The 56,994-nt window shown below is 38.6% G+C and carries 67 protein-coding genes, 1 pseudogene and 2 riboswitches (2 of these 70 only partly in view); of the genes and pseudogenes, 25 read left to right on the top strand and 43 right to left on the bottom strand.

Going from position 1 to position 56,994, the window contains the following annotated elements; genetic code table 11:
- The 13 genes from M3175_RS11300 to M3175_RS11240 all read right to left on the bottom strand — a co-directional run.
- A protein-coding gene (locus tag M3175_RS11300; protein ID WP_251518967.1) for a cobyrinic acid a,c-diamide synthase CobB crosses the window boundary here: on the bottom strand, positions 1-1,230 show its 5' portion. Its footprint begins 141 nt before the window's first position; 1,230 of the gene's 1,371 nt are visible here — the first part of the coding sequence; the start codon lies at positions 1,228-1,230; the stop codon falls past the left edge of the window.
- An 18-nt stretch (positions 1,231-1,248) separates the two neighbouring features.
- On the bottom strand, positions 1,249-2,373 hold the full coding sequence (locus tag M3175_RS11295) for a cobalt-precorrin 5A hydrolase (protein ID WP_251518965.1): 1,125 nt from the start codon (positions 2,371-2,373) through the stop codon (positions 1,249-1,251).
- Complete coding sequence (gene cobM, locus M3175_RS11290) at positions 2,370-3,143, bottom strand: precorrin-4 C(11)-methyltransferase (RefSeq protein WP_251518963.1); 774 nt, start codon at positions 3,141-3,143, stop codon at positions 2,370-2,372. Before cobM ends, M3175_RS11295 begins: the two co-directional genes overlap by 4 nt.
- Positions 3,140-3,841 (bottom strand): precorrin-2 C(20)-methyltransferase, encoded by a 702-nt coding sequence (gene cobI, locus M3175_RS11285; protein WP_251518961.1) that lies wholly within the window; start codon positions 3,839-3,841, stop codon positions 3,140-3,142. Before cobI ends, cobM begins: the two co-directional genes overlap by 4 nt.
- Entirely contained in the window at positions 3,835-5,049 is a 1,215-nt protein-coding gene (cbiE, locus tag M3175_RS11280) for a precorrin-6y C5,15-methyltransferase (decarboxylating) subunit CbiE (protein ID WP_251518959.1), read from the bottom strand. Before cbiE ends, cobI begins: the two co-directional genes overlap by 7 nt.
- Positions 5,046-6,146, bottom strand: a complete 1,101-nt coding sequence (locus tag M3175_RS11275; protein WP_251519211.1) for a cobalt-precorrin-5B (C(1))-methyltransferase — start codon at positions 6,144-6,146, stop codon at positions 5,046-5,048. The genes cbiE and M3175_RS11275 overlap by 4 nt, the downstream gene beginning before the upstream one ends.
- A 4-nt stretch (positions 6,147-6,150) precedes the next feature.
- Positions 6,151-6,798, bottom strand: coding sequence for a precorrin-8X methylmutase (locus tag M3175_RS11270; RefSeq protein WP_251518957.1), 648 nt, complete (start codon positions 6,796-6,798; stop codon positions 6,151-6,153).
- On the bottom strand, positions 6,788-7,561 hold the full coding sequence (gene cobK / locus M3175_RS11265) for a precorrin-6A reductase (RefSeq protein WP_251518956.1): 774 nt from the start codon (positions 7,559-7,561) through the stop codon (positions 6,788-6,790). The genes M3175_RS11270 and cobK overlap by 11 nt, the downstream gene beginning before the upstream one ends.
- Positions 7,558-8,469 carry a sirohydrochlorin chelatase gene (locus M3175_RS11260; protein WP_251518955.1) on the bottom strand — a complete coding sequence of 304 codons (912 nt, stop codon included), beginning with the start codon at positions 8,467-8,469 and terminating at the stop codon, positions 7,558-7,560. Before M3175_RS11260 ends, cobK begins: the two co-directional genes overlap by 4 nt.
- Positions 8,470-8,797: 328 nt before the next feature.
- Positions 8,798-10,372, bottom strand: coding sequence for a precorrin-3B C(17)-methyltransferase (cobJ, locus tag M3175_RS11255; RefSeq protein ID WP_251518954.1), 1,575 nt, complete (start codon positions 10,370-10,372; stop codon positions 8,798-8,800).
- Positions 10,373-11,086 carry a HoxN/HupN/NixA family nickel/cobalt transporter gene (locus M3175_RS11250; protein ID WP_251518953.1) on the bottom strand — a complete coding sequence of 238 codons (714 nt, stop codon included), beginning with the start codon at positions 11,084-11,086 and terminating at the stop codon, positions 10,373-10,375.
- Between the two features lie 3 nt (positions 11,087-11,089).
- Positions 11,090-11,473 (bottom strand): (2Fe-2S) ferredoxin domain-containing protein, encoded by a 384-nt coding sequence (locus M3175_RS11245; RefSeq protein ID WP_251518952.1) that lies wholly within the window; start codon positions 11,471-11,473, stop codon positions 11,090-11,092.
- A gap of 110 nt (positions 11,474-11,583) precedes the next feature.
- A riboswitch (cobalamin riboswitch) is annotated at positions 11,584-11,771 on the bottom strand.
- 136 nt (positions 11,772-11,907) lie between these two features.
- Positions 11,908-12,100, bottom strand: a riboswitch (cobalamin riboswitch).
- A gap of 218 nt (positions 12,101-12,318) precedes the next feature.
- Complete coding sequence (locus tag M3175_RS11240) at positions 12,319-13,551, bottom strand: multidrug effflux MFS transporter (protein WP_251518951.1); 1,233 nt, start codon at positions 13,549-13,551, stop codon at positions 12,319-12,321.
- 309 nt (positions 13,552-13,860) lie between these two features.
- Between M3175_RS11240 and M3175_RS11235 the strand changes: the two genes are divergently transcribed.
- On the top strand, positions 13,861-14,859 hold the full coding sequence (locus tag M3175_RS11235) for a glutathione S-transferase family protein (RefSeq protein WP_251518950.1): 999 nt from the start codon (positions 13,861-13,863) through the stop codon (positions 14,857-14,859).
- A gap of 4 nt (positions 14,860-14,863) precedes the next feature.
- Complete coding sequence (locus M3175_RS11230) at positions 14,864-15,364, top strand: GNAT family N-acetyltransferase (protein ID WP_251518948.1); 501 nt, start codon at positions 14,864-14,866, stop codon at positions 15,362-15,364.
- Positions 15,365-15,404: 40 nt separating this feature from the next.
- Here the strand turns inward: M3175_RS11230 and M3175_RS11225 are convergent, their stop codons facing one another.
- The 10 genes from M3175_RS11225 to M3175_RS11180 all read right to left on the bottom strand — a co-directional run bounded on the left by M3175_RS11225 (position 15,405) and on the right by M3175_RS11180 (position 24,008).
- A complete protein-coding gene (locus M3175_RS11225) occupies positions 15,405-15,758 on the bottom strand; it encodes a putative zinc-binding protein (protein ID WP_251518946.1) in 354 nt (117 codons plus the stop codon).
- 106 nt (positions 15,759-15,864) lie between these two features.
- Complete coding sequence (locus M3175_RS11220) at positions 15,865-17,049, bottom strand: GTP-binding protein (RefSeq protein ID WP_251518944.1); 1,185 nt, start codon at positions 17,047-17,049, stop codon at positions 15,865-15,867.
- Between the two features lie 192 nt (positions 17,050-17,241).
- Positions 17,242-17,970 (bottom strand): twin-arginine translocase subunit TatC, encoded by a 729-nt coding sequence (tatC, locus tag M3175_RS11215; RefSeq protein ID WP_251518942.1) that lies wholly within the window; start codon positions 17,968-17,970, stop codon positions 17,242-17,244.
- Positions 17,971-18,031: 61 nt separating this feature from the next.
- Complete coding sequence (locus M3175_RS11210) at positions 18,032-18,220, bottom strand: twin-arginine translocase TatA/TatE family subunit (protein ID WP_251518940.1); 189 nt, start codon at positions 18,218-18,220, stop codon at positions 18,032-18,034.
- Between the two features lie 17 nt (positions 18,221-18,237).
- Positions 18,238-18,768, bottom strand: a complete 531-nt coding sequence (locus M3175_RS11205; protein ID WP_251518938.1) for a Rid family hydrolase — start codon at positions 18,766-18,768, stop codon at positions 18,238-18,240.
- A 28-nt stretch (positions 18,769-18,796) separates the two neighbouring features.
- The gene (locus M3175_RS11200) at positions 18,797-20,419 is read right to left on the bottom strand and encodes a flavin monoamine oxidase family protein (protein WP_371321684.1); all 1,623 of its coding nucleotides are present in this window, start codon (positions 20,417-20,419) and stop codon (positions 18,797-18,799) included.
- 386 nt (positions 20,420-20,805) lie between these two features.
- Positions 20,806-21,255, bottom strand: coding sequence for an SRPBCC family protein (locus tag M3175_RS11195; protein ID WP_251518934.1), 450 nt, complete (start codon positions 21,253-21,255; stop codon positions 20,806-20,808).
- Positions 21,252-21,596, bottom strand: a complete 345-nt coding sequence (locus M3175_RS11190) for a MerR family transcriptional regulator (RefSeq protein WP_251518932.1) — start codon at positions 21,594-21,596, stop codon at positions 21,252-21,254. Before M3175_RS11190 ends, M3175_RS11195 begins: the two co-directional genes overlap by 4 nt.
- A 101-nt stretch (positions 21,597-21,697) precedes the next feature.
- Entirely contained in the window at positions 21,698-22,348 is a 651-nt protein-coding gene (locus M3175_RS11185; protein WP_251518930.1) for a YdeI/OmpD-associated family protein, read from the bottom strand.
- Between the two features lie 130 nt (positions 22,349-22,478).
- Positions 22,479-24,008 (bottom strand): MDR family MFS transporter, encoded by a 1,530-nt coding sequence (locus M3175_RS11180; protein WP_251518928.1) that lies wholly within the window; start codon positions 24,006-24,008, stop codon positions 22,479-22,481.
- Positions 24,009-24,215: 207 nt separating this feature from the next.
- Between M3175_RS11180 and M3175_RS11175 the strand changes: the two genes are divergently transcribed.
- The 7 genes and pseudogenes from M3175_RS11175 (at position 24,216) to M3175_RS11145 (ending at position 27,827) form a co-directional block, all read left to right on the top strand.
- Positions 24,216-24,638, top strand: a complete 423-nt coding sequence (locus tag M3175_RS11175; protein WP_251518926.1) for a BlaI/MecI/CopY family transcriptional regulator — start codon at positions 24,216-24,218, stop codon at positions 24,636-24,638.
- Positions 24,635-25,492 (top strand): M56 family metallopeptidase, encoded by an 858-nt coding sequence (locus M3175_RS11170; protein WP_251518924.1) that lies wholly within the window; start codon positions 24,635-24,637, stop codon positions 25,490-25,492. The genes M3175_RS11175 and M3175_RS11170 overlap by 4 nt, the downstream gene beginning before the upstream one ends.
- 60 nt (positions 25,493-25,552) lie before the next feature.
- A complete protein-coding gene (locus M3175_RS11165; RefSeq protein ID WP_251518922.1) occupies positions 25,553-25,951 on the top strand; it encodes a DoxX family protein in 399 nt (132 codons plus the stop codon).
- Between the two features lie 16 nt (positions 25,952-25,967).
- Positions 25,968-26,135, top strand: coding sequence for a hypothetical protein (locus M3175_RS11160; RefSeq protein WP_251518920.1), 168 nt, complete (start codon positions 25,968-25,970; stop codon positions 26,133-26,135).
- Positions 26,136-26,150: 15 nt separating this feature from the next.
- Positions 26,151-26,480, top strand: a pseudogene (locus M3175_RS11155) (thioredoxin domain-containing protein); the annotation flags it as partial.
- Between the two features lie 109 nt (positions 26,481-26,589).
- Positions 26,590-27,168: a CBO0543 family protein gene (locus M3175_RS11150; RefSeq protein ID WP_251518915.1), complete on the top strand. Its 579-nt coding sequence runs from the start codon at positions 26,590-26,592 to the stop codon at positions 27,166-27,168.
- Positions 27,165-27,827 (top strand): phosphatase PAP2 family protein, encoded by a 663-nt coding sequence (locus M3175_RS11145; protein ID WP_251518914.1) that lies wholly within the window; start codon positions 27,165-27,167, stop codon positions 27,825-27,827. Before M3175_RS11150 ends, M3175_RS11145 begins: the two co-directional genes overlap by 4 nt.
- Positions 27,828-27,844: 17 nt before the next feature.
- Here M3175_RS11145 and guaC read toward each other — a convergent pair whose 3' ends face one another.
- On the bottom strand, positions 27,845-28,828 hold the full coding sequence (gene guaC, locus M3175_RS11140) for a GMP reductase (RefSeq protein ID WP_251518912.1): 984 nt from the start codon (positions 28,826-28,828) through the stop codon (positions 27,845-27,847).
- Positions 28,829-28,997: 169 nt separating this feature from the next.
- Here guaC and M3175_RS11135 point away from each other — a divergent pair, with 169 nt between their 5' ends.
- Positions 28,998-29,810 (top strand): EcsC family protein, encoded by an 813-nt coding sequence (locus M3175_RS11135; protein ID WP_371321686.1) that lies wholly within the window; start codon positions 28,998-29,000, stop codon positions 29,808-29,810.
- Between the two features lie 150 nt (positions 29,811-29,960).
- On the top strand, positions 29,961-30,722 hold the full coding sequence (locus M3175_RS11130; RefSeq protein ID WP_371321683.1) for a YqcI/YcgG family protein: 762 nt from the start codon (positions 29,961-29,963) through the stop codon (positions 30,720-30,722).
- A 30-nt stretch (positions 30,723-30,752) separates the two neighbouring features.
- On the opposite strand, the gene M3175_RS11125 is transcribed toward M3175_RS11130, so the two are convergent.
- Positions 30,753-31,325, bottom strand: coding sequence for an isochorismatase family protein (locus M3175_RS11125; protein WP_251518908.1), 573 nt, complete (start codon positions 31,323-31,325; stop codon positions 30,753-30,755).
- A 125-nt stretch (positions 31,326-31,450) separates the two neighbouring features.
- On the opposite strand from M3175_RS11125, the gene M3175_RS11120 reads away from it, so the two are divergent.
- Positions 31,451-31,645: a gamma-type small acid-soluble spore protein gene (locus tag M3175_RS11120; RefSeq protein WP_251518906.1), complete on the top strand. Its 195-nt coding sequence runs from the start codon at positions 31,451-31,453 to the stop codon at positions 31,643-31,645.
- A 60-nt stretch (positions 31,646-31,705) separates the two neighbouring features.
- On the opposite strand, the gene M3175_RS11115 is transcribed toward M3175_RS11120, so the two are convergent.
- Both M3175_RS11115 and M3175_RS11110 read right to left on the bottom strand, forming a co-directional pair.
- Positions 31,706-31,960, bottom strand: a complete 255-nt coding sequence (locus tag M3175_RS11115; protein WP_251518904.1) for a hypothetical protein — start codon at positions 31,958-31,960, stop codon at positions 31,706-31,708.
- 15 nt (positions 31,961-31,975) lie between these two features.
- Complete coding sequence (locus M3175_RS11110; protein ID WP_251518902.1) at positions 31,976-32,719, bottom strand: hypothetical protein; 744 nt, start codon at positions 32,717-32,719, stop codon at positions 31,976-31,978.
- 220 nt (positions 32,720-32,939) lie between these two features.
- On the opposite strand from M3175_RS11110, the gene M3175_RS24910 reads away from it, so the two are divergent.
- Positions 32,940-33,065, top strand: coding sequence for a hypothetical protein (locus M3175_RS24910; protein ID WP_285852245.1), 126 nt, complete (start codon positions 32,940-32,942; stop codon positions 33,063-33,065).
- Positions 33,066-33,145: 80 nt separating this feature from the next.
- Here M3175_RS24910 and M3175_RS11105 read toward each other — a convergent pair whose 3' ends face one another.
- The gene (locus tag M3175_RS11105; protein ID WP_251518900.1) at positions 33,146-33,574 is read right to left on the bottom strand and encodes a hypothetical protein; all 429 of its coding nucleotides are present in this window, start codon (positions 33,572-33,574) and stop codon (positions 33,146-33,148) included.
- Positions 33,575-33,664: 90 nt separating this feature from the next.
- Here M3175_RS11105 and M3175_RS11100 point away from each other — a divergent pair, with 90 nt between their 5' ends.
- The gene (locus M3175_RS11100; protein ID WP_251518898.1) at positions 33,665-34,144 is read left to right on the top strand and encodes a YhcN/YlaJ family sporulation lipoprotein; all 480 of its coding nucleotides are present in this window, start codon (positions 33,665-33,667) and stop codon (positions 34,142-34,144) included.
- A 73-nt stretch (positions 34,145-34,217) separates the two neighbouring features.
- On the opposite strand, the gene M3175_RS11095 is transcribed toward M3175_RS11100, so the two are convergent.
- From M3175_RS11095 to M3175_RS11085, 3 genes are all read right to left on the bottom strand, one after another.
- Complete coding sequence (locus M3175_RS11095) at positions 34,218-34,943, bottom strand: ZIP family metal transporter (RefSeq protein WP_251518896.1); 726 nt, start codon at positions 34,941-34,943, stop codon at positions 34,218-34,220.
- 112 nt (positions 34,944-35,055) lie between these two features.
- Positions 35,056-36,519, bottom strand: coding sequence for a potassium/proton antiporter (locus tag M3175_RS11090; protein ID WP_251518894.1), 1,464 nt, complete (start codon positions 36,517-36,519; stop codon positions 35,056-35,058).
- A gap of 12 nt (positions 36,520-36,531) precedes the next feature.
- Complete coding sequence (locus M3175_RS11085; RefSeq protein ID WP_251518892.1) at positions 36,532-37,086, bottom strand: tyrosine-type recombinase/integrase; 555 nt, start codon at positions 37,084-37,086, stop codon at positions 36,532-36,534.
- A gap of 143 nt (positions 37,087-37,229) precedes the next feature.
- Between M3175_RS11085 and M3175_RS11080 the strand changes: the two genes are divergently transcribed.
- The gene (locus tag M3175_RS11080) at positions 37,230-38,114 is read left to right on the top strand and encodes a YitT family protein (RefSeq protein ID WP_251518890.1); all 885 of its coding nucleotides are present in this window, start codon (positions 37,230-37,232) and stop codon (positions 38,112-38,114) included.
- Positions 38,115-38,155: 41 nt separating this feature from the next.
- On the opposite strand, the gene M3175_RS11075 is transcribed toward M3175_RS11080, so the two are convergent.
- The gene (locus M3175_RS11075; RefSeq protein ID WP_251519208.1) at positions 38,156-38,827 is read right to left on the bottom strand and encodes an SOS response-associated peptidase; all 672 of its coding nucleotides are present in this window, start codon (positions 38,825-38,827) and stop codon (positions 38,156-38,158) included.
- Between the two features lie 83 nt (positions 38,828-38,910).
- Positions 38,911-40,374: a SpoIIE family protein phosphatase gene (locus M3175_RS25150; protein WP_251518889.1), complete on the bottom strand. Its 1,464-nt coding sequence runs from the start codon at positions 40,372-40,374 to the stop codon at positions 38,911-38,913.
- A gap of 251 nt (positions 40,375-40,625) precedes the next feature.
- On the opposite strand from M3175_RS25150, the gene M3175_RS11065 reads away from it, so the two are divergent.
- Positions 40,626-41,003, top strand: a complete 378-nt coding sequence (locus M3175_RS11065; RefSeq protein ID WP_251518888.1) for a hypothetical protein — start codon at positions 40,626-40,628, stop codon at positions 41,001-41,003.
- Positions 41,004-41,315: 312 nt separating this feature from the next.
- Positions 41,316-42,422 carry a CAP domain-containing protein gene (locus tag M3175_RS11060; protein WP_251518887.1) on the top strand — a complete coding sequence of 369 codons (1,107 nt, stop codon included), beginning with the start codon at positions 41,316-41,318 and terminating at the stop codon, positions 42,420-42,422.
- Positions 42,423-42,457: 35 nt separating this feature from the next.
- Here the strand turns inward: M3175_RS11060 and M3175_RS11055 are convergent, their stop codons facing one another.
- Entirely contained in the window at positions 42,458-43,816 is a 1,359-nt protein-coding gene (locus tag M3175_RS11055; RefSeq protein ID WP_251518886.1) for an amino acid permease, read from the bottom strand.
- Positions 43,817-43,971: 155 nt separating this feature from the next.
- Here M3175_RS11055 and M3175_RS24895 point away from each other — a divergent pair, with 155 nt between their 5' ends.
- Together M3175_RS24895 and M3175_RS11050 are read left to right on the top strand one after the other, a co-directional pair.
- Positions 43,972-44,106 carry a hypothetical protein gene (locus M3175_RS24895; protein WP_285852244.1) on the top strand — a complete coding sequence of 45 codons (135 nt, stop codon included), beginning with the start codon at positions 43,972-43,974 and terminating at the stop codon, positions 44,104-44,106.
- A gap of 97 nt (positions 44,107-44,203) precedes the next feature.
- Entirely contained in the window at positions 44,204-44,869 is a 666-nt protein-coding gene (locus M3175_RS11050; RefSeq protein WP_251518883.1) for an HAD family hydrolase, read from the top strand.
- A 51-nt stretch (positions 44,870-44,920) separates the two neighbouring features.
- Here the strand turns inward: M3175_RS11050 and ytvA are convergent, their stop codons facing one another.
- The 4 genes from ytvA to M3175_RS11030 all read right to left on the bottom strand — a co-directional run bounded on the left by ytvA (position 44,921) and on the right by M3175_RS11030 (position 49,001).
- The gene (gene ytvA, locus M3175_RS11045) at positions 44,921-45,679 is read right to left on the bottom strand and encodes a YtvA family blue-light photoreceptor (RefSeq protein WP_251518881.1); all 759 of its coding nucleotides are present in this window, start codon (positions 45,677-45,679) and stop codon (positions 44,921-44,923) included.
- A 122-nt stretch (positions 45,680-45,801) separates the two neighbouring features.
- The gene (locus M3175_RS11040) at positions 45,802-47,721 is read right to left on the bottom strand and encodes a peptidoglycan D,D-transpeptidase FtsI family protein (protein WP_251518879.1); all 1,920 of its coding nucleotides are present in this window, start codon (positions 47,719-47,721) and stop codon (positions 45,802-45,804) included.
- A 252-nt stretch (positions 47,722-47,973) separates the two neighbouring features.
- Positions 47,974-48,378, bottom strand: coding sequence for an IDEAL domain-containing protein (locus M3175_RS11035; RefSeq protein WP_251518877.1), 405 nt, complete (start codon positions 48,376-48,378; stop codon positions 47,974-47,976).
- A complete protein-coding gene (locus M3175_RS11030; RefSeq protein WP_251518875.1) occupies positions 48,375-49,001 on the bottom strand; it encodes a hypothetical protein in 627 nt (208 codons plus the stop codon). The genes M3175_RS11035 and M3175_RS11030 overlap by 4 nt, the downstream gene beginning before the upstream one ends.
- Before the next feature lie 770 nt (positions 49,002-49,771).
- On the opposite strand from M3175_RS11030, the gene M3175_RS11025 reads away from it, so the two are divergent.
- The 5 genes from M3175_RS11025 to M3175_RS11005 all read left to right on the top strand — a co-directional run bounded on the left by M3175_RS11025 (position 49,772) and on the right by M3175_RS11005 (position 52,210).
- The gene (locus tag M3175_RS11025; RefSeq protein ID WP_251518873.1) at positions 49,772-50,200 is read left to right on the top strand and encodes a MarR family winged helix-turn-helix transcriptional regulator; all 429 of its coding nucleotides are present in this window, start codon (positions 49,772-49,774) and stop codon (positions 50,198-50,200) included.
- Between the two features lie 20 nt (positions 50,201-50,220).
- The gene (locus M3175_RS11020) at positions 50,221-50,847 is read left to right on the top strand and encodes a nitroreductase family protein (RefSeq protein ID WP_285852243.1); all 627 of its coding nucleotides are present in this window, start codon (positions 50,221-50,223) and stop codon (positions 50,845-50,847) included.
- A gap of 117 nt (positions 50,848-50,964) precedes the next feature.
- The gene (locus M3175_RS11015) at positions 50,965-51,513 is read left to right on the top strand and encodes a TetR/AcrR family transcriptional regulator (protein ID WP_251518871.1); all 549 of its coding nucleotides are present in this window, start codon (positions 50,965-50,967) and stop codon (positions 51,511-51,513) included.
- A gap of 5 nt (positions 51,514-51,518) precedes the next feature.
- Positions 51,519-51,845 (top strand): DMT family transporter, encoded by a 327-nt coding sequence (locus tag M3175_RS11010; RefSeq protein WP_251518869.1) that lies wholly within the window; start codon positions 51,519-51,521, stop codon positions 51,843-51,845.
- Positions 51,842-52,210, top strand: coding sequence for a DMT family transporter (locus tag M3175_RS11005; RefSeq protein WP_251518867.1), 369 nt, complete (start codon positions 51,842-51,844; stop codon positions 52,208-52,210). Before M3175_RS11010 ends, M3175_RS11005 begins: the two co-directional genes overlap by 4 nt.
- A gap of 19 nt (positions 52,211-52,229) precedes the next feature.
- On the opposite strand, the gene M3175_RS11000 is transcribed toward M3175_RS11005, so the two are convergent.
- The 5 genes from M3175_RS11000 to M3175_RS10980 all read right to left on the bottom strand — a co-directional run bounded on the left by M3175_RS11000 (position 52,230) and on the right by M3175_RS10980 (position 55,936).
- Positions 52,230-52,802, bottom strand: coding sequence for a hypothetical protein (locus M3175_RS11000; RefSeq protein ID WP_251518865.1), 573 nt, complete (start codon positions 52,800-52,802; stop codon positions 52,230-52,232).
- A 9-nt stretch (positions 52,803-52,811) separates the two neighbouring features.
- On the bottom strand, positions 52,812-53,723 hold the full coding sequence (locus tag M3175_RS10995) for a ParA family protein (protein WP_251518863.1): 912 nt from the start codon (positions 53,721-53,723) through the stop codon (positions 52,812-52,814).
- Between the two features lie 151 nt (positions 53,724-53,874).
- Positions 53,875-54,300, bottom strand: a complete 426-nt coding sequence (locus M3175_RS10990; protein ID WP_251518861.1) for a hypothetical protein — start codon at positions 54,298-54,300, stop codon at positions 53,875-53,877.
- A 139-nt stretch (positions 54,301-54,439) separates the two neighbouring features.
- A complete protein-coding gene (locus tag M3175_RS10985) occupies positions 54,440-55,096 on the bottom strand; it encodes a CAP domain-containing protein (protein ID WP_251519206.1) in 657 nt (218 codons plus the stop codon).
- 342 nt (positions 55,097-55,438) lie between these two features.
- On the bottom strand, positions 55,439-55,936 hold the full coding sequence (locus M3175_RS10980; RefSeq protein ID WP_251518859.1) for a hypothetical protein: 498 nt from the start codon (positions 55,934-55,936) through the stop codon (positions 55,439-55,441).
- A 764-nt stretch (positions 55,937-56,700) separates the two neighbouring features.
- On the opposite strand from M3175_RS10980, the gene M3175_RS10975 reads away from it, so the two are divergent.
- Positions 56,701-56,994, top strand: partial view of a prolyl oligopeptidase family serine peptidase gene (locus M3175_RS10975; RefSeq protein WP_251518850.1) — the 5' end (the start) only. Its footprint extends 1,026 nt past the window's final position; the window shows 294 of its 1,320 coding nt (coding positions 1-294); the start codon lies at positions 56,701-56,703; its stop codon lies off the right edge, out of view.

Genomic DNA, 56,994 nt, shown 5'->3' with positions numbered 1-56,994 from the left:
GGTTTGATAAGCTGAAGGTAACTTGGTGGTCGGATGAAAAGTTGAGTAGTGAAACTCGTGACCCTTTGCTCCTAGATCTCCTTGAAACAGCCTATTTCCTTCTTCTCCGGTGATTTCCCTATAACCAAGTGCAGCTAGTTTTTTGTGCATTTGAACGACTCCAGGAATCAAGCCAACCATCGGAAAACTTTCCCCTTCTGTGGTTTCTATCGCATCTGTTAAATACATAAAGCCCCCACATTCGGCCAATGTTGGCAGGCCGTTTTCAATCGCTTGTTTAATAGATTTCTTCACCACGTCAATTTCAGCTAACTCACGCGCGTACTCCTCAGGGAATCCTCCTCCGAGGTAAAGACCGTCCACATGTTGTGGGAGTGATTCTCCTTTTAACGGGGAAAACTCCACTAGCTCTGCCCCATAAGACTCGAGCAACTCCAAGTTTTCTTGATAATAAAAATTAAAAGCAGCATCTCTTGCAATAGCTATACGGACGTTTTGGGCTTTGTTCTTGCCAATCTGATGCTCTTGAACCACAAGGTCAGGAGCTTGTGCTAACTCATAAAGCTTATCAACATCAATGGTCTCAAGAACTAGAGCACCTAGTTTTTGAAAAAACGGTTCTAGTTCACCACGTTCAATCGACGGAACCAATCCGAGATGTCTTTCAGGAATGGATAACTCGTCAGCTCTTTTCAAATAGCCAACAACAGGAATCTGGCATTCCTGCTCAACTGCAGCTTTTACTAGTTGATAATGTCCTTCACTACCTACTCGATTGGCAATGATCCCCACAATATTCACATCGTCACTAAAGGCTTGAAATCCTTTTACGATTGCTGCCGCACTTCGAGCCATACTAGCACAGTTAACAACTAAGACAACAGGACTTTTGGTAATCACGCTTATTTCTGCAGTTGTACCATCATTCGAAGTTGGATTTTTTCCGTCGTAAAATCCCATCACTCCCTCGATAATCGAGATATCAGCTCCTTCGCTGCCACGAACAGCGATTTCTTTTACTAGCTCGTGATTGAGCATCCAGCTATCGAGATTTCTTGAAGGTCTACCCGTAACTGCCGTATGATAGGTTGGGTCGATGTAATCGGGTCCACATTTAAACCCTTGTACGATTAGACCTTTTTTCTTAAAAGCTGCCATAAGGCCGATCGTTAGCGTCGTTTTTCCGACACCACTCCCTGTTCCGGCAATGACTATTCTTCTATTAGACATGATATGTCCTCTTTTCTATTAATAGTGAAGCAATGCAACGGAAATGGTAACATTGCCTGATTTTTTCTTTTCGAGTATAGGTTGGTTCGCTCCAGAGTATAACAAGCAAGCTGGCTCGCTCACTCCGTATGCTCCCGTAAACTTATAGACGGTATCTGATGGATTTACGATAGGTACATTGTTCAATTGATTTGCAGAATACGTCACAAATTCCCATCCGTAATGATTTGCAACATCGATTAATCCTTGTTCATCTCTCTTTAAATCAATCGAGCAGATAGCTTTTACACTTTTTATTGAAAATCGAAGCTCCGCTAATGTTTCTTGGATCACCTTCTCGATTTCTTCCTTTGAAGTTCCTCGATTACAGCCAATTCCTAAAGCAATAACCTTAGGGCGATACAGCACTCCATTTTCTAAGATGGATTGTTCTTCACTTTCTAGCATTCGGTGTGTGATGACAAGTGCTGCCTGAGGCTTCCTTCCTAATGCTTCCGTAATACTAGAATACGGTTTTATATTTTCAGGAAGTGGGTGGTCATACGTCCACCAACCTCTTTCACCTGATTCCTGCACTACGGCAACCATCTCCTCATTTACCACTGATGCACTCACGGGTGTTAACTTTTCAGCCGATTCCCACACCCATCCAAATCTTTTTCCGAACAAATCGACGGGTATGGTTTTTTGTACATCAGAAGCAGTCGTAATCACCGGACGAGCATCTAAAATCGCGGCTACTTCCTTTGTTAACTCATTTGCTCCGCCTAAATGACCAGACAAAACACTGATGACATGCTCCGCCTTATCATCAATGACAACCACAGCAGGATCCACCTTTTTGTCTACTAAAAGGGGTGCTATCATACGAACAACCGCCCCTAGGGAAACGATAATAATTAGTCCTTTATACACTTTGAATAGAGAAGGAAACAAAAGTCGAACACTGCCCGAAAACATCTGAACTCCGCGTTCTTGCTCATCTCCCTTTTCAAATTTACTCATATAGTACAAATCAGCATTCTGAAGAGATGGTGCTAGTTTTCTAGCAATCTCGACTCCGTGTTTCGTAATCGCAACAATCGCGTAGTCTCCGGTTTGATTAACAGAAGCTATTTTTCCTTCTTCTAAAGCAATCGTCACGGCCTCACCCCGCGTCGGAAGCCATGTGTGAAGCTTTGATCATAAAGCTTTGAACGGTAGTTTTTATCATGAATATTTTCGTCTAATGCCCAGCCAGCTAAAATCATGGCCTGTTTTCGAATTCCATGTTTTCTCATATCATTATCTAATTGCTCAACCGTAGTACGGACAATTTGTTCATCTGGCCATGACGCTTTGTAAACGACAATCACCGGGGTATCCTTACTCCAGCCTGCATCGATAAATTCCTTCATTACTTTCTTGGTTAACGTGGCGCTTAAAAAAAGAGCAACTGTGCAATGATGACTCGCCAGATCGCGAAGCTTTTCAAAATCGGGAACTGGCGTTCTCCCTTCGGCTCTTGTTAAGATAACGGTTTGTGTTAAATCGGGTATCGTTAACTCGGCTTGCGCAGCTGCAGCGGCAGCAAACACCGAGCTGACTCCAGGAACAATCTCTACTTCAATTCCTGCTTTTTTTAATAGAGTCATTTGTTCCATAATCGCTCCGTATACAGCCGGATCTCCTGTGTGGACGCGAACAACCTTTTGTCCTGCGCGAATTCGATCCACCATGATATCCACCATTTCATTGAGATGCATGCCTGCTGTCTTCATCACTTCAGCCGATGGTTTTGATCGATTAATTAGCTCCTCATTCACTAGGGAATCGGCATATAGAACCACATCAGCTTCTTGTAAAAGCTTTAGCCCTTTTACGGTAATTAGGTCAGGATCTCCTGGTCCGGCACCAATGATGTATAGCTTCATTTCCTCACCACCATTAATGTTAAGTATTCAAGCTCAGCACCATCGAGCTCGGCTGCATTCCAAATAATTTCCTCATCAGACGTTACCTTTGTAACAACGGATGCTTTATGTAATAAATCCAAATCGCGAAGAACATGTAGCATCACATCGATGACTTTGGCGACTTTTATAAAAATGACACAATCATTTTCTAGGATCACTTTTTTCATCGTTTCATAATCATCTCTTGCAGGAATAATGGCAATATGTTCGTCTCCGTCTGCTAAAGCAATTCCTAGTCGGGAGGCGGCTCCATTAAACGAAGAGATTCCTGGCACCACTTCAATCGGGACTTCGGGGTGTTTTTCTTGCATTAATCGCATCATATGAATGAAGGTGCTGTATAAAAGTGGGTCTCCTTCTGTGACGAATGCCACGTCTTTACCTTGTTGCACCTTGTCCCATACTTGTTCAACCGTTTCTGTCCATTTTTTCTCTAAAATAGCTGGATCCTTTGTCATAGGAAACACAAGACCGAGCATTTCCTTTTCTTCTGGTTGAAAGTACACATCAATGATTTTATGAGCATAGCTTTTACTTCCTCTTTGTTTTTTCGGGTAAGCAATCACAGGTGACTCTTTTAAGCGTCGAAAGGCTTTTACTGTGATGAGCTCTGGATCTCCGGGACCGACGCCCAATCCGTATAAAGTTCCTAGCATGTTTCTTCTCCGTCCTCTCTTTTGGCCGTAATAATATAAATGGGATTTAACGCATCAAAGCGAGTCAAATTTAAAATAGGCTTGCTTCTTGAAATTTGTGCTAGCGTTACCTCTGTTGTGAAGTGATTCTTTTTAAAAACAGCCATGGCTTCCGCTAAGTTTTCAATCGTAACCGCGTTTAGAACAATGCGACCGTTGTGATTAAGCCTTTCACAGCAAAGCCCTAGGATTTCCTCCATCCCACCTGCTGTTCCGCCGATAAACACGGCATCTGGAGAGGGGAACTGATCTAATTTTTCGGGAGCTTTCCCATGAACAACGGTGGCATCAACACGGAATTTCGCTAGGTTTTGTTTGCAATTTTCCAGATCCGCTTCGTTTTTTTCAATAGCAAAAATTTGCCCATCCCGAGCAATTTTTCCAGCTTCAATTGCAACTGAACCGGTACAGGTCCCAATGTCCCAAACGACACTGTTTCTTTGGAGTTGAAGAGCACTAACGCTTAACACGCGAACTTCTTTTTTTGTAATGAGCCCTTTATCCGGCTTTCTTTGAATAAATTCATGATCCTCAATTCCAATCGGCCATGTCGGACCAGTCTTTACCTTTTTCAAAATAACAACATTTAAAGAAGAGAACTCGATGTTTCTCATTTCTTCAAGTTGATACCAGCCGACTCTTTCTTGATCTCCCCCTAAATTTTCTCCAACAAATGCTTCATACTCGGTCATTCCAAAGGACAGAAGATAATCGGCAATTTTGTTTGGGGAGTTTTCAGAATCCGTTAGAATCGCGACCTTCGGCTTTCCATCTATGCGCTGCGCTAACCCTATCATACTTCTTCCGTGAACACTTTCTACATGTGCATCTTGCCAGCGTTCACCCATTTTTGCAAAAGCTAGCTGGATCGAGCTTAAATAAGGAAAAATTTCTAAATTTAGCTTACTAGAAAGATAGCTTCCGATTCCAAAGAATAGTGGATCTCCGGACGCTAGAATAACAATACTTTTAGTCTCGGTTTGAATTTTTTCTACTAAGCTAGTTAGTTCACCTTCAATGGGAAGGGTTTCGCCTGTGTAGTCTGGAAAATAAGCTAACTGCCGGTGTCCTCCTACTAATAACTCGCTTTCATAAATCCAATCTTCATATTGAGGAAGAAGGCTTTTCTTCCCGTCATCACCAATTCCAATCATTTTAATAGATTTCATCCTTGTCGCACCGCCTTTCCTAATAATTCTCCTTTTAATGTATAGATGGTTGTATCCACTTCCAAACCACCATTCACTTCTTTTAAGGCCTCACTACAGCAGGACTCACATAGCAAATCGAAGAACTGATGATATCCTGACTCGGACATCATATCTCCAACCTGTGACGCTGTATTTGCTCCCTTAATATCATTCAACAGTTCCTCGTGCGCTCCAGCTCGCGCTGCCATTTCTGCTAAAAATCCAAAATCAATCGGTGCACTTTTGGAGTGAACCATCATGACACCTTGTGCTACCTTTGAAAACTTGCCCATCATTCCCACCATCGAAACCTTCTTCACACCTTGCTTTTTGCATTGTTTTAAAGAAAATCCAACGAAGTCTCCCATTTCAACAAAGGCTTCTTCTGGTAAATGAGGATACAGTTTCATCGCATATTTTTCACTTCGACCACCGGTAGTAATAACGATTTGCTCGCAACCACTTGCACGAGCCACACTAATCGCTTGGACAATGCTTGCTTTATAGGCAGACGTAGAAAAGGGAACTACAATTCCTCTCGTTCCTAATATGGAGATCCCACCAAGAATACCTAATCGGCCATTTAAGGTCTTTTTGGCAATCTCTTCACCAGCTGGCACGCTTATGACAATCTTGATTCCTTTTTCTACTTTGAAAGCCTGTAACACTTCTTGTGCAACACCGAGAATCATTTTTCGAGGAACAGGATTAATGGCTGCCTCCCCAACCGAAACAGGGAGACCAGGTTTCGTCACCCTACCGACCCCAATCCCTCCATCGAGAGTAATTCCGGATTCTTTCGACCATGTAACAGTAGAGATGATTTCCGCTTCATGGGTAGCATCTGGATCGTCTCCTCCATCTTTAATGACAGAAGCTTCTGCTATGGTAACGGAAGCCTGACAACTCTCAATAGCGAAGGTCACAAAGCGTCCCACTGGGAGAAAAATCGTTGACTCTGTCTGATCCTCCCCGGTAATTAATGCGATGAGTGCCGCTTTCGTCGCGGCAGTCGCACAAGCTCCAGTTGTGTAGCCCTGCCTTAGCTTTTTCTCCTCTTTGACTTGCTCGACCATCGTTTTATACCTGATCAGCAAGAATGGAAATAGCATTCAATGCAGCAACCGTCACCGTACTACCGCCCTTTCTGCCGATGTTCGTGATAAACGGTACATCTAGCTTCGCGAGTTCTTCCTTTGATTCGGCGGCAGAAACAAATCCAACCGGTAATCCTATAATAAGACCGGGCTTTGCATCCTCGTCTTTAATCAAGCGAATCAGCTCTAATAAGGCAGTTGGTGCATTGCCAATAGCAAAAATGCCACCTTCTGCTTCTTTAATCGCTTTTCTTGTTGCAATAATTGCTCTTGTTGTGTTTAATCGTTTCGCTTCTGTCATAACGTCAGGATCGGATATGTATACATTTACCTCTCCGCCAAACTTTTCAATTCTGGTTTTATTCACACCTGATTGCACCATTTGAACGTCAGCAACGACTTTTTTTCCACTGCGAATAGCTTGGATTCCTGCTTCCATGGCTTGGGGATGAAATAAGAGACTTTTTCCGAGTTCAAAATCGGCTGAAGCATGAATCACTCGTTGAACGACCCTGTATTGTTCAGGAGAATATTGATGCTCTCCGACCTCATCATCAATCATTTGAAAACTAATTCCTTCAATTTCCTCTGGTTGAACGGTTAATGGTTTAAATTCTGTTTTAAAATCCATTTGATTCCTCTCCTTTTAATGCTTTTAGTATGGGGGAGAACTCTGAATAGCTTATACCATAGTCCATGTTTGGTCTGGCTATCATAATGATCTCGATACCTAATTCCTTGGCTGCCTCCACTTTTTCGTCAACCGAGCCGACTTTACCACTTTCTTTTGTAACTATGACGTTGACTTCATATTGCTTATAAAGCGCTTGGTCAAACTCCTTAGTGAAGGGTCCTTGAATAGCGATGATGTTTTTTTGTGGAAATCCAAGTTGCTCACATTTTTCCATATTGTCTAAACGTGGGAGCATTCGAGCTACAAGTCGGATATCAGGCTTGTCCAGTAATACCTCGGTAAACACTTGTAATGTTTTACTCCCCGTTGTTAGCATAATGACGCCTTGTTTGGTAGCGGCAAGTTGGGCTGCTTCTTTGTAGGATGAGACTACTGTTAATTTTTCGTAATGAAATGTTTGTGATGCTCGTTCGTAACGAATATACGGGAGCCGTAAATGTTTGGCTGCTAGAATGGCATTTTTGGACGCTTCCTCAGCAAATGGATGGCTCGCGTCGATAACTGTGGTAGCTCCCTTTGACTCAATAAGATGGATCATTTCATCAGCTGATAATCGACCAATATGGACAGGAATGTTTAACTTGTTCATTTCAATTGCGGCGTTATCAGTTACGACTGTTGTAAGTAGCTTATGACCTTCAGTCTTTATTTCGATAGCTAATGCCCTTGCGTCACTTGTTCCAGCTAACATGAAAATCACTTGGCGCTCCCTGCCTTTTCGTCATGGTGGGTATGGTGATGGTGCTCATGGTGATGGTCGTGATGATGATCGTGATCATGGTCGTGATGGTGATGATGGCCGATAAACTCCATCGCATTTACACGATATTGGCATGTGTCACAATTCATTTTCACTTCCCCTTGAAGCGCTTCTTCTGCTCGATTTAGTAGAATGGTTTGTAGCTTAGGGTGAAAACCAAAATAGTTAGCAAGTTGGAATTCAATACCAGGGAAGCTTTTTTGAAACTCTAAAACTAGTTCTTCTAGGCGCTTAATTAAAATACCTGTAAAAAGGAAATAAGGTAAAATGATTACTTTCTTTGCTCCAAGCTTGATACATCGTTCAATTCCTGCTTGTACTAGAGGGTCAGTGACACCCATAAAGGCGGGCTCAACAATTGTATACTTTGTTTTCTCCCATAGAAGTCTGCCAATCTTGTATAAATCACTATTGGCATCCGGATCGCTACCGCCGCGACCTAGGAGAAGAATCGACGTATCTTCACCTGGAGAGTCCAGATCTTCTCCTGCTTCTATTAATCTCGTTTGTAAGATCTCTAAAGCTTCTTCATGAATCCCAATCGGTCGTCCATATGTGAATGAAATATGAGGATATTTCGCCTTTGCTTCATCAATCGCTCCTGGAATATGAATTTTAGAATGACCCGCTTGAAGAAGCATGATCGGGATTACCGCAATTTCTATAGCGTCTTTTTCCACACATAAATCAATACCTTGTCCAACGGTTGGTCTCTCGAATTCTAGAAAACAGGTTTCTACAAGGATTGATGCATCTATATATGCTCTAAGATTGTTGATAAACTCACGGACTTGGTCATTGCCCTCGTGGTCTCTGCTCCCGTGGCCGACGAATAAGATAGCTTTCATGTATTATCCTCCTTAAATGTTTTTGTGGCTGCCTTTTGGCAATCTGTTCATATTAAAAAAGCGCGTTAGATTGATATAAAATCCATGTAATGTACTTCATGGGTTGGATGAAGGGCGTTTGATCGGTTGATTTGCTTTATAATGTCCGTCATAAGTTTGATGAAGGGCGTTAGCTCGGTAGTTTTGCTTTGTAACGACCTTCATAAGCCATATGAAGGTTGTTTCCTCTGAACATTCGCTTCGTAACGGTCTTCATCAACATAATGAAGACCGTTACATCAGATAATCCACTCTCTGATAACCTTCAAATGTAAATAAATAGAAACCCTTAATCTCCACAAGGTGCGGGCTCTATTTTTAACAAAGGTGAAATGTCTTGAAATTCAAAGCCGGACACGTTCTTCACCCGCTTAAAGAATTTATGGAACCGTTCGTTCGGATGTCCTTTTTGCTTATACTCTTGTACGATTCTCTCTACAAGTGCAACGATTTCGTCCGCAGCAATCCCTTCTGCGACAATTTGTCCAGAGTGTGCGTTTCTTCCGATGGTTTTTCCTCCTAGAAATAAATCAAAGGCACCTTTTCTAAATACAATGCCAATATCTTCACGAACCGCGCCAAAGCACGCCATTCCACAACCGTTAAATCCGATTTTTAGTTCTTTGGGCAGCTCCATTCCACCAAGTGTTGCCTGTAATGATTCTGCATAAGGAATGCTATCCTTCTTTTCACCTTCACAAAAATCACAGGCCTTCAGTGTTAACACATCGCCAACAGGGGCGAGCAGAAAACCAACCTCTTCTAGCTCACTTATCACACGATCTGGATTAGCGGTTTGAACTTGAAGCTTAATATGATGGTCTGGTGTATACTCCATGCTTCCGTGTTCACCAACCATCTCAGCTAGTGTGATCATTTGCTTCGGTGTGAATTTTTTGTTTGCAACACCCGGACTAACAGACACTTCAAAGATTGATTGAATGGGTTGTTGGATGTACGGTTTTTGTTGATTGCTTTCGCTTAATATCAGTTGTAAGGCTTCATCCGCAATTTCTCTTGAAGAAATGCTTACTTCCTGCTCTAACGCCCAAGGCTCTGCTTCCTTTTTCAATCGTTGATGTGGTTTCAGGGGTTGTTCCTTTTGACTCAAAGTATACTTTCGCTGGTAACCTCTTGGGGTAATCATCAAGTCGTCGTAATAGAACGTCGACGAGTTTCCAATCAGCACGGTTGTTAACATGCCGATTTCGTGATTTAGCATATCTTCTAATGTGGTTCGCGTAATGCTTTGACGATCTCGATAGGCACTTTTTACAAGTCCAACCGGTGTCTCCGGAGAGCGATATTTCAATAGGATCCGTTGTGCCTCAACAATTTGTCGGGTTCTTCTCCCACTCATTGGGTTGTACAAAGCAATCACAAAATCCGATTGAGCAGCTGCTTCAATTCGTTGTTCAATCAAGCTCCAAGGTGTCAGATGATCACTCAGGCTTATCGTACAAGCATCATGCATAACTGGGGCACCTAATAGCGACGCGCATGAATTTATGGCTGAAATTCCTGGCACCACTTCAACTTCAACACCCGTATCTTGTTTCCAGCCTTTTTCCACCAACACTTCATACATTAGGCCAGCCATTCCGTACACACCCGCATCACCACTAGAAATCACTGCCACTTTTTTTCCGAGTTCGGCCTGCCTCACTGCCTCTTGAGCTCGACTTACTTCTTCTGTCATCCCTGTGCTGATGATTTCTTGTCCGTCGAGTAATCCTTCAATCAGGTCTACATACGTTTTGTAACCGATGATCATATCACTTTCTTGAAGAGCTTTTTTTGCCCGGTCCGTAATATGCTCCTCACTTCCGGGACCAAAACCTATGACTAACAGCTTTCCTTTCAATTACGCTCCTCCTTTCACTAGTTCCACCATCATAAAAATTCCGAGTCCTAAGCTATAAGTTCCAGTTACGGTGCCTAATAGTAAAAATAGCCTATCTTTCACTCTAGCTTTCATAAATCCCCATGATAAACAGAATGTCATTCCGATTGTAGCGACGAGTAATCCAATAACGAATAATGTCAGTTGAATGAGGGCGACGGTAATATTATCAAGTCCCATCGCATTAGAAATGATCGCAATTTGCGTCGGGCTTTCTACACCAATGCCGTGAAGAATACCAATAATAAATGCTCCTATAGCACCGAGTTTCGTAGGCGATAGTGGGTTCGATTTTGTACTGGATGTTACCTTACTAGTAAGGTTATGGAAGAACTCAACGACAATTCGTAGTCGACTTTTATACTCGTAATCTTTCTTCTGTTGAAAAATAGACCAAATAATAAACACTCCGAGCAAAATAAGGGTGAAGCTCACGAGCATTTCTAGTACTTGCTTTGTTGCTTCTGGAAGTTGTAGACCAATATAAATAAATAACACTCCAATAACCATGACAATCATTCCGTGGCCTATCGCATACATCACACCAAGAGTAAGTTGTTTCTTCTTTCGCTGCTCACTTCCAACCATGTCAGCAATCGCTGCTACATGGTCGCCGTCGATTCCATGTCTCATGCCAATAAATACGGCAAGTAGGGCAAACATGATAAATTCCATAGGTTATACCTCTTCTTTCACTTTCTTAGAAATTCCCTCAATGCTATCTGAGTTTTCAGGTGCTACGAAACCTTCCTGGTCGTAGGTATAAACAACAGATTCCTCTAGTATCTTTCCTTGTCCGATGTGACTCCGAACGATTTCTCGTCCTATGTCCTCTGTAAGTGCCTTATACCAGATGCCTTCTGGATACACAATGGTGACACAGGCATCCTTACACCTTCCATTACATCTCGTTCTTGTAGTATGTACCTTGTCGTCTAACTCCAACTGTTTAATTTCATCACGAATCGCTTGCGTTACTTCTTCTCCCCCTTTTCTCATGCAACTACTTCCATTGCAAATCAAAATGTGATGCTTCGTCCCCTCTAAATTCCATGTTGTCATGTTTTCCACTCCCTTACATTTTTACAATAAAAAAGCACCCCTACAAATAGAGGTGCATAAGAACATACGGAATGTACTTCTTCTACACATCTACCTATAGTCCCGTAGGTTTGTGATACACTTAATAGGCAGGTCTCCTGGCTTTGGTTCCTTGCTTTTGTTACGTCTTCCCGATTTTACTCAGTGACCAATTGTAACAAAGCTCCCCAATACAGTGGCGGGTACCGCGACGGCTTTTCACCGTTCTTCCCTTTTAAGCAAAAGATTGTTCTTTTGCACCTATCAAGTAAACTATGAATTTATTAACCTAATGAAAATTTCCATAAAAAAAATCCGCTCACAGGAAGGAGCGGATGAATCGAAAGCATGAAAAGACAAACAGAAATACAGTCCATTCTCACCATCGAAACACCTTCTCTATTCCCGGAGAAACTGAAACGTATAAAAGTAAGACAGGTTTCCTGACTCGTGCTTCCTTCTACTCTAAGACCTTCCCATATCCATACGAATTACGCATGCACACAGTGGTATTCTTATTTCGTCCACACTTACAGTTGCGGGTACAGCTCTGGATTTTCACCAGATTCCCTATTAAGCCATCTTGGCATCTTTACTTTCTGGAAAACTATTCAATTAAGCTAGATTCTATATTAGATGAATCTTTCTTATTTTTCAACTACTTATATAACGAAAACGACAGATTTCCTACTGAAACGGAAACTACATGACGTGTCAACCATTAGATTATCTTTGTTAATTTGAATTCAAATACAATGATTTTCAACCGTTTGGATGACCTCAATCTTAAAAGTGAAGACGCTACCGTTTTGGATAGCGTCTAGAAATTATACTGATATTTTCCCAGGTTCTTCGATAGCTGGTTTTGAAATGGTAGCCTTTCGGACGAATAGGAAATACGATAGAAAAGCTAGAAAGCTAGCACCAAAGATAATGGATCCCATTGGAATGGCTGAATTCTCGCCTGCAATTCCAACAAGTGGTGACGAAATGGAGCCAAGAATAAATGGTAACAATCCTAATAGTGCGGATGCGCTACCAGCAATATGCCCTTGTGACTCCATAGCAAGTGAAAACGATGTGGTTCCAATAATCCCGATCGAAGCAACGAAGAAGAAGATAGGAATAACAACCGCAATTAATGGAGCCTTTAATAATAACGCAACAAGAAGAATAGCACCTGATACATTTGACATGGTCAAACCTATGACTAAAAAGGTCTTTTCAGATATTACGTCTACGAATTTTCCTACTGCCTGACTTCCAAGAATCAAGCCAATTCCGTTCAATCCGAATAATAAACTAAACACCTGTGGTGAAACTCCATAAATATTTTGATAGACAAATGGAGTACCTGAAACATAAGCAAATATCCCAGCTACAATGAATCCTTGTGTAAAGGCATAACCTGTAAACTGACGATCTTTTAATAAAGTTCCAAAGTTCCTAAATGTTTGCCCAATGTTACTTGGTACGCGTTTCTCCGTCGGAAGTGATTCTTCCAGCTTTGAAAAGACAGTGAAAAATAATACCAGACCCACGACACTTAAAACGACAAACACTCCCGTCCAATTCGTAAAGGCTAGAATCGCGCCACCTGCAACAGGAGCGATAATTGGACCTAGATTACTTACTAATGTTAATAACGCAAAAAACTTCGTTAATTCTCTTCCGCTAAACTTATCGCGAACCACCGCTCTTGATATAACGATCCCGCCTGCTGCTGAAAAGCCTTGTAAGAAACGTGCCGCAATAAAGAAATAAATATTCGGAGCAAATGCACATATGGCAGAAGCAACTAAATACATTATAAGGAATATTAATAATGGTTTTTTCCGTCCTTGCACATCACTCATTGGGCCGATAATCAATTGCCCTAGTCCTAAGCCTAACAAACAAGATGTTAAACTAATTTGTACGAAGGATGCCGTTGTACCGAACTCTTTTACGATGGTTGGAAAAGAAGGTAAATACATATCGATGGTAAACGGACCTAAGATCGCCAGAGACCCTAGAAGCAATGCCAGCTGTAAACGCTTTGTACCTGTTAAATTGTTCAAGTTCCTCTCGCCTTTCGTTTTTTAATATGAAGATTCATAATTTCCTAAGTTTGTAACTTTACCATTCTATAACATTGCATTGCTAAAGTAAATTGTTTCGGTCTTTGAAATATATAATAATTTTGGGATTATATTTATTAAGATTTTGTATGCGGTTACAAATTGATACGGAGAGTATAAATAAACGTATTTTCCCCTTTTCTACTTATAAAATGCTTTAAAATTGACGACCCAAATAGAAAGAGACTAAAATTTGATTAAAGTCTCAAATTCAGAGTATTTTTTCAATTTGCTGAGAGGGTTGATACAATGCAGGAGGGAAAGCTTGCTAATAAAGAGTTTAATAAAGATGGATCTTTCAAAAGACAAAGTAATCGATTTTCAACTCCTTTTGGTGACGGTCCCGGAGAATTGCGGATTGAGTCTGGGCGCTACCGATTGTTATGGTCTCAAGCTTGTCCTTGGGCACATCGCTCTATTATTGTTCGTAGTTTGTTAGGGTTAGAGGATGTAATCAGTTTAGGGACCGTGAGTCCAATTCGTCCCCACCTCCCTCATGTTGATTGGGAGTTTTCTCTAGATAAGGAGGGTGTAGATCCGATTCTCGGTATACGGTACATGAGTGAAATCTATACAAAAACTGATCCGGGGTATTCTGGCCGACCAACCGTTCCCGTTATGGTGGATATAAAAGATCATAAAGCCGTTAACAATGACTATTTTAAACTAACAAATTACTTGGAAACCGTTTGGGCTCCCTTTCATAAAGCTAATGCTCCTATTCTGTACCCTGAGCATCTACAAACTGAGATAGATGATTTAAACACAATTATTTTTAACGATATAAATAACGGTGTGTACAAATGCGGATTTGCGAAATCGCAGGAAGCATATGAACAGGCATTTGATACGTTGTTTGCTCGTCTCGACGAGTTTGAGGATCATTTATCCAAAAACCGTTTTTTATTTGGGGACTATATCACGGATTCAGATGTTCGTCTTTTTGCTACATTAGTCAGATTTGATGCAGCATACTATAATCGCTTTAATACCAACCGTCAGCTTATTAGTCAATATGAGAATCTATGGGGTTATGCTCGCGATTTATATCAGACTCCTGGATTTGGTGATACCACAGACTTCGATGCTATTAAGAAACACTATCACACATCTATCACCATTGATCCAGACAACATATCCGTAAAAATCCTTCCAAAAGGACCTGATTTGTCAGGATGGAACAGTGAGCATAATCGTCATTTACTAAGTAATCATCCGGACAAATTTTTAAGGAAGTTGGAGGAGTAAATTTATGATTATTCGTGAGGCAAAAGAGACAGAAATTCCTTTTATACGGGAACAACGTGTGAATGCATATTCCGAGCATGCGAGGAAAATTCCGAATACACATTGGGAGGCACTAAAAAAAGCGATCTCTTCAGATGCCGACAGTCAGCCGGGTGTGGAGCTCCTTGTGGCAGAAGTAGAAGGCACAATCGTTGGCAGTGTGGCACTTTTTCCAGCTAAAACGGATGCGTATGAAGGGATGGTTGACGAACTGGATCACCCTGAAATTCGTGTCTTGGCTGTTGCTGATGAATTCAGAGGAAAAGGAATTGCATCTGCATTAATAAAGGAGTGCATTCAACGATCTAAGGCCAAGGGTTACCAGGCAATAGGATTACATACAGGTGAATTTATGACAAATGCGATCAAACTGTATGAACATTTTGGTTTTGAACGTCTGCCACAATACGACTTTGAGCCAGCTAATGATGGTATTATAGTGAAAGCATTTCGTTTATCAATCTAGATAAAAAGGATATGTTCTAGGCGAACATATCCTTTCCTAATTAAATGAGCTCTCTTATTCTCTCATACGTCGTCATAAACACATCTAAGTCTGGGTCTTCCCCTTTTTTCTTTACCACATTAAAATTGGAAAGGTCAAAATGATGGGTTGGTTCGACCTCGTGCCTTGCTAGACAGTTTTTCGTACAAGCTAACGGACAGCCATCAATAGCGATGATCGGTCTCCCCGATTTTGCCGTTTTTACAAGAGGTTTTACATCTCCCCCAACTCCAGCAATGCATGACATTTCGGCAATGTCCTCCCGATCCATTTTGATTGCAATCAAGTTTGCTGTTTGTGCGGCAGAAGAACAGCCTGAGCATGAATAAACCAGCGGCAAATGTGTTCTTTTCATCGGAACTCCTCCTTTACAGTTTCTTTTTTTCAAACTGTTCTGATTTTTATTTACTGTAAAGGAAATGTTTGTTGGATTCTGTGAAAAATGTTACGTTTTTTGATACTTAAAACGAAAACGCAGGAATTGGGTCGGGCAGTTTTGACCAATCGGTTTTCATTTCCTCGTCAGTTAGTAAGCAGTCATTAAGAGTTGTTTCTATTTCCTTTTGATTCATATCCACACCTATTAGAACAAGCTCTGTCATTCGGTCACCATATTCCTCGTCCCATCGTTCAAGTATTTCTGGCTCCTCTTTTAGAATTTGCTCGATTTCCTGTTTTGGATAGGAGGCAATCCATTCTCCGGCACCTTGGATGATAATGGATGGTCCAGCTTGGGACAGGAGTCCGGTCATATCATTTCGTGTGGCGAGCCAGAAGAATCCTTTTGCTCGAACTACATCTTCTGGCCAATTTTCTAACCATTGATTCCAGCGCTCCGGATGAAAAGGTCGTTTTCTTCGGTAGACAAAGGAAGATATTCCGTATTCTTCTGTTTCAGGTGTATGTTCCTCATTCAATTCCTTAATCCACCCTGCGCCTTGACTAGCTTCTTCAAAATCAAACTTACCCGTGCCTAAAATAGTATCGAGCGGAATGCGGGAGTGTGAACTTTCTACGATTGTTGCATCTGGATTCAATTTATGAAGGACGGCTTTTAATTCCATTACACTTTCTGAATCGATCAAATCTACTTTATTTAAAACCAGAACATTGGCAAACTCAATTTGATCAATTAATAAGTCCACTACTTCTCTTGTATCCATCTCATCTGTTCCCTGCTTTCGGTCCAATAAGCTGTCTCCAGAAGAGAAGTCATGCCAAAACCGATTCGCATCAACTACTGTTACCATCGTATCAAGGGTTGTTTGTTCACTTAAGTTAATCCCTAAATCATCATCCACATACGTAAAGGTTTGAGCAACAGGGATCGGTTCAGATATCCCTGAAGATTCAATCACTATGTAATCAATGTTTCCTGCTTGAACCAACTTTTCTACTTCAATCATTAAGTCCTCTCGTAACGTACAGCAGATACAACCATTTTGAAGTTCCACTAGTTTTTCTTCTGTTTGTGAAAATCCTCCTTTTTTCACTAAAGAGGCATCGATATTTACTTCACTCATGTCATTTACGATGACGGCAATTTTTTTATTTTCACGGTTCATCAGAATGTGATTTAAGAGAGTTGTTTTTCCAGCACCTAAATACCCGCTAAGTACAGTTACAGGGATTTTATTTTTGTTCAATTTTATCCACTCCTATGTAAGTTAATCGAAATCGTTACGATTTAAGTTGTATAAAGAACCTAATTATTTTTGTATCTAAACATCAAGTAAAACGTAATGATTCTGATTTATATCATACATAACCCTATTCTTTTTGGCAAGATTTATTAATAAATACAATTAAAAATGCCTGGCAAATACCAGGCATCTTTGTTAACTTGCCTCTTCAAAAAGGACTCTTTCATTTTTACGGTACATATATTTTGAAACACTTATTCCTAACTCATATAGTGTCACTAGTGGAAGAAAAACGATAATCGTTGAAATAAAATCTGGTGGAGTAACCAATGTTGATAAAATCATTAAAATGAAGTAAGCTATTTTTCGAGTTTTTGCCAATAACATTGGATTAATAATGCCCAGTCGTGTTAGTAACATAATAAGAATCGGCATTTCAAACAAAAATCCAATTGGTAGTGTCAAGTTCAATAAAAACTTAAAGTATTTTTCAGCCGTGTACATCGTATGTAAATGATCACCTGCTAAATGGGTAAGAAACGTCAGAACACTTGGGAATAAGATGTAATAACCAAAGCATAGTCCCATAACAAAGAAGATGATTAATACCGGAAAGAAGATATATAAGGCTTTTTTTTCGGATGTTTGTAATCCAGGAGAAACAAACCTCCAACAATGATACACTGCAACTGGTGTTGTAAAAACAAGAGCGAAGGATCCTGCTAAAACAAAGTAAATCCACATAATATCACTAGGTCCTAAAACTGTAAGTGGTTGTTCAGCGGAGTGAACAATCCAATCATAGATACGATCCACAAAAATAAATCCTAAAAATAAAAGGATCACAAAAGACACTAGCACGTAGATGAGCCTTTTCCTAAATTCTTCTGCATGTTCTAACATAGGCATTTTATTTGCTTCCATTCACCCACATCCCTTTTAAAGGTAAGAAGATGCAAACAAGTGTTTACATCTTCCCCTCTCATTAATGATTAAGTTCTTTTGCCTTTTGTTCTTCTGAATCTCCAGCTACTAATTCTCTTGTTGAATTTTTAAACTCAGTAAGTGTTCTACCAAATGCACGTCCAATTTCCGGTAGCTTTGAGGGTCCGAAGATGACAAGCGCTATGACTAAAATCAAGATTAAGCCTGGTACTCCAATATTTTGTAACACATAAATTCCCCCTTTCTTTACTTATAAGCGACGAACGCTTCAATTTCGATTAACCAATCAGAGTTTACGAGACTGTCTACTCCTACCGTAGAACGTGCGGTTTTCACTGGATTGTCTTCTGTGTTAAAGAATTTAGCATATGCATTGAAAAAGCCTTGATAATCTTGGGTATTTCCTTTGTTTGCATCAGGTGTAATGTACACACGCAGGTAGGTGACATCTTTAAGTGAAAGCCCTTTGGATTCTAATTGAGACTTTAGATTGTTAAAAATTCCAATTGCCTGAGTTTCTGTGTCACCGTATCTTTCATAAAGTGTGGAACCATTTCGGTTTAATACCGGAGGAACTGTCCCACTGATCCAAAGCTGATTGTATTGACTAGGAATGGAAACAGAACTAGATATAGATGAAGTAGGAGTTCCAAAGAATGCGACCTTATCGGTTTTTAAATCAGCCTTTTCAGAGCCAGCAAATGCATACGCCCCTACCATTAGGCTTGTCCCAAATACAATAGATGCTACTACAGATTTAGATTTTGATAGTTTCATAAATTTCATCTCCTTTTCTCTCTTTTTATTAACCAGCTTTTACTTTTGAATCACTTTCTTTTAGTGTTCTTTCATGAATTTGAGTAACAGCGACTCTTGCTGACTCAAAGGCTCCTGCCATCCATGCTGTTAAATAGCTTAGATGCTCACCCGCTAAATAAATTCGTCCTTGTGGTTGATTTAGGATTGGATAGTAATTTTGGCGATCTGAGGCGGTGTAGGATACCCAACCTCCCTCATTGTATTTGATTTTATGCCATGCAACCGAGAACGAGTTTTCAAACTCACTCGTATAGGACTTATGTATTTTTGCCCCCTGTGCCAAAGCATGCTTTTCACGTTGAGCAATGGTCATATTGCCCAAATCCAATGCTGCTTGTCCAAAATTATAGTATCCAATCACCACACCTTTTTGTGACAAGAATCCATATGACGGATACCAGATTTGGTTAATATCCATATTGGTTGTCGTCATACCACCCATGATTCGATCTTCTGTTTCCCAGAAACGGTTCTTGAATTGAAATCCAATTTTACCTGTTGGTGCGTAACTAATGTTTTTCATGGCATTGATCATCTCAGGAGAGAAATCAGCTGGAATATTTTTTAATACTGATAACGGGATTGTGCAAATACAATAATCTCCTGTCATTTCTTTTGTTTTCCCATTTACTTTGTACACTACCCGTGCCCCATCAGTGGTTTGTCTAATTTCTTGAACCTCGGTGCCAAATGTAATTTTCCCAGGTAATTTTGCTTCCAATGCTTTTGGAATACTATCCATTCCACCGACTGGTTGGAACACCATCATTTGCTGATCGAACGAGTATTCAGAACTAATATGATTCATCATCCCAGATTCTAGTATTTGGCTAAATTTATAAGGTGTGCCTACCGTACCTGGATTCAGACCAGCACCTGGTAGTTCGGTGTATCCACGATAGCTAGTTCCGGTATATTTTCTACTAGAGTTTAAGGCTCCATCGCGAGTTAAGTAGGCTGTTAATCTTTCAATATCTTGAGATGTTAGATTTTCATCCAAGGCCGTTTGATTGGCAGCTTTGCTAAGGAGTTCAGCTACATATCCGCGAGTGTCAGCTTTAATCTCTCTTTTTCGAATTTTTGTATTTGAAAGTGAACCCACATTTTCTTGGTAATAATAAGCAGCTTCATTCACATTCGTGAATGCTTCCAATTCTACTCCGAGTTCACGACAATAATCGATGGTCACATGATGCTGAGGAATCCTTGCAGGACCTGCATTCATGTATTGCCCTTTATCAAATTTAGAAACTTGTTTTACTCCATTAATTTCTGTTTCTTCTGTTCCTCCACGGACCGTCCAGTTTCTGCCTCCCGTTCGGTCACGTGCTTCAAGGATATGGACATCATAACCTGCTTTACTTAATTCATAAGCTGAGGCAAGTCCAGCAATCCCAGCTCCTAGGATCACTACTTTTTTTCCGATTTTGTTAGCCATAACAAGGTCACTCTTTTTTGGAGCATTAAAGGATGCGGCACTTGCAAACATGGAGTTACCTAGTAAACCTAAGGAATCCATTGCACCATAGACAGCGACCGCTCCACCAACTTTACCTACGTGATTCAAAAAATCTCTTCTAGTAACTACTTTGTCTAGCTTCTCTGTCAATTTCATCGACTCCTTTCAGGTTTTTACTACAGAGCCATTGTAAAACTAATAATTCAGAAAATAAAGACAACGTGTTAGGTATACTAACATGGTTTTTGTCTAAAATACCAAAATTGGTAAAATAGACCTTTTTTCTCTTTTTTTTAAATGAGTCAAATAGAATCTGCTTTACGACTGTAAGCCCAATCATTTTACAAAGTGTCTACAGGATAATTGGAGTATAATGTTTTTGTAGATTGGAAAGTGATAACGAATAATATTTAAGGAAAGTAATCTGGGAAATAAAATTTGAGCTGTTGTAAAAATAAAAAACTCCCCTTTTAAGAAGGGGAGTTGAGTTGTACAAATGTTATACACTTGTGTTTATGGGAAAAGATGAGTAGTCTTTATTTCATCGCCTCCACCTGCACCCGATCTAAAAACTCCATCACCACATCATGATTGCTCTTTTTCCCAGCAAGCTTTAGCATCGCTCTGCCAACAAAGTTGACCCCTCTGTTCTCCCCTTCGTAGATCAATCTTGTCTGGGATTCATCGATCTTTATCAATGTAAAAGATAGAGTAACTTCAAAGGCTTTTCCTAAAACAAACCGAATTTGTTTTTTCTTTTGCGCTTCCTTGTCTTGGTAAATGAGTGTTTCCACGATATAGGTTTCAAGTCTTTTGCCTTCGCGATACGTTTGTCTATGCTTGGCTCCTGCTTCAGTTTCACATTTTTCAATTAAGATATGTTCTTCTACTTTCGGCATGATTTTCTTGATGTTTTTATCTGAAAACAGACTCCATACCGTTTCAATATTGGCAGTAATCACTGCTTCTTCCTTCCACTGTATCACTCGGGTTCCTCCTTGCCGGATGCTAAAAATTCATCTATTTCTTCTACTTGCAACTGAAGTTCGTTTATTTGCTTTAGTATCTTTCTTTTCTTTTGGACTAATAGTGCTTCTAGATTCGAAAAAGATTCGTCCTCCATCACGGAAATCATCTCTTGGATCGTGAATCCTAATTTCCTAAGCTTTGATAAGAGAGTGGCTAGAAAGATGCTTCCATCATCATAGTAACGATAATTGTTTTTTGGATCTATAAAAGCGGGTTCTAGCAGCTTCATCTCTGCATAATAACGAAGCGTTTCCTTGCTTAATCCTGTTATCTCCGCAAATTCACTGATTTTATACATTTCATCCTCCCACCCATAGGATAAACTGTGGGGTGCACACCACGGTCAATTATTTTTCTAAAAAAAAACGAATGAGCACCTCTCTCATTCGTCATTCTCTCTTATTTCTTCTGCTGTTTATACAAATCCATGGTTTTATAGCCTTGTGAAAGGACTTCGACCATTTCCCCGCGGCGCTTATCTCTTGTTTGTTGTTGTTTCGCTGAAAAAATGTATCTTGCCCAGTCTTTTCTATACCCTGGCGTCAAGCTTTGGTAAAACGCAAGTTCGTTCGGTGTGTCTGCTAATAATGCTTCGACATCGGTAACATTGTCCTCATAATCAGCTACACATTGACTTGCTGCTGGAGTTTTCTTCACTTTCTTTTTCTCTCGCTTTAATCCAACAACAGTAAACACATCGTCCATACTAACCATACGTCCAAATTTAATATCACTATCTCCAATATACCCGTCCTCCCCTACACTCATTGCAGGAAAGATATCGTCTCTATGTACAAAGGTACTATATCGTTTATTCCCCTTTTTCGGATAGGCGAAGAAAAGATAGCCCTTTTCAAGTAATAGTTGGTCCTTAATGATTTGTTGAGTACGAGCAACCATTTCGTCCAGCGTTTCAATAAAAATGAAAATCGCATCATGATCTTTATTTAATTGAGAAGGATGCCCTGTAAACACGGTATAATCATTTGGTTGATTAATAACAGCCATGTTTGTGTATTTATCTAGTTTTAATTTTTCGACGATTGACATAATTAGCTCCCTTGTTCCTTCATGAATAATTCTATATCCCCATTTTAAATGGATGTGTTTCGCTTTTTTACACACTCCAATATATCATACTATTTCTTTAAAAAATAAACACCTTCTAAAGTGAAGGTGTTTACACGTGTTCCTTTGATTGACTATACTCTACGGACTCACTTAATCGCTCTTTTGACATGAAAAAGGCAGCGAGCAAAGCTAGAACGGATGGAATAAGGGCCCACATAAACGTATATGTGATCGACGATGACAAAAGATCCGTAATTTTATCTAAAATGGGCCCTGGGATTTGTGCACGTGCCTCTTGCGAGAGTAGTTCTCTCGGGTCATTCGACATGGATGGATTCATTCCTCCGCCCATACCTGCAAACGCATCCTCCAAACTGGAAGTGAATTCATTTCTTTGTAGGATCCCAAATACCGTTATTCCTAATGTCATCCCTAATGAACGAACAAACGAAACCGTTGAGTTAACAGAACCACGTTGTGACGGTTCGAAATGATGAATGGCTGCATTCGGTAAAACGGAAAACGTTGCTCCAATACCTAGACCGGTAATAATCATGTAAATGGTTACGGATAAACGGCTGGAATCACCATCTAAAGTTGTAAGTAAAGTCATCCCCACTAAAAGGATGATAGAAAAAACGACTAAGATCGACCGGTATCTTACCTTATTCATCAAGAAACCACCCATTGTCGCCGAAACAACCGACCCAAGCATCATCGGTAAAAGAACGAGGCCCGAGTTGGTAGCCGTCCCCCCTAATACGCCTTGAATATAGATAGGGATATACACGGATGCTGTAATAAACGCCATTCCACTAAAAAGACCAATTACATTACTGGTTGTAAACAGACGAACATTAAACATGGGAAAAGAAATAATCGGCTCAGCGACTCTTCTTTCAATAAATATAAAAATGATAAAAAGAACTACAAAAGATGCAAATAGTCCGAGGATAAAAGTGGAATCCCACGCATACTCGTTTCCGCCTAGTTCAAGTGCAAACATGACGCTAACGATGGCGCCGACTAAAGTGGTAGCCCCCCACCAATCAATTTGCTGTTTTTCATGAACAGCAGACTCTTTATAAAAAAACGCTATAAAAGAAAAAGCCAAAATACCAATTGGAATGTTCACATAAAACACCCATTCCCAGCTAATATAATCGGTAATATATGCACCTAAAAGTGGTCCGAAAATACTAGAGAGTCCAAACACTGCACCAAATAATCCCCCTAATTTTCCACGTTGCTCAATTGAAACCGTATCAAACATAATCGTAAAGGCAATCGGAATCAAAGCTCCTGCCCCAATTCCTTGAATGGCTCGATAAATACTTAATTGTGTAATCGTATCGGCTGTTCCGCATAAAATGGAACCACCTAAAAAGACGAGTAAACCAAACATAAAAAATTTCTTCCGGCCAAACATATCCGAAAGCTTTCCGAAAATCGGCATACCTGCCATTTCTGCGACCATATAGGCCGAAGTGACCCAGACAAACTTATCAAATCCACCAAGTTCTCCGACAATCGTCCCCATGGCCGTTGCTACGATGGTATTATCCATAGATGCCATGAAGATACTTAAGAGAAGCCCAGCAATCACAAGTTTTAAATGGCTTTGTTTTGATTTTGTCATTTATTAATCCCTTCTTTCAGTTGTATAAATTTTTCCATTTATACATTACTAAACTAATTTATCATAAATCGTTTGCATCATATAGCGAATGATTGTAAAACTTCTGTGTGCTTTTTTCGACATCCATCCTATCTTTGTAAATTAGGAGGTTTTTCACTTGATTATCTATTCAATTCACACTACAATCAGTAGTGGAAGGTGATCAGCTTGTCTATTAAACGATTTAAGTACAATGAAGAAGGTCTTTCGCGTTTCTTTGGTCCGTTAGAAGCAAGAATTATGGAGCTACTTTGGAACAATAAGCAAGGTGAGTTCAGTATTAAAGAAGTACAACAAACCCTTGAGTCTGAAAAAAATATCAACTTTAATACCGTCATGACGGTTATGAATCGACTAGTAGATAAAGGGGTCCTAAAAAAACGTACGAGTGGCCGAGTTTCCCTATTTAGTCCTATTCAAACAAAAGAAGAATTTTTAGAAGAACAGTCCAAAAAACTGACCGAAAATTTACTCGATGAATTCGGGGGAGTTGTAATCAGCCACATGATTGATTCCCTCACCGACGTGGATGAGACGTTATTAAATAAACTCGAACTAAAAATTCAACAACTAAAAAAGGACAAGTTATGATGTGGTGGAAAAAGAAATCGCTCTACTTACTTTTACTAAGTCTTGGGTTAGCAACACTCATATGGGTTCAAATGGGAATGTTTCTTACTCATTTGATTTTTGGAACACAACTAAAAATGAACTTTTTTAAATTTTGCCTAAGCTTATTTATGGAAGATTCGTTCTATTATTTTTTAGTTATCTTTCTCGTTAACACCCTTCTCACCTATATTTTATTAATAACCATAATAAAGATTGGCAGACAAGTAATTGTATCTAAAAAGTTTACTAGGCGATTATTGGAATGCAAGGACATTGAGTTAACCTCGTTGATTCGAAGTACGTATGGACATAATGAAAATCTAATCGTTGTTAAAAGTGATTCCGTACTTGCCTTCACCATGGGGTACATCAAACCCACAATCGTTCTTTCAACGAGATTAATCCAGTTGCTTGAAAATGATGAGTTAAGAGCAGTGATTGAGCACGAGACCTTCCATAAAAACAACCATGACCCGTTGAAGGTCTTTATATTAGAGATCATCGCCCAGTCATTGTGGTTTATCCCGTTAACCCAATGGTGTCAACAAAATTATAGTATCATTAGTGAAATACTGGCTGATGAGTATGCGGTACAAAAAATGAGGTCAGAAATAGAGCTAAGCACGGCATTAATTAAATTGATTAAGTATCATGTTTCATTTAAGGACACCCCTTCTTTGGTACATTTTTCTGGTGGTTCCATTAACTATCGCCTTCAACAATTAGTCGAACCAAACGAAGTGATCCCGATCAAGCTGACGATAAGAAACATCTTTATTTCTATTCACGTGTTGCTTTTTTTTATAGGCATGGTTTTACTCACCACTGCCTAATATTTTTTTGGTTTTACACTACGTTATGTAGTTTAAAGATATTGAGAGGAGAATGAATCAATGAACAAACACGAAATAGGAGCATTACTACTAAGGGTTGTGCTAGGAATGACCTTCTTTGCCCATGGGTTATCCAAACTACAGGAAGGAATTGAAAATACGGCTGGCTGGTTTGCTAGTATGGGTATGCCAGGAATACTTGCTTATGTTGTTACTGGTATTGAGCTTATTGGCGGTGTGGCATTAATCGTTGGACTAGGAACGAAAATTGTATCTGTTCTACTAGCACTTATCATGGTAGTTGCCATTGTAAAAGTAAAATTTGGTGCAGGTTTTATGGGAGGATATGAATTAGACTTGGTTTTACTCGTTATCGCTGTCTATTTATCAATAACCGGCAGCTCTATGCTCAGCCTGGATTCAAAAATCCCTACGAAAGAAACTCAAGCTCAACTATAAAGGTTATGGTGGAACAATGAAAAGAAAACGATTATATATCCTAATAGCCTTCCTCCTTCTTTTAACCGGTTGTGGAAAAGAGAAATTGGATGGCACGATAGATTTAGTTGACCAAAATAAAAAGGAAGTCACCTTCCCGCAAGAGAAACCAACACTATTCTTTTTTATCACCACATACACCTGAACACACTGCCAACAGCAGCTGGTTCAGCTGCATGAAAATATCTCACAATTAGAAGAGTTAGATGTGAATATGTATATTGTAAGTGGCGATACTCCTGATCAACAATTGCAGTTATATCAAGCTTTAGTGGACATGTTCGGGAGTAGCATCCCGTTCATATCTGACTCTGAGCTAGAATTGATTGATTTATTTGGAATGAAAAATGGAGATATGGCTTATAGAGGCTATGGCATGTTAAATAGTGATGGTGAGGTTGAGTTTCATACAATCAATGATCTTTGGGGAGAAGAATTTGACAAAACCCTAAAGGAGATAAAAAAAGAATACCAATCAATTTCAAAATAGGTTTTTTGACCGTAGATGTTTCTACGGTCCTTTTTGTCATCCTTAACATTAAAACATGATAATGGGCAAAAATATGTTTGATAGATACAAGAAGCAGGTGGTGGTAAGTATGGGTACTCGTGAAGAAAACCTTGATAACGTTCGGTTCATAGAAGATGAGTTATTTGTATTGGATGCTAGAGGATGGCTTGAGAATGAATTTTTAACTTGGGAATGGTGGATCCTACTCTGTTTTTTTGTTGTTCCATGGATTTTCTGGTTTATTATGAAAAAAAGAAAATGGTTTGTGGAGTCTCTCCTGTTCGGTGTGATTGTGATGAATGTGACTCTCCTTTTGGACACGGTTGGGATGCAGTTTTCCTTTTGGGAGTATCCGACTGAGTTTCTGCCCGTCATACCAAGGGGTTTTCCATATGATGTTTCCATGGTACCCGTAGCTTTTATCCTGTTATTTCAATACTTTCAAACATGGAAGACCTTTATTATTGCCCAAATCATCATGGCAGTCACTTACGCCTTTATCGGTGAACCCTTTTGTCAATGGCTTCACCTTGTTCAATATTTCAAATGGAATTACTTGTATTCCTTCGTCTATTACATTATTCTTGGAATTGTCGTCCGAGCACTTATTATTAAATGTATGGCGGTTTCAAAGCGCTATTATGAAAAAAAATGGAGTCCTTCATGAAATTAAAAACTCAACTACTTATCGCATTTATCATCAGCCTAGTTTCATTACTAGCATTTAGTGTGATGGCAATTTTAGTAAGAAGAAATACGATTGTCTCTTTTGATAGCCGGATCATCTCTTTTGTTCAAGGTTTAGAAAGTCCTTGGTTGACCACGATTATGAGATTTTTTACGTTTATTGGGGACACCATACCAGTAATATTCCTTACACTTGTCAGTCTTTTTATTCTTTATAAGGTTTTAAATCATAGAGCTGAGCTAGTATTGTTTGTAGCAGTCATGGTAGGGGCGAATATCCTTTTCCTCACGTTAAAAATGTTTTTTCAACGAGCAAGACCTGATTTGCATCGTTTAGCTGAAGCGACGAATTATAGCTTTCCGAGTGGTCATGCTACTATGGCATTCGCTTTATATGGGGTACTAACCTTTCTTTTGTGGCGTCATATCAATACTTCTTTCAAACGGAAAATGCATATCATTGTGAGTGGCATCGTGATCCTTTCGATAGGTATCAGTCGAATCTATCTCGGTGTTCATTATCCAAGTGATATACTAGCTGGATATTTTATTAGTGCTTTTTGGCTTTTGTTGGCCATTGGATTTTTTCAGCGCTATAGGGACAAAAGAAATAAAAAAGTGAGCAGCCCATCTGGGTAATGCTCACTTTCTTTTTGTTAATATACCTTATCTCCGTTAAAGATCGAGTTCTTTACAATCACATAATCGACCGTTCGAATCGCTGACAGCTTGTTTCCACCTGCATAAGAAATTGATGATTGTAAATCTTGCTCCATTTCAATCAATGTATCATTTAAAGACCCTCTGAATTCCACGTGCATTTTCTTTCCTTCGACATTTTTTCGTTCCCCTTTTTGAAATTCAGAGGCAGATCCGAAGTACTCCTTATACTTTTTCCCATCTTTCTCTACCGTCTCTCCAGGTGATTCTTCATGTCCCGCAAATAGTGATCCAATCATAACCATAGATGCACCGAAGCGAACCGATTTGGCAATATCTCCGTGAGTCCGAATTCCCCCGTCTGCAATGATAGGTTTACTAGCTGCTTTCGCACACCATCTTAAGGCCGCTAATTGCCACCCCCCTGTCCCGAAGCCTGTTTTTATTTTCGTAATACAGACTTTCCCTGGTCCAATTCCAACCTTCGTCGCGTCCGCCCCTGCATTTTCCAACTCTCTAACTGCCTCAGGTGTTCCCACATTTCCTGCAATGACAAAGCTAGTAGGCAAATGTTTTTTAATATGGCGAATCATATTAATCACTGCATTTGAATGTCCGTGTGCAATATCGATTGTTATAAATTCAGGAGACAGATTTTCCTTTGCCAGTTGTTCAATAAATGGATACTCTTCTTCTTTTACCCCCACACTAATCGAGGCGTACAACCCACGTGCCTTCATATCTTTTACAAAACCTATCCGCATTTCTGGTTGAAAACGATGCATGATGTAAAAATAATTATTTTCTGCTAAAAATTCAGAAATCTTTTCATCCACAATGGTTTGCATATTCGCAGGCACCACCGGCAATCGAAAAGTATGACCTCCAAACGTTACACTAGTATCACACTCCGTTCGGCTGTTTACGATTGATTTGTTTGGGATCAATTGTATATCTTCATAATCAAATACGTTATCCATCACTATCACCTCTATGTATTGAATAAGCTTAGTATGACCTTTCCGCTCTTAATCATGTTTTATGGAGGATTGTTTTGAAACCTTTTCTCAAGTGATCACGTATCAAATGATTAGAATAATGATGAAAATGAAAAACTGAAGAAAATGGAGAAGAACAAGGATGATTACATTGGAGAAGGAACAAGACTTAAAAAACGAACTTGCTATTATAGAAAAATGGGAAAAGGACCAAGGAAATTTGTGGATTTGGGAACGACTTGGAAGACTTCCTTTTAAATTACTAGACAAAATCACCCCGCAATTTGTTCATAATAAAGTGGGAGTTTTATTAGACGAAATTGGAAACTACATTCAAACGGGTGGAAAATATTTAGTATCGGAAAAACAGCTATTTGAACTTATAAGGAAAGAAACAAATCAATCCATTGAGAGCATAGCGGAGATAAAAGAAATCCCTCTTTCCACTATGACTATGGTCAGTCAAAAATTAATGGAAAACCGGAAAAGAGTAGCAACGGTTCAAGGTGCAACAACAGGAATCGGTGGAATATTCACCCTCGCGATTGATGTACCCGCACTTTTAGCGATCTCATTAAAAACACTGCAAGAAATCTCCATCATCCACGGCTACGATCCAAATGAAAAAAGCGAGCGAATCTTTATTATTAAATGCTTACAATTTTCCTCAGCAGATATTGTTGGAAAAAAGGCCATTCTCAAGGAGTTATCCGATTATTACCAGAACGGGAGTCAATCGGGCGAAATGATGTCTCAACTCCAAGGCTGGCGAGAAGTTGTGTATACCTACCGTGACCAGTTTGGATGGAAAAAGTTATTTCAAATGGTCCCTATCGCTGGGATGGTCTTCGGTGCCTTCACCAACCGTTCGATGATCAATGACTTGGCAGAAGTTGGAGTTATGCTGTATCGAAAAAGGAGAATCATGGAGAGATTAGGAGTTACGGCTGAAGAACAGCTTTAGGTGTTAGTTTTAGGAATTCATTCATGATCGATGGTTATATGGTCGGTTATGGATGAATTTCTTAGTTTGCTTAATTTACAATCGCCCAATTTCAATAGGACATTCATCCAGCAAAAGCTTTTAGGAATATAGTATATAAGCTTTTGTGAGGTGATATATATCAAAGGTTTATATAAAGATGAAATGATATTACGAGAACAACTAGCCCCTTGGGAAAGAAGTGCTCTTGAAAAATTCGAAGCAAAAATGACGGATAAAGAAAGACCATTCCCTTGCATACCAGCTACTATTGGTTTTGCAACTAATCAACTTCGCTATGGATTTGTAGGTGATCCAAGGAAGGATGCCTCCATTCATGCACTAGCAGAACTATTAGTGACATACACAGAGGAATCAAAAGGATTTGGTAATTTTACGTCTTTAATTGTTTTTTATGAAATTCCTAAAGAAGTAGAAAAATCCTATACAGTCCAACAATTTGAACAACTATTTTGGCAGCAATTAGCTGGTCTTTCTGCCATTGACGGAATGGTGTGGCCTGAAGACATTCCCACTGACCCCCATGACCCGGTTTGGGAGTTTTGTTTTCATGGAGAAAAATACTTTATGTATTGTGCCACCCCTTCACACCAAAAACGACAAAGCCGGCATTTTGATACAATGATGCTCGCGATTACTCCAAGATGGGTGTTACAAGAATTTGGTAAAAATGAATCTTATGCCAAAAATATTAAAAAGCAGGTAAGAAAACGCTTGGCAAATTATGATTCTATTACAATCCACCCAGATTTAAATAGCTATGGTTTGGAAGATAATTTTGAGTGGAAACAGTACTTTTTACGAGATGATGATACGTCATTATCCAAATGTCCCTACCATCGCTTCTTAAATTTGTTTAGGGTAAATAAATAGCGCAGAGTACCCCCTGCGCTTACATAAATATTAAATATGTTCGAGTTGATTAATAATTTCGTCGGTTGTTAGTATGGTCGCAAATTCTTTTTGGAGCATCGCTAATTCAAGCTCCTGAACGGTATCAGCAGAGTGTTTTTTTCCATTGTGATCAGTTATTTCGAAAGCGGCGATCGCATCTGATACAAGATAAGTTTGAAGGCCGAGGTTCCCACTCATTCTTGTAGTGGTTGATACACAATGCTGTGTTGATAGTCCTGTAATAACAACCGATCTTATTTGCTGCTCACTTAAATACGTTTCCATCTCCGTTCCTATAAAAGCACTGTTCACTTGTTTTGTAAAAACCATTTCATTTGGTTCTGGTTTAATTAAATCTTTAAACTCAGTTCCTTCCTTGTTGGTATGATGTAGTGGTGATTGGGGTTGAACGGATAGATGTTTAGAGTAAATGATTGTCCCCTTTCTCTTCCTCCACTCCGCTTGTAATCGAGCCATGTTTTCCTCTGCCATGGGATTGTTTCTTTTGCCCCAGTAAGGATCATCAAACCCTTTTTGGACATCTAGAATGAGTAAAGCAGGTAAGTTAATTAATTTGGTCATTGAATCACCCCTATCTTGAGAAATTTTTTCTATCACTAACATTGTTTGCAAGTTAAGAAGCTTCCATTACATAATTTTATTGTTAACTAGAAAGAGTAAGACGAGAGTAGTTAGGAGGTTATTTGATGGATCATAAGGAATATACAGAGGTTGGAACAGATATTAATGAGGTTAAAAAGAGGAATGCAGAATCGGGTTTATCCTATAATGAAGTAAAAGCATTACTAGCACAAACAGGTGGTAAAGGAACTAGTCAGTACAGTAATACAGATGTAAAGGAAATCAAAAGAAGAATTCATGGAAAAGACATCCAATCTTAATCGGATGTCTTATTTAAAGCTAATAATGGTCGCCTAGGGCACTTTCTACGTTCCCCCCCTTTATCCCATTAGATGAAAAAGAAAATATTGAAAGCCGTAAAATCCAATCGAACTTAAGCTCGTCACTAATAATGCGATTAATATGTATGGGTTCTCTTTATTTGGTTTTAATAAATCTAAAATGGATAAACCAAGCCCAATGATAAAAAAGGCCAGCCAATACCATTCAAGAAAAATATGTTCAAAGTTTACTAAAAAATTGACGATGTAAAATAAGTTAATCCCGAGAAATAAGTAAATGCTGATTTTCTTCAAAGTAACACCTTCTTTTTATAATTGAAAATAGGCTTGTAAGTAATTTTTCATCGCTTCTTTATGTTCTGCAAACTGGCGGTGACGATGACCGTTTCCACCGGAAGGATGTGGGAAGCCTCGAAGGATCATATGCTTCTTGATATGGTCATTTTCAATTAAATAATCCAGCAATTGAGAAACATTCACACCAAGTGGTATGAGTAAGGGGTTGTCCATTAGGTTTATTTCATTTACAAATCCCTCCTTTATATAGGTTAAAAGGGTGTCTGTCCGAATCATATTTGGTGTCGATCCATTGTAATTTTCACTTCGATAAAACACTGGGTACTTTATAACCGAATTGGTTTGAACCAAATGTGTGTGTGAATCAAACAGGTTGTTGGGTGAAGGAATTTGAAGATTTTTATGTAGCCCTAACTCATCTAGCATCGCAATTAGATTCTTTCGCATCGGTCCCTGAAAGCTCGACAGTTTTTTCACTTCATGAAGAAGGTTTTCGTCGGAGATCTCTTGGTCGCGATGATTCCAGATTGTTGTATAGGATTGCTGCATTTGAAAGTATCCGGGAGTGATCCCGATGATTACTACTTTCGCCGTGTTGTTCACATATTCAAAGGGAGCATAGTAGATGTCGATCTTCTTTTTTTCGTTTGATTCCAGTAGAAAGGTATTTGATTTAATTGTGTCTTTAGTGATAGACGGTAGTGATTGAATCTTTTGTTTGTATGTGTTGAATTTTGAATTAGATGCGATTGGCATGTTGTGGGGCTCCTTTATGACATGAAATCCGCTTTAATTGATGTATTATATTGTACCATATAGTGGGAAATGTGTCGGTGCTAGGTGGAGTGTATGGCTTTGTTTTTGCTCGATAGTGTCTAAATTCACCATTCTCCAACTTGTGTTTCTTTTTAATAGTGGATAAAAAAATCAACCGAATGCTAATAATAATTCCGACTACTTAGAAAGGAGTGACACTATGACTAACAAAAACGATAACCGCGAACGTAAGAATAAATATCCAAACAATAAAAAGCAAGATACAGAATTCTCAAAGGAAAAAGATATTCGTAGCGAAATCACTAAGAAAGACTTAAATAAATAACACAAAAACGCTTAGGTCTACGTTTACCTAAGCGTTTTATTGAATGAAACTGTGTCATTGTTATGTAACACAACTAAAGTTCAGTGATATTTAAACCAAACAAACCAGCCGCTGTCTGCTTTTTTGGCAATAAAAATTTGGCCTTGGCTTCCACTGGCAGCTTTCACTTTAGGAAAATGCAAGCGCACCAGCCAAGATCGGTCTGCCACCCCTTTGCCGCAGAAGTGTTTTGCCATCCCGTAATAATCTTCATCCTCTTTATTTCCCTTTGTAAGTGGAAAAGGTTTAAGAGATAGGACCTCCCATTCTGAATATAGTTCTGGAAACTCTCCCACTTCATAGGCAATCGGAACAAGTATTTTCAACGCTTTTTCTACTTCATCGATGTTCTCTATAGATACCACTTCAATTGTATGGAGATCTGGACATTCCTTTGGCTGAGCATAGGCGGTGGTAGAAGTACCAAAAATTGATGCCAATATGACCATTCGAGCCACCTTTTTGAACATATGTATCACCTCTTCCCTAATTTATCCCAATATACATAAATTCAGTCTAATGGGTAATTCTATGAATGAAAAATTTTAGGAGGGATAGGTATGAAGTTGTTTAATTGGTTTTCTATTCTTGTTATGATTTTTGTCTTATCAGCTTGTGGTGCAGATAGTGCCGCAGATGACAAGAACAAAGAAGATAATGACAGAGGAACAAAGGTCCAAAACGTGGATGACGAAAACAATAATTCTAGAATGCGAGTGGCTGACAAAGCACAGGACAAAATCGAAAATATGGAAGAAGTGCGCCACGCGAATGTAATTGTAACTGAGAATAATGCCTATGTAGCTGTAGTTTTAGAGGACAATACGAAGGGCGATGTTCGAGAGGATTTAGAGAAAAAAATTTCGGACCAAGTAAAATCAACAGACAAAAAAATCCGAAATGTTTTTGTATCTAGTAACCCAGACTTCGTTGATCGCATGGGAGATTATGGTGACAAGATTCAAAAAGGTAAACCTGTCAAAGGTTTGTTCGAAGAATTTACAGAGATGGTTGAACGTGTTTTTCCTAGTGGACGATAAAATAGATAAGGGCGATGCGTACCTTGTGTGGGACAATTGTCAGCGTCGCCCTTCTTTGTTATTTTGATTTAGCTTATCGAAAAACCTCTGTCAAAAGTACCATAGACACAAACCCAATGATAAATGCCCAGGTGGATGCTCTTTCGTTTCCGTCTCCATGGCTTTCTGGAATTAGCTCCTTATATACCACAAATAGCATGGATCCAGCTGCAAATGCTAGTCCATACGGAATCATCGGCTCAAACGTATCTCCCAAGAGCACTCCAATTATACCTGCAGACATTTCAATAATACCAGTTAATGTCGCAAGTAAAATTGAACGTATCACCTTTACATCTTGACTCAACAGAAACAACGCAACCAAAAATCCGTCTGGGACATTCTGCAAACCTATGGCAAACGACACAAGCGAACCAATCTCATAGTTTTCACTGGCATTACTGATTCCTACGGATAGTCCTTCAGGTAAATTATGAAGAGACATGGCTACAAGAAATAATAAAACGACTCTGTTTTTTCTTGACGATTGATCGGAATGGGTTAAGTCAACATGCGGAATCATACTTTCCAACAAAGTTAGAACGAGTGTTCCAAACAAGATTCCAACCACCATAACGGTTACATTAGATAACTTAATAGCGTTTGGAATTAACCCATAGGCAGATGCAGCCACCATAATTCCCGCTGTAGTAGCTAATAACACATCTTTTCCTTTATGAGAAACATCTTTTACGAGTAAAATCGGCAAGGCACCTATACCGGTACATAATGATGAAATAATAATTGGGAGTAAGGACATGGACTACCTCCAGTTGTTTATATACCCATCATATGTATAAATTTGCCAAGCATTCTCACGAAAAAAAAGACAGCCATTCTTTTATTCTTTTATGAATAACTGTCCATTTTTATTAAAACTCATGATCCTTAAACATCTCTTTTAATTTCCCCTTGCTACTTCTTGGTGTGAGGATGTACAAAATATCTCCTTCTAGTAAACAAGTATCTCCTCTTGGTGTGATTAATTTATCTGAGCGAATAATGGCGTTGATAAGGACATTCTCTGGAAATATAATGTCAACAATTTTTTTATCCACTAATAAATCTTCTTTATGGATCTCGTACTCAATGATTTCTGCATTGGCTTTTCCAATAGAGACCAGTTCCAATGAGTGTGCAGGGGTAGACTTTTTTGGTCCCGTTAGTCCTAGTTTTTCAGCGAGTAAAAGAATGGTCGATCCTTGAATCAATGCCGAAGTAAACACGACGAAGAATACGACATTAAAGATGGTTTGACTATCGGCAATTCCCGCAAGCATAGGGAAAGTTGCCAATACGATCGGCACTGCTCCACGTAATCCTGCCCAAGATACAAAGATTTTTTCTTTATGATTAAAATCCATTTTTATTGTTGAGACGTATACCGCGATCGGACGTGCTACAAAAATTAAAGCTACTGAAATGAGAATCCCTTTTACCATTACATCAGCTGTAAAAAGCTGAGATGGGAAAACCAACAATCCTAAAATGATAAACATTAATATTTGCATCATCCAGGCAAAACCTTCATTGAAACGGAAAATAGACGTTTTATAGGTTAAGTCAGAATTTCCAATAACAAGAGCTGCCACGTATACAGCTAACAATCCACTAGCGTGTGCTAACGCTGTGAAACTATAGGTGAGTAGGGCAAATGCTACTGCAAAAATAGGATAAAGTCCGCTAGAATCTAGATTAATACGATTAATCGCCATGGTTGCAAGTTTCCCGAGAATAACCCCAATTAGTAACCCCATTCCCATCTGCCAAAAGAAAGAGAGGATCAGTAGGAAAACGTTCGTTTCATCTATCGTGAGCAATTGTATAAACATTAGTGTTAAAAACATGGCCATTGGATCATTCGTTCCAGATTCTGCTTCCAAGGTGGATCCAAGTTTGGGGTTAATATTCTGCCCTTTTAATACGGCAAAGACAGCCGCCGCATCGGTTGAACCTACGATAGATCCTATTAAAAATGCTTCCAGCCAAGGTACATTAAATAATAAATTTACAACAACAGCTACCACGGAAGTTGTAATCAATACCCCTACTGTTGCAAGAGATAACGACGGCTTCAACACAGCTTTCACTGTTGTCCATCTCGTCTGCAAACCACCTTCAAACAAAATGATTATTAGGGCAAGTACACCAATTAACTGAGCGTATGTGGCATTATCAAAGTAGATAATCCCTAATCCATCACTTCCAACGATCATCCCTACAGCTAAAAAGAGAATCAACGCTGGCATTCCAAGTCGAGTTGAGAATTTAGTCGTTATAATCCCAATAATAAGGAGTAACGAACCTAGTAAAATCGAGTAATCAATATTGATCATGTTTTCTCCCCCTTATAAATTCACATCGATTTCTGTTTTGATCTTCTCCTCCTTTTTGATTCCTAAATATTTTAATGTCTCAGATGATGATGTATGGTGAAAAATCTTTTGAAGTAGTGCAATGGCAATCCCTTTTTTGTAAGCATGATATCCAAAGGTTTTCCTCATGGAGTGTGTTCCGATATTTCCTTCAATCCCGACATGTTTTGCTGCTTTATTGATGATTCGATATGCCTGCTGTCTCGTGATGGGGTCATTTGTTTTTGAGGATTTGAAAACATAGTCACTATAATGATAGGAAATTGAGGAAAGATAAAGAGAAATAGCGTGTTTTACTTTTGAATTTACATAAATGGGGATTTCCTGCCCTTCTCGTTCCATGAAATGATTAATACTGCCATTTTCGTTAAGGATGTCGCTCCACTTAATGGTCAGAATCTCACTAATTTTTAATCCCGTATTAATTCCAAGAACAAATAGTAAGTAATCTCTAGACGATTGGTCTTTTAGATACTTTTTAAGGGCTTTTATTTTCGCTGTATCACGAATTGCATCAACATATTCCATAGTGACTGATTCCCTTCTTCTGAGCATATAATTGGTAACATAACCTTATTATATTATATACTTATGTAACATACAAATATGTTGCTTACAATATTCCTTTTATTTATATTTACTACATTTATTTAGAAAAGGCGTGATGGGTTTTGACAGATTTAGCGTTAGAAAAAAGACAACACCGAAGATTATCTGCACGAAGAATTATTCAAAGAGGTGTATTTATTACCATTGGGGCCTTGTTGATGGCTGTAGGATTAGAAATATTTTTAATTCCTAACCGGGTTATCGATGGGGGTGTAACAGGGGTATCAATTATGCTCTCACATATCACTGGAATTAAATTAGGGATCTTTCTTTTCTTACTAAACTTACCTTTTGTTTATCTCGGATATAAGCAATTTGGAAAAACATTTGCGATTTCTACTATTTATGGAATTATCATGTTATCCCTTTTTGCAACATTTTTTCATCCAGTCGATCCATTCACCGATGACATCTTACTAGCGACGATATTTGGTGGTATTTTCTTAGGAATTGGTGTGGGACTAGTTATCCGAAATGGTGGAGCACTTGATGGAACCGAAATTCTATCGATTGTAATCAGTAAAAAAGTTCCTTTTTCCGTCGGTGAAATTGTGATGTTCATAAACTTATTTATTCTAAGTTCGGCTGGTTTTGTGTACACTTGGGATCGTGCCATGTATTCGATTTTAGCTTATGTGATTGCTTCAAAAGCGATAGACGTTGTCATTACTGGGATGGAGGAATCCAAATCGGTTTGGATCATTAGTGACTTTGCTCATGAAATTGGGGACGCCATCAATGACCGTCTTGGTAGGGGTGTTACCTATTTACATGGAGAAGGTGCTTATACAGGGGATAATAAAAAGGTCATTTTCTGTATCATCACAAGGTTAGAAGAGTCGAAAATGACTAGTATTGTTGAAGAAATTGACCCCTCTGCGTTTTTAGCAATTGCAGATATTGCTGAAGTTAGAGGCGGAAGATTCAAGAAAAAAGCGATCCACTAAAACAATTAGACCTCCTCTCATTTTTCTGAGGGAGGTCTCTTTTATAGACTATTTACGGGTTGAAGGATGTCAGGATCTTCATATTTCGGACTATTTACTAATGAGGAAATCTCATACTTCATCATTTCCTCAGCTGGATAAGGTGTTAATAGCGTTTTTAATAGAGAGGTATCTTGGTTATTAGGATCTAACCACGTGTTGTAATCTTCCTTTTTTAAAATTACGGGCATTCGATCGTGAACATCCTTTGTGACTTCGTTTGGTGTTGTTGTAAGTATTGTGCATGTGACTAGAGCGGGCTGTCCTTCCTTTTTCCACACATCGTAAAGTCCAGCTAGAGCAAATGGCTTGTGGTCTTTCATCACAAACCGATATGGATGTTTCTCTTTCCCGTTCTTTTTCCACTCATAAAAGCCATCGCTTAAGATGAGACATCTCCGCTGTTTAAAAGGATGTTTAAATGAAGGTTTTTCATCGATCCCTTCACTTCGAGCATTAATCATTTTATACCCTATTTTTGGATCAGCTGCCCAATGCGGAACCAAGCCCCATTTGAGATATGCTCCTTTTCTTACCCCTTTATTTTGTCCAATCGCTAGCACCATCTGACTTGGCGCAATATTGTACCTTGGACCGATCTCTTCAAAGAATTCAAATTCAAACTGCCTCTTCAGATTATATATTTCTTCGGTTAAGGAAAATCTTCCGCACATGTAACGTTCACCCCTCTCTATACTGTCTGTATCATTATAACGATTTTCAACCAACTTCATAACTATTCAAAGGTAACCCACACCTATACCCCATTAATATCAATCACCAACAAGCAAGTATCATCCGATTCCCGTAGGTGATTTTTATATACTTTTAGGAGCTGACTTTTTACCTCTTCTATGTCCTTCTCTTGGTTAGAGAAAAGGATTTCTTTCATTACTTTAAGCTGTACTCTGTGATTATCGCTAATGCCTTCGATAAATCCATCCGTATATAACACGAGTCTTCCTTGGTCTTCGAAGGAAATCTCATCGGAAAGGATGGGCAAATCTGCTACAAGTCCAATCGGTGGACACGTGGAAGCGATTGGTACGATCGGCTTCCCTTTCACCTGCCATAGACCTGATGGATGACCCGCATTAACATAACGGATCGTTTTCTGTTTCGTATCGACGAAAAGATAAATCGCAGTAAAATAAAACGGATTTTCACTGCCTTCAAACATCGAAACCATGTGATCAGAAAGTTCCTTCATTACCATAGTAGGTTCACTTACTCTTTCTAATACTCCTTGAAGATACGATTTAATTGACACACCGATAATAGATGAAGAAACTCCATGCCCCATCACATCCATTATAAATATCCCATACTGATCTCTGTCAGTTTTTGACCAATAATATAGATCACCCGAGAGCTCTTCAGACGCTTGATAAAAGGAAGTTATGTTTACCCTCTCGTTTTGAATAGGAAGAGGAAGTGATTTTTCCTGTACCGTTCTGGCTAAGTGTAACTCAGTGAGCTTTAGTTTAAGAAGGTCTGCGTTTTCTTTTCGAAAGATAGAATAGGTAACTCCAACAATGATAACCGTCATTACTATGATGATTGATAATAGAAAATCTGAAGAAGTACTAAAGCGGAATGTCGTGTTAAGGTTACTCACCTTCTCTATATGATACATGGTGCCTGGTTTCATGGAGATATAATGCATACCACTAAGGGCAAAGCCCATTAAGGAAGCGATTGGAAAAGCATAAATATATAATCGTCGTCTTTCAACTTTCAAAAAAATATACATGGCTAGATAGGAAGCTGAAATAGTAATAAGTATGGATAATAATATGTTTATAACGCTATGATCAAAATGCACGTTAAGCCCAAGCATTCCGAAAAAATGCATAGAAGCTATTCCTAGTCCCATTAAAACAGAGGCAAATATTAACCGTAACGTATTCATTTCTTTGCACAAAGTTATTAAAAAAGCAAAATAGATGACGGTGATAGCAATGCCTAAAGAAAAGATTGATATTAAGATATCATAGTCAAAAGGCACCTCTGACCTTATAGCTAGTATCCCCGTAAAATGCATCGTCCAAATTCCGCTGCCCCAAATAAATGAACTTGCTAGTATCCACTTCTTCTCATGTTTTTGTTTGGAACTTACCACTCTTCCAATAAGTTCAATCGTAATAAAAGAAGCAATAATGGCAACAAGCACCGATACAATGACGATTGGATAATTGTATGATAAATAAGTATGTTCCACTCTACGTTCCTCGATATCCTATTTATTTTAGAATTCGTAATATTCTCATATTCTAACACAATGCCAAACAATGGATATAGTAATCCAGTCTTATTTTTAGTTCTTTAGTCCTAGATTAATCAATTTTGTTTTATTGAAGATCTTACTTAGTTTAGTCCAGTTATTGGAAACAGCCATCCGAATGCTCAAGGACATTTTTTTATGGAATGAATATACATAAAAAAGGTATGGAGTAAGGAGTGACCTGAAAAATGCATGAAAAAGAGGACCAGCAGAAGGAAACGAAGTTAGCATTAGAAAAACAGGTAGAAGCCAGCATTTGGATTCAGTTCTTCGCTTTGCTTACGGAAGCGATAGCAGTAACAAAATTATATGAGTTAGAGGAAAAGAGGCCAGGTTCTCAAGATATTGTGACTGGAATTTGGATTCAAGTGATTGGACAATTAATAGAAGCCATTGGCGTCACTCAACAAATTCGAGCAAAAGACAATAAATCCACGCTTTCTGGTCAAAGAACCGCCATAAATGGGGATTGGTTACAATCCATGGGAGCAGCTGTGGAGGCAACAGGTGGAGAACAGTTAATTAGAGACGAAATGGCTAGAAATGGTGAAGGTTTTGTGCCTTAATATATTTATAGGGTGCAAAATGGGTTATTCCCCTGAAGCACAAATACTATATTTGTGCTTGGTTCTTTCAAAGTACACACCTCCTTTTCATGATCTTTAGATTTTGCAATGATCATCTGTTATTCCTATCAATTCACATCCATTATTTTCATGGTTCTTTTTTTTATACAACAAATTCTTCCACTTTCCTGCAAGATCGTATTACTAACACGAGGAAAGGAACATCGTTTAGAATGGATATAGGTATGGACCATGAATTTGGTAGCTATAATGGAATTGATGGGGATATTTAATAGAAAGTGAGGAGAAAATTTGAGACGACTTTTTCTCTTAATCATATTATTGTTTGGTCTGAATTATTTGTGGAATACGTACGGAAAAGAAATGGAAATCGGTGCGATTGCTGAGGATTTTAACATACAACTTGATCATATCGGACTATCTGAACTTTTAAACGATATAACTAGTAGTATCGGGTTTCTTGAGGAAAAAGCAGAAAAATTTGCTGAGGAACAGGTGCCTTCGGAAATAGAAGTGCCTTCTCCGGATCTGAAGTCTCCCTCCAATCAAGTGTTTTCCATTTATAATATTGAACTCGGTGAATCGAAGACAGATATCGAAAATATGTTGGGAGCACCTAAGCGTTCTGAAATGAATGAGTATGGAACGGAATGGTATACGTATCATGAAAATTATCATAACTTTGTCAAAGTCATGTACAATGACCAGCAACAAGTAATTGGCTTGTACACGAATCAAGATTTAATTTCTTCCACAAATGGAATCAAATTAAATAGTCCAAAACAAACCGTTCGCGACACATTAGGGCAGCCCATCACACGATTACAAAAGGGATTAGTTTTTTATCAACTACAAGAGAACAACGATTATGACATGTATGAGCTTGATGACACGTACGTGACGGTCTTTTATGATGTGCATGAAGAAAATACGGTAACCGCCATTCAAATTTTAACCGAAGAAGTAGAAAATAATAAAAAATCGATTTATTCAGAGCCTAGTGAAGCATTAAAAGAAGGATTTGAGTTGCAAATGTTTGATTTGGTCAATGCGACGAGGGTCAATCATGGACTTCAAGTTCTTTCATGGGATGAACATGTCATGCAAACGGCACGGAAGCATAGCTTGGATATGGCAGTTAATAACTACTTTGACCATACGAATCTTCAAGGAGAGTCTCCTTTTGATCGAATGGAAGAAGACGGCGTACGGTACTCCCTGGCTGGAGAAAATCTAGCGTACGGTCAGTTCAGTAGTATTTTTGCACACGAAGGACTAATGAACTCTTTAGGACACCGGAAAAATATTGTAAAATCTGGATTTGAATACTTAGGCGTTGGAGTCGCCTTTAATGAGGAAAACCAGCCTTATTATACACAAAATTATTACGCGAATTAAATAAAGCGGTCTCTGTATTAAGAGACCGCTTTGTGTTATTTCTTTGTTTTCATTCGATAGCCAACGTAAAGGATCAGAAACCATACAGGTGCCACATATAAGGCTTCTCTCATGCCTTCCATAAACGCCATTAACACAATCACAAAAGCTAAGAACGCTAGAGCCACATAGTTCGAAAGTGGATGCAGAGGCATTTTAAAGGCTAAATTTCCTACCTCTTCTTTTGTTTTGGATTGTCTAAACTTTATTTGAGTTAGTAGAATGATCGTCCAGCTTGTAATAACAGCCACTGTCGCAACAGAGGAAATAAACATAAATACTTTTTCTGGAATAATATAATTTAGAAATACAGCTACTAATAAGAACGAAGCTGAGAATAAGATTCCACGTCTTGGCGTTTGATGCTTGTTTAATTTTCCAAAGTACTTAGGACCATTATTTTGTAGCGATAAGTTGTAAAGCATTCTCCCAGTACTGAACATTCCGCTATTAAAGGCAGATAACGCAGCCGTTAACACAACAAAATTGATAATATGTGCTGCGCCTGGTATTCCTATTTTATCAAAAATCAATACGAACGGACTGCCATTGGAACCGACTTCATTCCAAGGATATAGAATCATCATAATTCCTAAAGCACCAATATAAAAGATTAAAATTCGCCATACGACATTGTTAATCGCGGACGGAATCGACTTCTGTGGATCTTTCGCTTCACCTGCCGTGATTCCAACTAGCTCAACTCCGCCAAACGAGAACATCACCAAAACTAAAGATAGTAAAATTCCATCCATTCCATTCGGCATAAATCCGCCATGAGCCCAAAGATTATCTAGACCCATTCGTTGACCACCATTACCAAACCCAAACAAAATGATTCCTAAGCCAACTAAAATCATTCCGATAATGGCTACAACTTTAATAAGCGCTAACCAAAATTCAAACTCTCCAAAGGCTTTTACATTCATTAAATTAATTAGTGTTACGACAATTAATGTAGCAAGCGCCGTCACCCACTGAGGGATATCTGGAAACCAGTAATTCACATAAACGCCTATTACTGTGATTTCGGCCATTCCGACAACGACCCACATGAACCAATACGTCCAGCCTGTAAGGTAGCCAGCAAACGGTCCTAAGTATCGATGCGCATAAGAACTGAAGGAACCAGAAATCGGCTCAGCCACCGCCATTTCTCCTAATGCCCTCATTATCGTAAAAATGACAATTCCTCCGATTAAATAAGAGAGAAGAATCGAAGGACCAGCCATTTGAATAGTTGCACTCGATCCATAGAATAAGCCAACTCCAATCGCCCCTCCTAGCGCAATCAGCTGGATGTGTCTGTTGTCTAACCCGCGCTGTAACTTCTCACTTTCGTGATGTTTCTCCACAAAATACTCCACCCTTCAAAAACTGTTTATCTTATCAGAATATACAATCAATCCGTACTTTTCCATACGAAAGAAAATTGCCAATATTCTTTTTTTATTATTCTTGTATAGAATTTTCCATTTATAAAAATCTATAATAAGGAGGTGTTTTTTAGATGACTAGTAAAAAACAAAGCTCGAATGACATTAAATATAGTATTTGGGAAACTCGTACGGATGAAAAGCATTCCTATAATGGTAACAACAAAAAAGAAGCAATTGACCTACCAAATCGCAAAGAAAATAAATAAAGTAAAATGACTAAGCCAAAATCTTTTTGGATTTTGGCTTTTTTGTTATTTATTTCATATAATGTATTATAACCTATTATCGAAAATGGAGGAGATTATGTATAAAGCGATTATTTTTGATTTTGATGGATTAATTGTGGATACTGAGTCCGTTTGGTATAACGTGACCAAGGAGGTCATGCTAGATTACGGTTACGATTTAAAGCTAGAGAATTTTGCCAAATACATAGGAACAACAGGCGGTGGCTTATACGACGAACTAAGCGCCATATCCACTCAACCAATTGATCGGGAGTTAGTGAAATCAAGAACAAATGAACTTTATCAGCAAAGAAAAAATCAATTTGCTCTTCGCGAGGGTGTGTTAGATTATCTACAAGCTGCGAAAGAACATGGGTTAAAAATTGGACTTGCCTCTAGCTCGAGTAGAAAATGGGTGGTTGATTACTTAGAAAGATTTAAGATCCTCCATTATTTTGAGGTAATTAAGACTTCCGATGACGTCCAAAAGGTTAAACCTGATCCCGAGCTATATGTAAAGGCTCTTCAGGAACTAGGGGTCGAGTCAAACGAGGCACTTTGCTTTGAGGATTCCTTAAACGGACTAACGGCCGCAGTTGGAGCCGGACTTAACTGTGTTATCGTTCCTAACCCAGTTACACAATACTTGGACTTTAAAGGTCATGTCCACCGACTAACTTCCATGTCTGAACTATCCTTTGACGCTTTACTAGACCATCTAGCGAAAAAACAAAGCGAATAATGTGGAATAAGCCAGTTCCTTTTTGGAGGAATCTGGCTTAATATTTGAAAGTCACAGTCTTCCTTTCAAATACTCCTTTACAGAGCTTGTCGTTTTGATGCTTTTATCATTAGGCATAATTTGAGATAATTTTTTTGCCATGGATGGATTTAATCCGCTTATGATTAGTTCTATTCCTACTAGCTCTAACACAGTGAATAGGTTCATCAGTTCTTGATATGTATTTTCATCGATCGTCGTTAGACCGCTTACGTCTAGTAACAGTGTATCAATGTGGGAGTTGGTTACTTCCTTTAACACAGTTGTAGTCATTTTCGTGGCACGATCCTTGTTCATTTCTCCAATTAACGGGAGTATGGACAATTGACTATTAATAGGAACGATAGGTGTGGTGAGTGTGTCAATTCTCTGTAACGAAAGAAGATACTCTTTCTCTGCTTGTTTTCTTAGAGTGATATTATGTTGAATGCCTAAGAAGTAGGATTTGTCTTCCTCTTCTACGTACACTTTATCAATTGATAGCTCATTCCAAAAGGGCTCACCAGTTTTTCGATAGTTTAGTATTTCACATCTAATTGACTGGCCAGTCTCAATCGCTTTTCTAAGGGAATGGACGGTCTTCACATCCGTGTCGGGCCCTTGTAAAAATCGACAATTTCTCCCTATTACTTCGGTCATACTATAGCCAGTCATCTCTAAAAACCCTTTAGACGCATAAATAATTGGATTATCTTCCTGACTAGGATCGGTTACAAGGACTCCCACTCTTGTATGATTGATAATTTTCGCTAGTAAGTTTGAATGTAACAACGTAACCCCTCCTAAACATCCCCCTATAAAAAAAGGGTATACCATCATCTATATTAGAATACCATACGTTTTTATGTATTTTTTACTGACTCAAAAAAACCAGCATCCATTTTCGACGCTGGTTACTTATTTTCAAAATAAAAATCAAGGATTCTCTTTCCGATATACTTATTAATTCCACTGCTATCATTTTCTGCATTAGGAACAACGATTGAGATAGCAATTTCGGGATTGTCATAGGGTGCATAGCCAACTAATGTTAAGTTATAGTTATATCCACCTCTTCCATCTGACACCTGAGCCGTCCCTGTTTTACCTGCTGGATCATACGTAACCCCTTTAAAGTAAGAGGCAGCAGTACCCTTTGATCCATTCATCACTCGGCGAAATCCTTCTTGAACGCGTTCAATATAGGATAAGTCCATATCCACCGTGTTTAACACATTGGTTTCAAATTCTTCAATCACTTCGCCTGATTCACCACTTACATGATCCGGCTCCCGTACCTCCTTCATCAAGTGAGGCTGCACTCTCTTTCCATCATTCGCAATGGTAGAAACGTATTGTGAAAGCTGAAGAGGAGTATATGTATCAAATTGTCCAATCGCAAAGTCCATTAAATTTCCTAATTGCTGGACCCCACCATTGTAGCCTGTTGCTTCACTCGGAAGATCAATTTCTGTTTTTACTCCCAAACCGAATTGATTGAAAAACTTTCTCATGATTGCATAGGCTTCATCTGGATCGCGAAAACCTTCTTTTTTGGCATAATCATAGTTTCCTATTTTCATAGCGATATGGAACATATACACATTCGATGATCGCTCGAGAGCGGTAAGATCATTAATCGTCCCCATATTCTGGTAAGACTTTTTCGTTGGAGTGCCAGCAATTTTAATCGGACTGTCAAAGAACGTATCTCCTGGAGAAATGACTCCTGTTTCATATCCTGTTAACACGGTTGCCCCTTTAACTGCCGAACCCATTGCATAGGCATTATATAATGCCCCGTATGTTTCATCACTGATCTCACCGTTCTCTTCACTTTTCCCAGCAATCGCAAGAATCTCTCCTGTTTGCGGATTGGTTACGACCGCATAAGCTTCACTCGCACCACTGTCCTTTTTCAACTCTTCCTCGATGATTTTCTCTGCTTCTTGCTGGAGAGCCAAATCAATCGTGAGAATCAGATCTTTCCCCGATTCCCCTGGCGTCACTTCTCCTTCAATAAGGTTACCCTTCTTATCTTGAACATACGTTTGTTTTTCCTTCGTCCCGCTAAGCCAGGTTTCGTATTGTTGCTCAATAAAGCTTGTACCAACAAGGTCACTCAATTGGTACCCATTACTTTTATACGTATCGACTGCTTCTTCTGGAATTTGGCCGACATTGCCAAATAGCTGACGAAGTGTATTACCATATACATATTTTCGCGTAGAGTCCACTTTGACTTCGAAACCAGGAAGCTCTTCCAGACGCTCATTGATGATGGCCATTTCTTTCGTCGTTAATCCCATCTTGATTCGTTTGATTGAAGAGCTATCCACATCCATTTCTCTTTTAATCGCAAGAACTTCCATTTCCGCAGCTGTAATGGACGCTAACTCTTCTTCCGTAATTCGCTCCAAGATCAGTTGATACTCTTCATTGTCATCTAAGTTTGCTTGTTCTTCTGCGCTCACCTTCGCGTATGCTTCTTCTTTTCTAGTAAAAATCCAATAATCTTTTTTGTCTCGCTCTTTTACATTTTCCGTTCCTACTTCAATTAATCCAGCAATCTTTTGTGCCAATTCAAGTCTTTCCTGCTGGTTGTGCTCGTTCGAAGGATTGATGTACGATAATGTGAAAATGGCCTCGTTTTCCACTAAAACATTTCCGTCTCGGTCATATATCTTTCCACGAGGAGTCGTCCAGGAATAAACGGTGGTCGTCGTCTTTTCACTTTCCTTCGCGTATTCCTCTCCTTGGACAATTTGTATTTTTCCCAGTCGAATAATCAAAGTCGAAAACAGCAAAAAGACAATAAAAAAGAGAATATTCATCCGAGTAAAGAGTATCTTGTTTTTCCTCTTCTTTCCCATAACTGCTTGCAAGTACTCCTTTCATAAAAAAGGGAATCAAGTCCCACGTTATCATTCGTACTTGTATGATAACGTAAAAATATGAACAAATTATGACGAAAATTTTACTAGAGGATGAAGGTTTTTGGTGGGTGCTCTTTGTTGAACCGTCTTCCTTATTAAATAATAGAAAAGTCCCTCACTACATCGGTGAAGGACGATTAAACCACTTGTTTAAACAGCAACATTCCGTAAATACATTAATAATTTTCCCTTCATTTCATAGGAGTGGTTCATTTTATCTGTGAAATTCATAAAGGCTTTTTCATCACCCTCATCGAGAGCTTGGTTGATTTTATATTGATAATAATTAATCTGAAGATCTACATCTAACATAGAAATCAGTTGTTCTTTTGTAAAGTACCATTCAATATCCTCAACAGCCATGTAAAACGAGCAACTTTGATTGATGATCACTAATGCATACCAGCCATTGATCACCGTGTATTTCCGTTCTGGAGAAATTTCGATAATGTCGCCCCTATGAATAGTAACTACCTCGCTATGGTCCGCATCTGGGCAGAAGCAGTCAATTTGATGGTCAAATGTATTTACAGCGATATAAGGTGTTGGTTTCATAATCTTCTCCCCCAGCTTTCTTGTCTCTTTTTCGTTTCCTTCAAATCCTTTACATACTGTTGACCAAGCATGACATCCTCCATCGTCGGAGAATATTCATATGCCTTGCCGTCCAACAAAGTTACTATTTGAACCTTGTCAGGTAGGTTTCCGTATACATGTACCGAGTAAACCGACATTACTAATTGAAAAAGTTTAATCAACTTTTCATCTGCCAATAATAAATATTTTTTCATAGTATATAATTTACTAGAATATTCTGTCAACTCTACATTTAAGGAAATTGAAGGTTCCCTTTCCTCAAGAAGCTCTTCTTGACGTTGGTAGTAATAGAGCTGTGGTACTTGTTTAGCCTCACTTGATAGGAAAGTAAGTAAATGATCGGTAATCTTTGCCATTACCATACAATAATGAGTGACAGACTCAAAACCTGCTATATTCAAATTCTTTCGATATGTATCAAATAATTTCATAAAGCTGATCGAATTTTGTATGTTTCTAGGTAGTTGAAAATAATGCTGGACAACCTGATTAATCATAAGTTGAACTTCATGTCTCCAACAACTCAAATCATTTACATGATATGGACTTTGGATAAATGACTCTACTAAACGTTTTGACATAAAGAAGTCCTCCTTTTTTAGTTTTCTAACTCCTCTTCATATAAACCGCAACATGGACAAGGTTCCATGTTGTTACTTGGTTCTGTTTGTTTTTCTGTAAAACCGCACCATTCACACGTGAGGATCGTCATTGATCTTTTTCCCTCCCGGTAATAGGGTAAAATTTTAAATGAAAATGATTATCATTACCATCAACTTAACTACATAATAATTGATAATGATTATCAATGTCAAGGAAGACTATTCTTTTTTATGCTTACAAAAAAATCAGTATACATTGATTAACGGGTTCTGTTCCCTATATAGGTAAGAGAATGAATAGGCGGAGAATTTCCGGTTAATGTAAATAGAGGAAGCTTAAGAAGTAGAGATAAGCGGAGGAATTCCGGTTAACTTCTCTAAATAAGCCAAAATTCAAAGATTTTAATCAGATAAGCGGAAAAACTCCGCTTATTCTTAAGGGAATATGGGTATTTCCCAAATTAAACGGAATTTTTCCGGTTATTATTCAAACACAATGAAATCATCATCAGCTTTTTAACAGTACCTGGGCTTAAAATGCATATTCCATTGATGTGATTCACATTCGCTAGTTCAACAATCCAGTTCACTATTCCTTCTCTTTCATTTTCTTATGGTACTATCTTAAAATAAAAATTATATTTTCTGAAAAAGAGCATATGTCTTGATTTCAAAATATATTCGTATTATGATTGACAGGTCAATTATTGATACCTCAATGATCTTATTTTGTTAATGGAGGTTTGAAAATGACTCATCCCCTACCCGATCAAGAGCATATTTTGTTTTTGTTAAAAGAGCTTAGTAATCAAATGGGCCCGAAGTTTGAGCGTAATACTCATATTAGCTTATCTAGATATGAATTGCTGCATCAATTGTATCAGGTGGATGAGATCAACCAGTCTTCCTTGCAAAAGGTGGTCAATATTGATCATGCAGCCATCACAAGACATTTGAAACAGTTGGAATCGGAAGGAATGGTTTCTAGGCGTAGAAATCCGTCTGACAATCGAGAAACATTTGTCCAATTAACCCATGAAGGACGCGAACGTATACTTACGTGTCAATCAGATAAGCTAAGCTTTATTAAGCAAATGTTCTATGGTTTTACAGAGGAAGAATTACGTTCATTAGTAACCATGCTAATCCGTGTTCAAACGAACATAAAAGAATATTAAAAAAGGAAAGTGATCACATCATGAAAAATACGGATTTTAAAGAAATTTTACACGGACGTCGTTCGGTAAAAACTTATGACCCTAATGTGAAAATCACCCGTGAGGAAATGACAGATATTTTAACAGAAGCAACTACTGCACCGTCTTCGATCAATATGCAGCCATGGAGATTTGTTGTAGTGGATACGCCTGAAGGAAAAGAAACCATGTTAAAGCTTGCTCAATTTAATTCCTCTCAAGTGACGACTTCTGCTGCAGTGATAGCCGTATTTGGTGATATGAACAGTATTGAGTATGCGGACGAAATTTATGGAAAGCAAGTAGAACACGGTTTTATGCCAGAAGATATCAAGGAAAAGCTTTTAGGAATGTACGCTCCTCTTTATAAAAACATGCCAGCTCAATCCATGAAAGAATTAGTATTAATAGATGCTAGTCTTGTATCCATGCAAATCATGCTCGTTGCACGTGCGCACGGATATGATACAAACCCAATCGGTGGTTTTGATCGAGAGCTGATTGCTGAGGCATTTGGTTTAGATAAAGAGCGCTATGTTCCTGTTATGTTGATTTCGATCGGAAAAGCAGCGGTTGAAGGTCGCCCTTCTTATCGTTTACCGGTTGATACGGTTACTACTTGGAAGTAATTTTTAAGACACCAACCCATTTAGGGTTTGGTGTTTTTTTTGAATTTTTCTTTTGACAACAAAACCGTCCAGACGGTACAATAAATATTATCAATTCCTTCCAAGGAGAGAATGACTATGGAATCTAAAGCGAGTCAAAAACGTCGGCTGATCTTACAAACTGCCATCAAAATCATACTTGAAGATGATTTTAATGCTCTCACGTTAGACGCGGTGGCAAAACAAGCGGGAGTTAGTAAAGGCGGTTTGTTATATCACTTTCCAAATAAAGAAAGTCTAATTAAGGGTTTAGCTCAATTCGTGTTCGAAGAGCTGTATATAAACTTTGATCAATTTGCTGAAAAAGATTCACAGAAGTCAGGGAAATGGACTCGTGCCTTAATCGAAGCGTCCAAAACAGATATCGAGCAAAATGCCGAGTTAAATGTGGGTGTTTTCGCTGCCTCTTACCTAGATGCTGATTTAGCTAACGATATTTCTAAGGGGTACCAAACGATCCTAACCAAACTAGATAACGATGGTATCGACCCAGTAACGGCCACCATTATTCGTTTGGCATTAGATGGTCTGTATTATTCAAAAATGTTAAACATTGCTCCCTTAGAAAAAGAGCGACAAGATGAAGTGTTTCAGCAGTTATTTGCGATGACGGAAAAGAAGGGGTAACCACTATGAATGCGTATGTTCTTTTGATCGTCTCAATCCTCTGTGAAGTATTTGGCAGTTCGATGCTTAAAGCGACTAATGGGTTTAAAAAGCTTATCCCTACGCTTGGGCTCGTGATTGGATATGGATTGGCATTTTATTGCTTATCCCTTTCATTACAAACCTTATCACTCGGTGTAGCCTACGCTGTTTGGGCTGGTTTAGGTACCGCCCTTACTGCACTTGTTGGCGTCTTTATTTACAAAGAACATTTTAATAGGAAAAAAGCATGGGGCATCCTGCTCATTATTGGTGGAGTGATACTATTAAATATAGGAGGGGCTCATTCATGAAAGGTTATCTGTTTTTATCCATATCCATTGTTTCAGAATTAGTGGCTACCTCTTTGCTGAAATTGTCGGATGGAATGAGTGTTTTACTTCCTTCACTGGGTGTGGCGGTCGGATATGGTCTAGCATTCTATTTTTTATCATTATCATTAAAAACGATTCCTCTCAGTTTGGCCTATGCGATTTGGTCTGGTGTAGGGACTGCTTTGACAGCGTTGATTGGTGTCGTGTTTTGGGGTGAAGTTCTAACAACCCTTATGTTAGTGGGCATTGTTTTTATTATTGGCGGGGTTGTTCTGTTAAACTCTTCAAAAGAGACGGAAGAAGTTCAAGGTCAAATGAATACAAGTATAGGGCTGGACAGATAAACACTCCAGCCCTATTTTTTTATCTTTCTCTTATTCCCTTTCCCCTCAGTCTCGCACCGACAATAGATTCCACAATTCTTGATTGAATGTCTTTCTTTTTATTGGTAGGGTCGATGTACACATTTAGTGTCTTGGCTAGCTTTATTAAGTTTACTTTGGTTTTAAGAGTCGCATGGTTGTTAATTAATGTTTTTCCTTCCTTAATCGTTTCTATTTTTTCAAGTTGTTGTTGAATTTCTTGGAACTCCATTGACTCCTCTCCTACTTTTACTGTTGCTTTACCAAAATGAGCGACTATTTTATTCGTAAGTACCGCTTTTGTATCTGTTGATTTCATTGCTATTTGAAAGTACTTACAAATGGATATGAGCGACTTTTTTGTATGATTTTTAAATAGCTGTTCTATTTCCTTTATATCTTCTGCTTTATCAATCTCTTCTCTAATTTGTTCATAAGGATCGCTTTCGGTTGAGAGTTCTTCATATTGAAGAGTTGCTTTACCTGTACAGAGTTTTAGAACCTGGTCCTCAGACAAATGTCGGATAGTATCCAACATCAACTGTAGAATTTCTTCAACATTCTTTTTTGCCATATACTCCTCCTATAAATTAGCCATTTGCCGTATTTCTATGGCAAGATTTTGAATCTCTTTAATCACATCTTCTTGTTGCCTTGTCACTTTTTTTAACACTACTGGTATGCCAGACTGAGGGGCATCCGCATAAAGTGTTTTATTTTCACGCAGAAAAGAAGTGAAGATATGAAAATCAGCTCTCACTTGTCTCATGTACTCTTGTTGAATGGTGATCGGCTTTTTCCCATTGGTGGAGATCATCGTAAACACTACTCCGAGCATCTCTGGAGATATCACTGTTAACTGGTTAGTGTCTCCCTGGCGAAGATGGTGATTGTACTTATCTTTTAAAATATGGATATGTCGGATTAGAGTATGAATGCCAAGGGTGGATAAATAATCTGCTTTTGCAGGAACTATGTAATAATCGCTCGCCACCATGGCGTTCTGCGTCACAATATTAAAATTCGGAGGACAATCGATTAAAATTACATCATATTCTTCTCTAAGAGAATCTAAATTTCTTTTTAAGAGCGATAATACACGTAAATAATTGCTACTAATCGCGCGATCCGTTGGTCCACCGAGTCTACTTGATAACTCCATGTCCACATGAATTAATTCTAAGTGAGAACAAATGAGATCTATTTTTCCATTTTGATTAAAAAAAGAATGAAGCTTGTTGTTGACTTGATAAGGAGTAATAACCGAATTTCTCAAGGGTGCGTTCGCGTTATGATCTAAAAATTCATCATACCAGTCCTTAATGGTTCGTTTCTGTTGGTCCAAGTTCCGCCACTCTTCAAAACTTACAAATGAAAGAGTTAAGTTCGCTTGCGGATCTAAATCAATCAATAGCACTCTCTTTCCCTGATGAGCTAGTTCTGCCGCTATGTTAGATGTAACCGTTGTCTTCCCTACCCCACCTTTATAATTCATGATGGAAATTATCCCAAATTCATCGCCCCCTGTGGTCCGTTCGTAGTCTCCCAGTTTTATGTATATGCGATGTGGATTTAATTCTTTCTTAAGAAGCACGCGTTGTATTTCAATTGGGAGTTTCAGTCCTTTACCAAGAGGGTAAAGACCATTACCCAGACATTAACCCTTTCTTACTCCGGTATAAGGGTGGAACGATTGTAAGGGTTTCCTCCATTCCATAAAGATCTTGTATATATGGGACCATTTGTTGAAGCTGGTCTTTTAATTGATACAGTAGTTGCTTCCGTCGTTCGATTTCATCGCTGTCTGCGCTGTCCATCCAGGTGGATGCTCGTACCCATGTGCGCATGAGTCGGTCCAATTCTTCGATGTTTTGATAAATGGCAGACAAATAGTATTTTAGTTGTTTTTTTGCTAAGGGGAATTGTTGCAAGGTTGATAGTGTTGAGAATAATACCGTGTTTGCTCCATTCAGCAGAGGGGTCATTTGTTGTTCAATGGGGGTATGACTAACCGGAAATTCTTTCAGCAATTCTTGAATCATTCGATAGCTTTTCCACACATGCTTTAACATGTAAACACCCTCCTAATATTGACTACTCGTCTGAATGACCTTCTAATTCTTTCATTGTATGTTTGGGACAATCATTCTTATGTCAATGAAGGGTATTAAAAAGAGCGTATCCTTACAGATACACTCCATTAGTAAACTCTTATTTACCGATAAACATCTGTGTCCAATAGTTTCCTGACTCTACATAACCTACTCCAATGTAATTAAAGTTTGCATTTAAAATGTTTTTACGGTGTCCTTCGCTATTCATCCATGCTTGTACAACTTCTTCTGGTGTTCTTTGACCCATCGCAATATTTTCACCTGCATTTTGATAAGAAACGCCAAACTGCTTCATCATATCAAAAGGTGAACCATACGTTGGGCTTGTATGACTAAAATAGCCGTTTTTTGACATATCAAGTGACTTTTCGCGAGCTACTTTACTTAGAGCCGTATCAACTTTTAAAGCAGCTAAACCGTTCTTCGCACGCTCTTGGTTAGTTAAATCAACTACTTTTTGTTCATACACACTTAATGCGCTTGTTGTTTGAGTGGTTTGTGTTGGTTCGGTTGTTGTTGGCTGTTGAACAGGTGTTTGTGTCGTTGTTGATGTATTTGGATTAACCTTGATTCCTAGATTTGCAAAATACTTTTCTAGATAGCTATTTAATTCGTTTAAGTTGGAGCCCTGATACACATAGACCTTTTGTTGAACAGTTGTTGTATTTTCAGCAGCACTTGCTTTTTCTACCAATGGACTTGCTACGGTTAACGCTGCCGCTGCTGCTACTGTAAGAATGATTTTTTTCTTCATCATGTATTCTTCCTCCTAAAATCAATTGGTCGTTCATGACAAATTCATCGTATCATACGATTTTTGTCATATTTCAGGAAGGAATTTACAGTTTGAACTTCTATCATACAAAATGTTGTAAGGAAGACGTTATTGACCATTTTCGTAAAAGGGATTTATTCGTTTATTATAGCTTGCTACCATATTTCTATAAATTTACTATTATTTTCAAGTAACACCAATAATTATAGTAAAAATGGATATTGACAGGTTTTATTTATAAGTAGTTGTATAACAAATATTTCAATATAGTTTCTAACTTTACAAAAAAACTCGTTTTGATAAACGAGTTTCTGTTGAGAGCTATTGAGGACACAAAACGGTGATCTGATAAGGTGTAGTTTGAGCAGGAATACTCATAGTGGAAGGTCCATAGATGACAATTAAATCACGATTCGCTGGGTTTAGTGTAAAAGGTTGACCATTCGTTAATAACACTGGTGTATAAGGTGAAAGATTTAACTGCAATTGTCCATCCCTGCTCACCAACTGACTATTAAAATAATCCACTTTGACATTTCGATTGGTTGCTTCTTTCACCATAACCAGCGCCTGATACTGTGGAGGATAAATAAGAATCGTTGGTGCATTTCCATCATAATACCCCGTTACACGATCTCCAACGGCCACAATGGCCTGATCAACAAAATACGTCCTTGAAGAAACGACGAAATTTACAACGGCTCCCGTTGCATTTACAACCGAAATGAATTTATTACACCCTGCTGCTTCTCCATTTTGACCCGTGTTAAAATCACTAATCATCGTAACCGTACCTTGAAAAGAATAAAAATTTATCATTTTCATAACCTCCATTGAAAAATAGCACATGATGAACAAGTATCCTACATAACTCTTCCTCACTAATACCTATGTTTATGAAATATGATTAAAGAAGATGAATCTTTACAAAGTTGAACCTCAGCTAAGGAAAAGGTGCTAAACAAAATCCAGATGTTTAACAGCTTTTTCCTTTTACATATGATTAATATACTTTCGTTGCTTCATATTGAAAGTCTATCAATTGGTAATTCTGTCTTTGCTACATATCTCTTGGGGTATTGCTAAATTCCGCAACTAAAATAACTTGTTTTATCTGAAAAATGCTCCCTTTTCCCCCTTTTGACCGTTTTTCCCACTTAGCCAAAAACTCTGAGCAAAATTTGAAGGAAAAGTTTTCGGAGTTTAAGAGATTGAGAGAACAAAACATCACAAAGCTAAAAGAATGGGTTGATCCAGACAAACATCTTGATATAACTAGCATCCATCCTATACTCATCTACCCTCAACACAACACTCTTCATGATTCCATTTTGAATATTGTACAACATTTTAGGTAATAGGACTCTTGCAAATTTTATATTTGTTTTAATTTTCTGAATATAATAAAAAATTACTTGTAAACACAATAAATTGCTATTTATCACTCTTATCCTATCGTCGCCTTCATGATAACCTTTTGTTGTAAGGGCTTACATATTATCTATTAGAGGAGGGTTTATTTTTTCCTAATGTAGTGTTTCTCTACCTATTACTTGTTAACACAAAGGAGGAAAAAGAAGAATATGTTAAAAACAATGAAAAAACGTGTAAAATCTGCAATGATGGTAACTTTTGCTGCTGCCATGACCTTTTCTTTCACAATTGATACATCCGCTGCAAAGCAATTAGACACAAGCTCGTCCACGTATCGAACCGTTACAGAAATTGAAGACTGGGGCGCCGCTATTACAAAAGTCATCGTCAATATTAACACCCCTATTCCCCAAAATTCAGTTACCAAAGATACGTTCAACGTTCATGTAAAAAGAAGTGATGATAGATTGGCCAATCCTTTTTTAGAGGAAGGCTATCGAAAG

This window comes from Robertmurraya korlensis (assembly GCF_023715225.1).
Classification (GTDB): Bacteria; Bacillota; Bacilli; order Bacillales; family Cytobacillaceae; genus Robertmurraya_A.
The sequence above is the reverse complement of the archived record's forward strand: the minus strand, read 5'-3'. Positions and strand labels throughout refer to the sequence as shown.

Excerpts from the sequence above, each read along its gene's own strand:
- M3175_RS11165 (WP_251518922.1), top strand. The coding sequence starts at position 25,553 with ATGAACAAACACGAAATAGGAGCATTACTACTAAGGGTTGTGCTAGGA.
- M3175_RS11230 (WP_251518948.1), top strand. The coding sequence starts at position 14,864 with ATGATTATTCGTGAGGCAAAAGAGACAGAAATTCCTTTTATACGGGAA.
- M3175_RS11040 (WP_251518879.1), bottom strand. The coding sequence starts at position 47,721 with ATGAATATTCTCTTTTTTATTGTCTTTTTGCTGTTTTCGACTTTGATT.
- M3175_RS11090 (WP_251518894.1), bottom strand. The coding sequence starts at position 36,519 with ATGATCAATATTGATTACTCGATTTTACTAGGTTCGTTACTCCTTATT.
- M3175_RS11150 (WP_251518915.1), top strand. The coding sequence starts at position 26,590 with ATGGGTACTCGTGAAGAAAACCTTGATAACGTTCGGTTCATAGAAGAT.
- cobI (WP_251518961.1), bottom strand. The coding sequence starts at position 3,841 with ATGCTAGGAACTTTATACGGATTGGGCGTCGGTCCCGGAGATCCAGAG.
- M3175_RS11270 (WP_251518957.1), bottom strand. The coding sequence starts at position 6,798 with ATGGATTTTAAAACAGAATTTAAACCATTAACCGTTCAACCAGAGGAA.
- M3175_RS11000 (WP_251518865.1), bottom strand. The coding sequence starts at position 52,802 with ATGGCAAAAAAGAATGTTGAAGAAATTCTACAGTTGATGTTGGATACT.
- M3175_RS10995 (WP_251518863.1), bottom strand. The coding sequence starts at position 53,723 with ATGAATTATAAAGGTGGGGTAGGGAAGACAACGGTTACATCTAACATA.
- M3175_RS11160 (WP_251518920.1), top strand. The coding sequence starts at position 25,968 with ATGAAAAGAAAACGATTATATATCCTAATAGCCTTCCTCCTTCTTTTA.
- M3175_RS11235 (WP_251518950.1), top strand. The coding sequence starts at position 13,861 with ATGCAGGAGGGAAAGCTTGCTAATAAAGAGTTTAATAAAGATGGATCT.
- M3175_RS11100 (WP_251518898.1), top strand. The coding sequence starts at position 33,665 with ATGAAGTTGTTTAATTGGTTTTCTATTCTTGTTATGATTTTTGTCTTA.
- M3175_RS11125 (WP_251518908.1), bottom strand. The coding sequence starts at position 31,325 with ATGACCAAATTAATTAACTTACCTGCTTTACTCATTCTAGATGTCCAA.
- guaC (WP_251518912.1), bottom strand. The coding sequence starts at position 28,828 with ATGGATAACGTATTTGATTATGAAGATATACAATTGATCCCAAACAAA.
- cobM (WP_251518963.1), bottom strand. The coding sequence starts at position 3,143 with ATGAAGCTATACATCATTGGTGCCGGACCAGGAGATCCTGACCTAATT.
- M3175_RS11030 (WP_251518875.1), bottom strand. The coding sequence starts at position 49,001 with ATGTCAAAACGTTTAGTAGAGTCATTTATCCAAAGTCCATATCATGTA.
- tatC (WP_251518942.1), bottom strand. The coding sequence starts at position 17,970 with ATGGAAGCAAATAAAATGCCTATGTTAGAACATGCAGAAGAATTTAGG.
- M3175_RS11025 (WP_251518873.1), top strand. The coding sequence starts at position 49,772 with ATGACTCATCCCCTACCCGATCAAGAGCATATTTTGTTTTTGTTAAAA.
- M3175_RS11145 (WP_251518914.1), top strand. The coding sequence starts at position 27,165 with ATGAAATTAAAAACTCAACTACTTATCGCATTTATCATCAGCCTAGTT.
- M3175_RS11225 (WP_251518946.1), bottom strand. The coding sequence starts at position 15,758 with ATGAAAAGAACACATTTGCCGCTGGTTTATTCATGCTCAGGCTGTTCT.
- M3175_RS11005 (WP_251518867.1), top strand. The coding sequence starts at position 51,842 with ATGAAAGGTTATCTGTTTTTATCCATATCCATTGTTTCAGAATTAGTG.
- M3175_RS10980 (WP_251518859.1), bottom strand. The coding sequence starts at position 55,936 with ATGATAAATTTTTATTCTTTTCAAGGTACGGTTACGATGATTAGTGAT.
- M3175_RS10990 (WP_251518861.1), bottom strand. The coding sequence starts at position 54,300 with ATGTTAAAGCATGTGTGGAAAAGCTATCGAATGATTCAAGAATTGCTG.
- M3175_RS11085 (WP_251518892.1), bottom strand. The coding sequence starts at position 37,086 with ATGGAATATGTTGATGCAATTCGTGATACAGCGAAAATAAAAGCCCTT.
- M3175_RS11075 (WP_251519208.1), bottom strand. The coding sequence starts at position 38,827 with ATGTGCGGAAGATTTTCCTTAACCGAAGAAATATATAATCTGAAGAGG.
- M3175_RS11035 (WP_251518877.1), bottom strand. The coding sequence starts at position 48,378 with ATGAAACCAACACCTTATATCGCTGTAAATACATTTGACCATCAAATT.
- M3175_RS11010 (WP_251518869.1), top strand. The coding sequence starts at position 51,519 with ATGAATGCGTATGTTCTTTTGATCGTCTCAATCCTCTGTGAAGTATTT.
- M3175_RS11275 (WP_251519211.1), bottom strand. The coding sequence starts at position 6,146 with ATGGTCGAGCAAGTCAAAGAGGAGAAAAAGCTAAGGCAGGGCTACACA.
- M3175_RS24910 (WP_285852245.1), top strand. The coding sequence starts at position 32,940 with ATGACTAACAAAAACGATAACCGCGAACGTAAGAATAAATATCCAAAC.
- M3175_RS11105 (WP_251518900.1), bottom strand. The coding sequence starts at position 33,574 with ATGTTCAAAAAGGTGGCTCGAATGGTCATATTGGCATCAATTTTTGGT.
- M3175_RS11065 (WP_251518888.1), top strand. The coding sequence starts at position 40,626 with ATGCATGAAAAAGAGGACCAGCAGAAGGAAACGAAGTTAGCATTAGAA.
- M3175_RS11020 (WP_285852243.1), top strand. The coding sequence starts at position 50,221 with ATGAAAAATACGGATTTTAAAGAAATTTTACACGGACGTCGTTCGGTA.
- M3175_RS11180 (WP_251518928.1), bottom strand. The coding sequence starts at position 24,008 with ATGACAAAATCAAAACAAAGCCATTTAAAACTTGTGATTGCTGGGCTT.
- M3175_RS11050 (WP_251518883.1), top strand. The coding sequence starts at position 44,204 with ATGTATAAAGCGATTATTTTTGATTTTGATGGATTAATTGTGGATACT.
- M3175_RS11245 (WP_251518952.1), bottom strand. The coding sequence starts at position 11,473 with ATGACAACATGGAATTTAGAGGGGACGAAGCATCACATTTTGATTTGC.
- M3175_RS11120 (WP_251518906.1), top strand. The coding sequence starts at position 31,451 with ATGGATCATAAGGAATATACAGAGGTTGGAACAGATATTAATGAGGTT.
- M3175_RS11170 (WP_251518924.1), top strand. The coding sequence starts at position 24,635 with ATGATGTGGTGGAAAAAGAAATCGCTCTACTTACTTTTACTAAGTCTT.
- M3175_RS11185 (WP_251518930.1), bottom strand. The coding sequence starts at position 22,348 with ATGTCAATCGTCGAAAAATTAAAACTAGATAAATACACAAACATGGCT.
- M3175_RS24895 (WP_285852244.1), top strand. The coding sequence starts at position 43,972 with ATGACTAGTAAAAAACAAAGCTCGAATGACATTAAATATAGTATTTGG.
- M3175_RS11260 (WP_251518955.1), bottom strand. The coding sequence starts at position 8,469 with ATGAAAGCTATCTTATTCGTCGGCCACGGGAGCAGAGACCACGAGGGC.
- M3175_RS11190 (WP_251518932.1), bottom strand. The coding sequence starts at position 21,596 with ATGTATAAAATCAGTGAATTTGCGGAGATAACAGGATTAAGCAAGGAA.
- M3175_RS11205 (WP_251518938.1), bottom strand. The coding sequence starts at position 18,768 with ATGAAACTATCAAAATCTAAATCTGTAGTAGCATCTATTGTATTTGGG.
- M3175_RS10985 (WP_251519206.1), bottom strand. The coding sequence starts at position 55,096 with ATGAAGAAAAAAATCATTCTTACAGTAGCAGCAGCGGCAGCGTTAACC.
- M3175_RS11095 (WP_251518896.1), bottom strand. The coding sequence starts at position 34,943 with ATGTCCTTACTCCCAATTATTATTTCATCATTATGTACCGGTATAGGT.
- M3175_RS11110 (WP_251518902.1), bottom strand. The coding sequence starts at position 32,719 with ATGCCAATCGCATCTAATTCAAAATTCAACACATACAAACAAAAGATT.
- cbiE (WP_251518959.1), bottom strand. The coding sequence starts at position 5,049 with ATGAAATCTATTAAAATGATTGGAATTGGTGATGACGGGAAGAAAAGC.
- M3175_RS11015 (WP_251518871.1), top strand. The coding sequence starts at position 50,965 with ATGGAATCTAAAGCGAGTCAAAAACGTCGGCTGATCTTACAAACTGCC.
- M3175_RS11250 (WP_251518953.1), bottom strand. The coding sequence starts at position 11,086 with ATGGAATTTATCATGTTTGCCCTACTTGCCGTATTTATTGGCATGAGA.